Origin of the sequence: Secundilactobacillus odoratitofui DSM 19909 = JCM 15043, assembly GCF_001434895.1 — a bacterium.
Taxonomy (GTDB): Bacteria; Bacillota; Bacilli; order Lactobacillales; family Lactobacillaceae; genus Secundilactobacillus; species Secundilactobacillus odoratitofui.
Genome location: NZ_AZEE01000027.1, coordinates 93173 through 150843 on the forward strand (window position 1 = coordinate 93173; position 57671 = coordinate 150843).

Consider the following 57671-nt stretch of genomic DNA (forward strand, 5'->3'; position numbering starts at 1 on the left):
CTACGTTTCTCATTTTAATGACTTGTTTCAACCCACCTCTTAAGCATCAAAACGTTCAGCAATGATTCGATGACGATGACAACCGCGATCCAAATCAGGTTGATCAGCACTGGACCAGCTCCCGTAGATGTTGTATGCAAAGCGCTCATGGTCCCAGTTGGCGCACGGAAGACCAGTTGAGCGATGTACAAAATAACAAAGGTCACGAAAATGTACAAAATCACCTGAACAGCTTTTTGTCGACTAGCTGGCAGAAACAGTGAAATACTGGTGGTGACCAAGTGAATCAATGAGATGGTTGTCCACATCATCACGAGCACCAAAAACATTAAACACAGGATGCTCAAAACAATCACCCAGATGGGATAGTTACCAGGATGGGCGACCCACATTTCAGATAGTGTTTTAGAAAACGCATGCCAGCTCAACAAACCACCCACGACGTGTAACAACACTTGCAATAAAACACCATAAAGAAAGGCAACCATCGAAGCAGTTAAATTAGCGAGATACAACTTCGTATCATTCAACGGCATCAGTCGAATCGAATCACTGACGAAAGCCCGCTCTGTGAATCGAGCCATTTCAACAAAGAGGACCAGATAAACGACAAATGACCAACCACCGATAATGCCGAATAGATCCCCATTTGCCAAATCAAAGTTACCCGAAATCATGGTCCAAGCAGTGGTCACCACAATGGCAATCAGTCCCGTTAGTGCAACTTGATGTACTCGTCTGATTCGGCCGCTTAACAATGCACCGAAAACTGAACTAAATTTCGTCATGTGTAACACCCTCCTCATATAATCCTTCATAGTAAGCTTCAATACCTAGGCCAAATTCTTCCCGAATTTCATCGGCATCCTTATGTGCGACAACGGTCTGATCCTTAATGATCACAACCTCATCAAGGATAGTCGCAATCTCAGACACATAGTGATCACTGATAATCATAATCGCCTCAGCCGGTTTCCACTTTAAAATGCTATTAATGATTTTTTTACGACTCATACTGTCAATACCGCTAAAGGGTTCATCCAACAGATAGACACTGGTTTGACGCGCCAAGGTCAGAGAAATGACAAGTTTCTCGCGTGTTCCTTTTGACAATGCAGCCAATTTTAGGGACTCATCTAACTGTAGAAAATCAGCTAGTTGTTGATACTTAGCCTGATCAAAATCTGGATAGACTTTTTCATAGAAGGCCACCACTTTGCTGATTGGTGTATTAGGCGCAAAACCACCTAACGGATTGCTATAACTCACCAAGGCCTTCTTTGTATCAGCTTCAGTATCATCTTTGATGGCAATTGTGCCACTAGCGTTTTTAGCCGTGCCAGCAATTAATCTCATCAAAGTCGTTTTACCAGCACCATTTTCACCCAATAAGCCGATAATTTTATCGCCTTCAAGCGAAAGCGAGACATCTTTTAAAATCGTTTTTAAATTTCGTCGATAATTCAGTTTTTCAATTTCAATGGTTGTCATCTGAATTCCCCCGTCTCTCAATGTACGTCACTAACGCATTGATGATATCTTGATCATCGATATTTAACCGATGCAGCTGTTCATACAAATTCGATAAGTGCTCTGTAATCAACTGTGTCTTAATTGTTTCAATCACTTGCGTATCCTCCGTCACAAAATTGCCCTTACCACGTTTTGAGACAATCGCACCCTCGGCAATCATTTCACTCAGCGCACGTTGCACGGTATTCACATTGACTGTAAGCGAAACTGCCAATTGGCGAACTGCCGGTAGTTTTTCACCGGGCTGCCGTTCACCAGCGATGATCTGGTCGTAAATAACTGTTTTGATTTGGTAGTAGATGGGGACTTTATCGTTAAATTCCAAAGCTACGCCTCCTAACGTGTACTAGCTTACTATTACACTATATCACTAGTACACGAATTGGCAAGTTATTTCGTCATTTTGGCCCCAAAATCATTGTAATAAAAATGTAATAAAACTTTTTTTTACTGAATTATCGGACCAATTTTTTGAATCGGTTAACAATTTTTATTCGCATCTCTGTTTCGAATAAACCGCGCCATACCGGTAATCATTAAGTGACTTTTTAATTGAGACCCTTAATTATGATTTCTATACTATTTCAATAACCCAAAACCAATAAATTTCAATTTGTTATGGCATCTTCACAATTTCTTCACATTTATAGCCTATATTGTACCCATAGCCTAATATTTATATTAAGGTATAAATATTAAGTAAGCTTTTTCATTTTACTCCTCCAAAGTAAAATTAATATTTCCGTGAACCCCATCACGAAAATGCCTACTCCTATATTAGATCACCCTCCCCCGGGTGATCTTTTTTTGTAGAGCGATATAAAAGGCCCTTAGATTCCAGAAGACAAGAAGAACCCATCAGAACACAAAAGCCTGATCTTAGGATTTTATGTTCTGATGGGTTCTTCTTGTCTGGCCGGAATCTGCCTTTTATATCGCGTTTCGTCTATACCCAAAATTAAAGATTGTCACAATCAAACCAAATAAACACAACAAAAAAACACTCACAACTCGTCTCCCCAGACGGACAATGACTGTTTTTTTCAACTATTTGGGTCTAATTCATTAATTCCTCCAAGAATTAATAACGCTGACTCCATAATGACAACGCCAAAGGGCGCTCCAACTATGAGAACCGAATGACAAGTTTGCATCCCCATGCAAACCTTAGTTACACTGCAAGTGGCCTCCAACCACATTAGGACGGTATCGCTTATGGGTGTCCAATTCCCGTTGATCACGACGCATCGTGATATTTCTAAAAGTTAGCGACTCCACTCGCTGAGACAATTAGATTCAAGCGATATCTGCAACAATCATAGTAGGCTTTTTCATTTTATCGCATCCCTACCAGTCCATGAATCCCCCGGAACTGATAGCAATTTCTGTTAAGAATAAAAAAGACCCGGTCATTCGACAGGTCGTTAAACCTCCGAGAACGGGTCGTGTCCCAATAAAGGAACTGAGCATTTAGATTAAATTGCTTTTTTATATTCTTAATATATATGTACTTTATCACATAATCATGGCATTGACAAGTATAATACGGAGATTTTTTTGATTTTCGTTCATTTTTGTATCCGTTGCCATTCCACATATGTCTAATAAAGCAGCCACCTCCGCATCGTGTGACTGCCGAAATCAATTCTGTTCATGATGCTGTGTCTCTTGTACCGCAGTGACATGATTAGGTGTTCGTCATGCCAAACGTTAGCACCCATCGTTTACCCATTTGATTCAAATTAAAATAAATCACATGCGGATAACGTCTGACCATCACGCGTTGGGGTACACCCTCTTCTTCACTTTAGCGCCTCCTCCACCAGGGGTCGGTAGCGGACTATTCAAAACTCAGGTATCGACAAACTGCTGATTCCCATCACTTACCTTCTCCCACCTCCATCAGCTAGTAAAATTTAATCAGATCCATCCCCCGACCTGATCATTATCACGGGATTGTCTAGCTTAGGAACAATATAACGAATAAGGTTATCATAGTCAAGTATTTACGCCCGATTTCCTTATAATTTAAATCAGTTCCATTCAGTACTGGTAAACACTGGTAACGTTGATTTTATCGTCGTATCTCACAGAATTAAGATAAGAACAAATCATATATTTACGTTATTTCGAAATATATAGATTATATATCACATGATAAATAAATATAATTATCACGCGAAAATTTGAGCTTATTTTCAACCTTAACGGCCCCAATATGCGATAATGCCCCCAAAGATACTTAACGGCAAAAGTGCACTGCAGTTTGATAGAAAAGAAATGGGGGATTCATATGACCGCGAAATATACAACTGACTTAATCAGTAAGCTATCAAAGCGACCGTTACCAACCTTAGAAGCGACACTAGCACGTCTCACTGAATCTGCTCAACCTTTGTTAGGTGATGCGGAACAAGCAAAATTAGCCGACCTCATCGCGGCCTTTCAACAAAGTGACGGTCCAGTACTTCAATCGGCATTACATCGGTTACAAGTCGAAACAAACGCCAATTGGACGACACCACTTCAGTCAGAGCGGTATTTGACTAACCAATCCGCTCTTCAAGTCGCCACGAACTTTGCCTTCACAATTTCACCATCCCATTTACCTGATCGACCACCGATTGAACTAGCGGCCAAACTACTGCAAAACATCGCCGATCAATACCTCGCTTTTGCAAACGAAACGGCCCCGGTCGAAGTTGACGATGACGGTCGGCCACTTGATATGAGTGGTTACATTCCCTTGTTTCGCTCACAACGACTCCCCCACACACATCGAGATCATTTTCACCAAACCCGTTTGGCACTGAAAAATATTGAAGCTACCGTTATTTACCGCCAAACGGTGTACCAAATTTTGCTGATTGACCACGCTGGTCGAGTTGCGACCCTTCATTCATTAACTGAGGCACTTCGCTTAATATTCGCTCAATCAGACCCAGACGACCGCTTCATCGGCCAATATACTGGTTTGCCACGTCAGCTAGCGGCCAAAACCTGGCATCGTCTAAATAAAAACGATCAAAATCACCAAAATTTCGAACGTGTCGCAAATAGTCTACTTGTCATGACTTTTGCCGATTTAGAAGCATCCGCAGGTTTACGCCAGACTTTGCTTGGACCCAATGAACACTTTTTCGATAAAACTATGCAGGTGGTGATCGATTACGAAAAGGGCATTGGTTTTAGCTTCGAACACAGTCACATTGATAGTCAACCGGCGGGCCACATCGTTGATGCCGTTATTGCGGACCTCAAAAAGCCTGAAGATCAGTGGGACAGCAAAGGGAAGCCTCATTTTGAACGCTTAGCTTGGGAGCTTGATTCAAAGTCACTTATCGCACTCCAACAAGCTCAGATCAAAACCACGGTTTTTTCCGCTAAGTTACAGTTTGCTGCCGCAACACTTACCCAGTTTGGTCGCACAGCGTTAGAAGCACTTCACGTTTCACCAGACGCTTTTTTCCAACTCGTACTGACATTGGCACAATACCGATTGACGGGTGGCTGGCACCGGCTTAACGAACCCGTTTCGATGCGCCACTTTTATCAAGGTCGCCCTGAAAGCCTCAACACATTATCAACTTCGGCCAAACAGTTTGTCACCGACTTTGCCAGTGGCCAACGTGATGCCGCAATTCGCCAATCCTTTAATCAGGCAATCACGCAACACACTGCTGCTATTCAGGAAGTCCAAGAAGGTAATGGCACGGATCAGCACCTCCTTGGACTCCAAACGATGATGAACACTCACGGTGGCAAAGCAGCCTTTCCAGACGCAGCAGAGCTGTTTGATTCCGATGTTTACCAGCAGCTCACCACCAACTTCTTTGCCACGGCTAGCGTCGCCTGCGACATTATCGATAACTTCTCATTTGCACCACTGGATCCATCGGGATATGGGATTTACTACGGCATTTTACCGGAAAAAGTCCTGCTCACTGTGTCTGCCTGGCAAACGAATCCTTTTTCAGCTCAGGAAGTGGCCGACGTAATCGTGTCCAGCGCTGAAGAGATCTATGACTGGTTAGTCGCCTTTGATGAATAGTCATTTCATCGTGGGACAAGCTCGTCTAGGTACCAAGATGTCAAGAAAACCACCACAGTTTCTGGAATTTAGGGACTGTGGTAGTTTTAGGTTGGCGCCAGATTTTTATTCTTAAAATTTGTCAATTAAATTATGTATCATGCGTAATTGGCGTAAAATTTTCGTACACGTATGCGTTAGAATGTTGTTTTAATTCGCCGGGTGTCTACAACAACATAAGTAGTCGGAAGTTACCAGAAATCGGGGGCTTGCCGTGAAATGACTGGTGGGGCTTTCCCACCAGTCAGGGTCAAATTAAAGACCCGCACGACCTTTGGTGGGGCTTGAATTTGAGGCCCGAGACCGACCTTTGGCTCGGACCGACCCCACGGCAACACCGCCCCCGATTTCTGGTAACTGGAGACGGCAGTCTCTGAACTAATTTGAAAAATGGTAGTCTACGAATTACTGATAATCACCTAAAATTTGTCAACAGGCCATCCACATACCCGATATTGCGTAAAAAGGCAAAAAAATATCCGCCCCCCCGGACGGATATTTATTTCTAGTTATTCATCTGTCGATTAACGGTAACTTTGTTTTAAGCCATTCACATCAGGCTTAGAAACTGATTGTGACCGTGTTGCGTAATACATAACACTTGCTTTACCAACGTTATGTTGTAACCCAAGTGCGTGACCTAATTCATGTTCAGCAACGTGAGCACGTTCAGCCTTTGAATACTTGTAACGGCTAGCAACATTTCGATAAACATATGACTTCGCACTTGCCATCACTTTCAATGAATGAATCGTTGAATTGTTATAGTAAGACGAGTAGGTGATGCCGACGGTACCGTTTGTACTGCTCTTAGCATTAGCCGTTGATAGCGTAATGTCTGCTTTGCCCTTAGTTGGCACTAAATCAATGACGCCTGACTTATTCCAACGTGATACGGCGGTTTTCCAAACGGACTTATAATAACTTGAACCACTTGAAATCTTGTAAGTGATCGTGCTTGATTTCCACCGCTTAGAAGCAGGTGTTAAGCTAGCTGAGCCGGTTGCATTGATATCACTTGCTGATGACACGGTATTGGCTAAAATACTGGTCTGAATCTGGGCCCCGCTACCATCTGACTCTGTTACGATCTTGGCACTTGCTTGATTACTTGATACAAAACTCAAACCTGCTGCAACTGCGACAATAGCAACTAAACGACCTAAAACATTTTTCTTATTCACTGATGAGTCTCCTTTAAATAAACCAGGTTGTCTCGACTATCAGCTTTTTCGTAATGTCTCCAAATAAACTTATATACACAGAACAAAAGAGAAGTGCGTATCCCACAAATACATGTGTTGCAAACGATTGCTCAAAAAAAGAGCAAGTTGTCCCCGTGAGTTAATTATTGACCCCCCAATAAGTAACACAACACCGAAACTATAACACCGGATTCCAAGCTTTACCATTACAGAAATGTTACAAAAATGAGAAGGGGCTTGCTTGTGAATTAACCATTTTAACCAATTTTAACCAAAGTTTACCGGTTTAATAAGCTTACAAATAGTAACAACGTTATAACGATTTCAAAATTTATCTCATAAACCGTTTAATTCACAAGTAAATTATTTTCAAAAAAAGATACTTTCCCTAGAAATTGGTCTAGACAAAGTATCTTTTTTAGTTTAACTAGAAATAAATATCCGTTACCTTTTTACGAATTCATTTGCCACGATGGAGACAATCACCATGACTTCCAGAATCGTACCGGTGCAACCTCACTTTGAATAAAAGCCAAAGTTGCTAATTAAATCGTGCTTAATCGTTACAGTTAATTTGGGGGGTAGTATTAACTCAACTGGGACTCGATTGCTCGAATCAAAAGGTAAACTTTTAAAGCTAAATTTAAAATAATCTTGTAAAAAGCTCATGAGAGCATAATAACCCGGCCAGGTCTCTCTCTTGTCCGGGTCGTGTCACTAGAAAGCTTCTCTAGTGCTGAGCAATTTTATTTAATTAATCTAAATCAACTTTAATTCAAGACTCATTATACATACGATCTATGGTTTGTGCAAGCCTTTTTTTAACTTTTGTAGAAAGTTTTTTGCATCGCGTTGATATCACACGTGCTGCCTTCATCTATGCCAACTTAGTAGCAGAAAATCATGCATCTCTCGCTACTTTGGCATATGATTAGGATATCTTATATTGGAGGTTTTTGCAATGCGAAACGTGTACTTCAACCACGACGGTAATGTCGACGATTTAGTTTCCCTACTATTGTTGTTACAAATGCCAGACGTTAACCTATTGGGCGTTGGTGTTACTGATGCCGATGGTTACGTTGGTCCAGCATCTTCGGCTTCTCGTAAGATTATTGACTTATTCGGGCACGAGGATCGTAAACCTGTTGATGTTGCCAAATCAAATTCTCGTGCGGTTCACCAATTTCCAAAAGAATGGCGCCTAAGTGCTTTTTCGTTTGACGATTTTCCCATTTTAAACGAACACGGTCCCGCAAAAACGCCCCTTGCTGACAAACCTGGCCACCTTGATATGATCGAAAAAATCCAAAACGCCGATGCCCCCGTCACGTTAGTTATGACTGGGCCCTTAACTGATTTGGCCCGTGCACTCACAATCGAGCCAAGTATTGCTGATAAAATTGATCGCCTATTTTGGATGGGCGGTGCCATGAACGAACAGGGTAACGTAGCAGAACCTGAACAAGATGGCACCATGGAATGGAACGCCTACTGGGATCCTGAAGCCGTCAAAACCGTCTGGGATTCAAGTCTCGCCATTACCGTCGTTAGTTTGGATAGCACGGACCAAGTGCCGCTAACACCTGAACTACGTGCGCGTTGGGCAACCCAACGACGTTATCCCGCTCTGGATCTCATCGGTCAAGGCTACTCGTTAGTCCACTCCTTTGAAGCTAATTCTACCTATTATTTATGGGATGTCTTAACAACACTAGTTAGCCGTTATCCTGAATTAGTGGATAGTAAGCCCATCAAGAGTGACGTGATAGCTTCAGGACCAGCTGCCGGCCGAACTTTCATTACCGAACAGGGTCGTGATGTCACCTTCGTCACCAGCGTCCACGCTGACGCTTTTTACGATAAAATTGATGAGTTAGCTCAATCCGCAACTGAAAAATAATGGTTAGAGGTGATCTGAAAATTTTAGATCAACCTTCCCCGGACACAATAAAAATGGTTCAAGTTAAGTGTAATTTGCATAACTTGAACCATTTTTTTATTTATTAGAGAAAACTAGCCTGCAATTCGTCTGGCAAGACCGGCTTGGAATAAAAGAAGCCTTGGCAACGACTGACACCGATTGAGGCAACCATTTCCAAATCACTTCTAGTTTCGATGCCCTCCAGCGTAAACCGTAATTTTTCACGTTGTGCCAGGGTCATCCAATTGATAATTGTCGGTCTTAATTCACGCAAAGTCGCCCCTTGGCGACGTAAATTTTGAATCGCAAATTTCAGCGTATCAACGAAAGGTAGTAAATCAACCGTTTCATCATAGGTATTATCCGACCCAACATCATCAATCGCAATCAAGATGCCAGCCTCATGATAAGCTGGTGCCATCCGTTGAATCACCGCCAACGTAGGTGCTTTAACCAATTCAACCGTTAACGTAACCGTGCCGTTTTGACTATTCACGAAGTCAATAAACTTGGCTTGAGTGCTTGCATCGGCAAACTGAGCCGTCGTCAAATTAATCGTTACGTTTTTGAGTTTGAGGTGCGGTAAAACCTGCTTCATTAGCCTCAGTTGGGTATCGGCATCGATATCAAAGTGATCTGGCAAGCGCCAGTTCCGTTCAGTCGCATCCCACGTGCGAAGGAGTAATTCGTAGCTGATAGCGCGCTGCTGCTCAATATTAAAAATCGGTTGAACAAAATAAGTGTACATCGTCTAGTCTCCATTATTGTCATAACATCAAAAAACGGTGGAAGTCGCCGTGACATCCCCCGTTTTAACGTTAATATTCTAAATTTAATTGCCAAAACCGTGCTCATACCCCATGAATTACCGTTTTGGTTTTATAGCGACTAATACTTGTAACGCTTTTTCCCACTCTATTCCTACAATTATTTTAACACTCTTGATTAAATATGCTAGAAATTCTTATCAAAACTTTTGAATCAAATTCAAGACGACATATCCTGTCTCATCGGCCTTTGTAGCCTTTAAAAAGTCATTTAAAAAGTAATCGCGTTATAACCTTTTCACGGTTACCGTCCTATTTTTCATAAGTGGTATCTAATGTTTGACTTGACCTTCAACCGTTAGTTGGTCACGGCCATTTTGCTTGGACTGATACAGATAAGCATCGGCACGCTCATAAACCGTTTCAAAGGTTTCGTCTTCGTCTGAGAGTGCGGTTAGTCCCAGCGACAAGGTAATGTGAACCGTAACCTCTTCATAACTAAAGTAGGCCATTTTAACGTGTTCCTGTAGCGTCTGAACAAACGGTATCACTTCGGCAATATCGGCCATAAAAATGACGTTGAACTCCTCTCCGCCAGTTCTGTAAAACGTCGGCTCTAGTTCAGCCACTTGCTTTAATTCGGTTAACACGAGCTTGCCAATTTCACTTAACACACGATTACCGGTGGCGTGACCATACGTGTCATTCACGTTTTTAAAGTAATCTATATCAAACATCAAGAGACTCATTGGTTGTTTTTTCTGCCGTGCTAACGCAAATTTTGTCACGCTATCACTACGAAAGGCAAAAAAACTACCAGCCTGAGTTAACGTATCAAGATTAACCTGTTGTTCCAAACGATGATGTTCAAGTTCCGTCACCCGTTCAGTTGACCAGTAAAAAGCAGTAAACATGTTCATCAACAAAAACATCACGATGCTCATAGTGACGCTCAACGTCGTTAATTGGGTTTGGCTTAACCAAAAATCCAAGCCAATCCATAAGACCAGTTCCATCCGTAATAACCAGTTACCATTGATCACATACCGATACAAATATATCAACACTAATATAATGATTAGGAATGCAACTGAAACGTAAAAATTAGCACTATTTAAATTGTTATTTGCTGCCCAAAAGGCCATTGCAATAACACTGCGCGCTATGTATTCCGGCAACCGGACTTTTTGATCCAGTAACGGAATGAACAGGATGTAGAGCGCCCAATTCGTATAGGCCGATTCATTAATTGGATTTAAATACTGCGCCAACTGGCAAAACGCAACCATTGCAAGCGTAAAAATCGTCGCAATCAGCCGGTCATAGCGGACCAAAATTAACCAGCGTTCTCGGTGTGTCTGAGTGGCTGCTGTTAAGCCTTGGTTATAAAACACAACGAATCCAGAAATGAAAAACGCTGCGATAATCGTTTGGATGACCCAATTGCCCCAGTCAAACATGACATACCTCCTAAAAGGATCTGATTTCATTATTGGACTATCGGCAATTGCGTGTCAAGGGTTAGAATAGAGTCATCAGAAATTAACTTACTAACTGCACTTTGAGAAGGACAAACTTATGAAGCAATCGACGACCATTCAACTTATTATTACGACTGGCATTCTACTATTAATTGGGACGACTTATGGCGTTAACCACGTTCCAAACCAAACTAAAACAATTTCAAAACAAACTCTGAACATTGGTACCAACACGCCGATCGAAACGATGGATAGCAACTTGTATACCTCCCATGAGGCATACGAAGCCCTCCATGCTACAATGATTGGCCTGTATTCACACAATGCTAAAAACCAGGTAATTCCAGCTATCAGTGATAACCATCCGCAAAAAAGCCATACCGGTTTAACCTACGTCTTTACCCTCCGCAAATTCAAATGGAGTAACGGTGACACAGTCCGTGCCCAAGACTTTGTTTACGCTTGGCGTCGTCAGGTTGATCCTAAAACCAATTCTCGAAACGCCTCAAGGTTGGATTTTATTAAAAACGCTGCAGCGGTCAGAACTGGTAGCAAGCCCGTGACCCAATTGGGGATTAAAGCACTGGACAGCCAACACTTGCAGATCAAGTTAAGTGCCCCAACGCCTTATTTAACTCAATTGCTGTCAGATGCCACCACCCTGCCAATCAATCAGCGCTTTGCTGAAAAATTAGGGACACAATATGGCGATTCTGCCACCCACGTTCTTTCTGATGGGCCTTATGCAATCAGTGGTTGGTCTGGTTCTAAAGACAAGAATTGGGCGTTCATCAAAAATAACCAGTACCGATTTAACGATCGCGTCAAAGTCGACCGAGTTGCCTTTCAGGTAATTCATTCTGCTCAAAAAACGACCCACTTATTTAACACTGGTAAATTAGATTTTGCCCCCTTAACCGCCAATACCATTCCCAATTATACTGATACGCATAACATCAAAATTCAATCTTCAGTCACGTCAGCCTACCTCTTCTTCAATACGATGTCGGGCGCTACCACTGATGTACACCTCAGGCGAGCACTCTCCATGGCTTACGATAAACGACTGTTAACGCAAAGCAAACTGAAAAACGGCGCCAAACCATTAAATGGTTTAATGCCGCAAGGATTAACCACTGGCCCAGATGGCATGGATTACCGAAAATCCACTGGTCAGCTTGAAGCCTACAACCTCACCAAAGCTGCCAAAAATTGGCGATTGGCCAAACGAGACTTAGGCGTCAAGCACCTGACGTTAAACCTCTTAATTGCAAATAATAGTACGGCGCGCATTACCGCTGAATTTCTACGTGGTCAGTTGGAGCATAATTTGCCCGGACTCACCATTACAATTTCTAAAGTATCGCTTGAACATCGCGTTCAGCTTGAAGCGGCTGGCAAATTCCAACTAGTTTTTTCAACTTGGACGCCTGCTGATGATGATCCGTATAACTTCCTCACGTTCTATCAAACCGGTAACCGTCAAAATATCACGGGCTTTTCCAGTACTAAGATTGATACCCTCCTGAAGCAGATTACGCAAAACAGCAATAATGCAACCAAGCGTTGGCAACTGATTCAAAAAACAGAACGGTACCTGATGCAAGCCGAAGTCCCTTCCAGTGGTGTCTTTCAGGACGGACAAGCATATTTACTGAACCAACGCGTCCAACAATTTCCCATCTCAGCCTCTGGGCTCATTAACTATGAGTACGTTCGGCTGAAACCATAACACAAGTGATTGCTAATTCTTTTCAAGTGCAGTTCCTTGGACAATCAAATTGAGTCTCATCGATAACTTGCCTTGCACAGTACCTATTGCAAAATAGGTGCAATGAGCTCAAAAATAAGAGAGTGGGCAAAAACTCGTTTAGGTCCCGGCCATATATGAGAACCGGCCCGTGGATTCCTGGTTTTGGAATCTACGGGCCGGTTCTCATATATGGCCGGGACCTGAGTTTTGGCGCACGACCCAGCGAAGCTTGGAAGCCTATCTGGCGTTTAGACTAGATAACAGTCTTGAGATAAAGTGAAATTTTTTACTCACCTCGAATTAAGAAATTAATTCGATACTTACCAATATGGACTTTTTTCCCAGCCTCTTATGACTTAGTTGCACCTATTTCACAATAGGTTCTATATATTTAATGTGGCTACTATCGCGCAAATCGACGGCCTAAATTTTTTGTTCAACGTCGTCAATACTAATCTTCAGCACCTTACGAACCCACGGAAACTGTGCTTTTTTTGCGTCAAACTCTTCACCACTGTCTAAAAATGAACCATGGCCATGGATATGAAAACCTGCACCTGGCCCCTGAGTACCTTCAACTTCCTTGGTACCCAGCGTCACCGTTACTGTGTTATCAGTTTCAAAGTCGTGCTCGATACTGCGCATTCCAGCAGCAGGTGCTAAGATGTAGTCATCGGTCACTGTTAAGTATGACATCCACGTGTTCACAATACTACTAGGTTGAGCATTAATCGTAACGATGGTGACGACACCTTCGTGTGCTAAAACCGCCTTTAACTTATCATTCATTTTTAAAAGCCTTCTTCCTTAAAGAGTTGTGACATTGACGGTTATATTATAGCAAATTTCCAGCATCTTACTTACAATAAGAATTATTAAATATCATTAAAATATATAAAGGAGTGAGTCCACAATGAAAATCATCATCGCACCCACTAAAAAAATGGTCGTAAACACCGATGACTTCGACGTTTTAAGTCAGCCCCAGTACCTTGATGACGCCCAAGCAATTTTACAGGTGCTTAAACAGCTCACCTACGAACAAGCAAAGGCAATGTGGCACTGTAGCGATAAATTAGCTCGTGAGAACTTTGCTTGGTTGCAAGAAATGTCACTGACACAGCACCAAACACCCGCAATTTTAGGCTACACCGGTATTCAATACCAGTACATGGCGCCCGACCTGTTTACCGCGCCAGCATTAGACTACATTCAGGCAAATTTACGCATTCTAACGGGATTCTATGGCATTCTACGCCCCTTTGATGGTGTAGTGCCTTATCGTTTGGAAATGCAATCGGCCGTTGCCGTTAACCAGACTGCTAACCTCTACCAATTCTGGGGTGATCGGCTCCATGCTGCACTACAGGCGAATGATGGTCTAATATTAAATTTGGCCTCCCAGGAGTATGCCAAGGCAATTACGCCCTATCTTACCGCTGATGAGCACATGGTTGATGTCGTTTTTGCCAGCCTCGTCAATGGCAAGCCAAAAGTAAAAGCCACCTTCGCAAAGATGGCCCGTGGGGAAATGGTACGCTATTTAGCTGAAAATCAAATCAGTGATCTTGCTGACGTGGCCAAATTTGACCACCCTGACTGGCACTTTGATGCGGACCGGTCAACGGCTAACCAGTTAGTCTTCATTGACAATGGTCATCGTCACTAGTTTAAGCAATTTCGGATTGAAGCTGACTAGGCTGTCGTTTGCGTCGCATGAGGTAACCGTTAATACCATCTTCGAGATAGGCCTTCAGAAATTGGTTTTCCTGTTGCAACGAAACTTCATCCGTCCGGTAAAGCCAATCTTTAAGTGCCTGATATAACGTGCCACCCAACGTCTTTTGGAGAAAGGTACAATACTTTGTATCGATACTAACTTTCTCGTAATCACCCAGACTGGTAAAGATTTCGCCCACCATAGTTTGGAGGTGCGTCAAAATGACCTCTTCAGGGGCGTTTTGAACATCCAATTTCAACACATGTTGGTAAAAGACCTGGTTTTGATTGAAGTACGTCAACATCGATGTTAGCGTCTGTGGCCAGAACTGGTAGTTGCCACAGTAACGAACAGCCGCCTTCACTTCGGTCGCATAGATTTCAGCCAACACATCGTATTTGTCGCGAAAATGATCGTAAAACGTCTGCCGGCGCATCCCAGCTTCCGCCATGATGGTCGTGACCGTAATTTTATCAAACGCCTGTGAAACCACCAATCGCTTCGTTGCAGCCATGATTTTCCTTTTTGCTACTGCCACGTTGTCACGCACCCTTCTATCGAGAATTTAGTATGTGCTTATTGTAAAACTGTCGGTGGTATCGGTCAAAACATTAACATCGTACGCTCATTTAATAGTGCAATCATCAATCAAGAATAACGTCTGAAACAACCAACGTGGTTGGCGCCTCAGACGTTATTCTTTTGCTATTCAGCATCGTCTTCATAAAAAGCAAGTGTTGCTTTTAAATTGGCTTTTACCAAATCAACTAAACTTTGCGGGCGAATCACTTTGAGGTTTTTTCCCTGGCTTAACACCCACAACAATGCACCTTGTGCGCCCAGGTCCGCACCTTCAATATCGACGCTACCATCCGGATAAGTGTGTGTCACCCGTGAGTTAGGCAACTTATCCAACGCCGTTTGCGGGTAGGCCCAATAACGAAATTTATAATTGATTTTTTTACCACCCGGCAACAAGTAGGTTTGATTACGTAAAGTGCCAATATCGACCCGTTTTTCAAGTGGGAATATGCCTCATGACGACCGGAGACGGTGAACTTCATCAAACCGATCCAATCGAAAAATCTGACTCTCATCGCGGTCTTCTATGTACATCACCACGTAAAAATAGAACTCCGCAAAATAAATGCCAAGCGGGATGCCGACTTGATCAACGGTTTCAAATTGTCCATTGTGTTTGACACTGTGATGATAGTTGAAGCGAATCATGGTACTGTTATCCACGTATTCGGAAAATTCGCGCAATCGCGATAACACCTCGGCATCATTGTTTACGGGGTTATACTTCGCCCACGTATCCGCAATCAATCGTTTCGCCGTTGATTGTTGCTCTTCTGAGAGTAGTCCCAACAAGTGAGCTTTGATTTGCGCCACTCGGTCCTTACTCAATGAACGCGACCCAATCACAATTTTTAAAAGTGCCAGCACTTCTTCGTACGACCAATCGTCTCCTTTGATCAAACGATAGTCTTTGAACTTAAAATCGTGTTTGAGTTCCAAATTCATCCGATTTTCAGCCAGAATGTTACGAATAATATCCGCATCCCGTTGAACCGTTCGAATGGTGACGTCATACTGGCTCACAGCATCCGCCACTTTGATTTTATCACCCCGTAGCAGTCGAATTAAGAAATCAGTGATCCGAACTTGTCCGGTAACCCCGTGTCTAGATTTTGCCTTGTCACTCTTCTCAACCATGCAAGCACCCCCTAATCCTGTGCGTTGGATCAAATCATCTGCCGTGTTAAAACACCATTGAATCATTTAGTTGTCGCCAAATTTGACTATGTAAGCATTATTTTCAAAAGTACCCAGAGTTGATTTTGATGATATCTATGAAGCAATTAGATTGTGTACTTTCACTTCAAATTTTATCACATTTATACATTTATGCGTAATAAATTATTTGACATATCATGGCTTCTAAAAATGAAAAAAAGCAGCCCACCCACTGAGGGTGCGCTGCTTAATTGATTCCGTTAAATTACTTAACGTGAACTGTTTTAGTTGAAGTCACTGCCTTGTAGTGGCCGTTTGCATAATGACCAACGGTAACCTTAACCGTCTTAGCCTTTGGTGCGTAGATGCTCTTGCTGAAGTTATGCTTGCTGTTCAGCTTAGCGTAACGGTAGCCCTTGTAAGTCTTAATGTGGGCGTAGTTAGCTGACTTGTAGAGTTTAGCACTGCCAGAAACTTTGACGTACTTCTTGGAAGTCTTCTTAGCAGATAGTTTTGAGATATAGCTCTTTGGTGTTGAAGGAATTCCAGTTACTTTTACCCCATTGAATGCACCGTCAAAGCCCTGACTAAATGCCCATTGGTAACCAGGAAAGCCGTCATAATCAGTCCATCCATCCCCATCATTAGCTACAATGCTGTCATATGCATCCTGAACAGTAGATTGACCATTTGACGTAAACTCACCAATAAAATGATTGCTCAGTGCCTGGATTGCTTTCCAATCTTTTGTTGATTCAGTTGTTAAATGTCCATCCGAATCAAGATTTTTGGTTCCGTCATTACATAAAGCTGTCATGATAGAAACAAATGAGTTAGAAGCATTAACATTATACGCGTTCGTTGGATTTTTCTCTAACTTGGTAAAAAATTTAGAATTAAGGATTTGCTGTGCAGCTGGCGTTGCTAGTTTAACTGCACTTTTAGCTGCAGCAACATCATCTTTAAATTCAGCATAAGAAATCTTTGCTGAAGCCTGTGCCGTCGTAGTTGTCAGGGCATTTGGCACCGTCACAAACACGCCCCCTAATAGCGTGGCACTTAACATAACCATTGCAGCCTTTTTCCCAAACTTTTTCGTCATAAACATTTCCTCCCAAAAAATGAAATTATAATTTTGTTATGTCACTAATTTATCACTGCACCATGTCAGATACTGTCGTGTTATCGCAAATTACTTTATTTGTTTAAAATATGTTATTTGCTGATTAGACATTCACCGACTTTTACATCAATCACTTTAAAATACGACTAAACTTTTCGTTAAAAAAGGTGTCGTTCACAAATAATGAGCGGCACCGCATTGAATCTTAAATTCTCCGACAATCAATCACTTAAAGTGATCCAAATTGTTTGTTTGTTTTCTGCCCTTTATATAGCCATAATGAATTGCTCTTAGTAAGTCCTTCAAACAGAGTTGGCTGAACTGACTTACCTTTTTTATTGGTTAAAAGGTAAGTCTTAAAACGCAACTTTTTACCATTAACTTGGAATTTATAGTAATTAGTTGAACTTCCGAGCTTACCCTTCACGTAATAATAGTGCGAACCTTTGGCATGATGGTATGAAGGCTTTTCAACAAAAGTTGGATTGACCGTTGAGCGAACGATTACCGTTATCATCGAGTTTTTTCCATTATAAAATTGTTGAATCGTTTCAGTGGTGCCAAATGCCGTTTTACCAGTATACATTGACTTTGAACGCCACGTCCCCTTAAGTGCAGTTGGAATGCCCTTCGTCCACTTGGTTTTAGCTTGCGCTGTCGTGTTCGTCATCGCGAGTGGTGCAATTAAGGCCATACTCCCAAGAAGTGTAAAAACAGCTCGTTTCAATGAAAATTGTTTCATCCCTATCCCCGTCTTTCTATAAATATTTTATTTTACGTCTATAAGGATAGCATTTAAATATGTCATTAATTGTCGTTTTAACCACGATTTTAGACATTTATGCAAAATTTTCAGATATCCGTCCCGCAAAATCAATAGGCCGGTACTACTTATTTCCATTGTATTCCGATGATGGTTTCACACCATTCAAGTTATTCGCGTATAATAGTACTAAACACTAATTGGAGGGGTTAATGGTGACAGAAACGGGCAACAATACCCAAGAAAACTACATCCCATCAGAGCAGCACCACATGGCAATTCCGTGGAAGGAGTTTACTTCCAGTGAAAATGTTCTGGTCAAACAAGCTCACGTGAAAGCTAGAGCTTCGATTGTCGGGCGCATTGGTATCATGATGTTATCTTGTGGAACTGGGGCTTGGCGCGTACGCGATGCCATGAACACCGTAGCACGGGTGTTGGATCTGACTTGTAGCGCCGACATCGGCCTCACTTCGATTAACTTTACCTGCTTTGACGCCGGTCACAGTTACTCACAGGTATTAGCGTTGCCCAACACTGGCGTGAATACGGATAAGTTGTACACGTTGGAACAATTCGTCAAGCACTTTGAAGCCGATTACGCCGACCTCACCGTTCACCAACTGCATCAGCAACTAGACCAGATTCAACAAAAACCTGGTCATTACACACCGATTATTAAAGGGCTCGCTGCCGCTCTAGCCTGTGCCGCCTTTATTTTTCTACTCGGTGGGGGCTGGATTGAGATGGTCTGTACCTTCTTTGGTGCCGGCGTCGGTAACTGGGTGCGTGGTGAGATGGGAAAACGCCACATCACAACGTTAGCTGGAATTGCCACCAGTGTAGCCCTCGCTGGTATTGTTTACCTGCTGGTTTTTAAGGGAATCAACCTCATTTATCCAATTGCCGGTCATCACGAGGCTGGCTATATCGGTGCAATGCTATTCGTGATTCCAGGCTTTCCGTTTATCACCAGCTTTTTGGATCTATCAAAACTAGACATGCGCTCTGGCCTTGAAAGACTGGCTTACGCCCTGATGATCACCATTGTGGCAACTTTGTGTGGTTGGCTCATTGCCCTTATCGTCAATTTTAAACCAGAAGATTTCACACCACTGGGATTGAGTACCACAGCGCTATTATTACTGCGCTTACCGGCCAGTTTCTTTGGGGTCTACGGCTTCTCTATGATGTTTAACAGTTCTCAGAAAATGGCGACTGCAGCTGGTTTAATCGGCGCGATTGCTAACACCTTACGACTCGAATTGGTCGACTTTAACACGATGCCCGCTCCGGCCGCCGCCTTTTGTGGGGCCCTGTTAGCTGGACTATTGGCATCCGTCATCAATCACTACAACGGCTATCCGCGAATTTCACTAACAGTCCCATCTATCGTCATTATGGTACCGGGGCTTTACATCTACCGGGGCATTTACGACATTGGTTTGAACCAGATTGGCAACGGTGCCCTCTGGTTATCTCGAGCAGCTCTGATGATCATGTTCCTACCCCTTGGTTTGTTTGTTGCCAGATACCTCATGGATCATGATTGGCGGCATTTCGATTAATGATCATTTTACTAAATCGTTCAAAAAGACCTGCACACCGACAGTTAGTCGATGATGCAGGTCTTTTAGTAGCCAAAATTTAGTTTTCTTCAGCGGGCAAAATTCCCTCTTTACGGAAAGTTGCGTTCCGCATTAAACGGTAAAGCGTTGCGGTAACCGGCACCCCTAGGAGCATCCCAACGATACCGCCCAGGCCACCACCAACGGTTACAGCAGCTAAAACTAAGATGCCTGGCAACCCGATCGAGCCGCCCACGACCCGTGGGTAAATCACGTTACCTTCGACTTGTTGCAGAATCATGATGTAGACCACAAACAACACCGCTTTGATTGGTGATGTCACCGCAATGAGCACGAAGCCGACGGTCCCGCCGATCCACGCCCCAACCATTGGAATCAGAGCGGTGATACCAATCAATGCGCCGACTGGCAGCGCATTGGGAAATTGGAACAGTAGCATCCCTAGTGTACATAACGTGCCAAGGATAAAACCTTCCAGCACTTGGCCACCAATGAAGCTTGAAAACATACTGTCCGTCACGTGAACCACATAACGGGTCTTCGCCACGAATTTTGCGGGTAAAAAGTCGTCCATCAACCGGTTGAGCCAGCCACCGATTTTCTCCTTACCACTAATAATGTAGAGCGCAAACACAAACGACAGCACAAAGTTAATCAACCCAGAGAAAATCGAACTGAACACCGAAACGGTGGAAGTGAACACACCTGACGCCCCGGTGGTCAAAAATTTCATTACCTTTGATTGAATTGACGTCCAATCAATTGACGCACTGGATAGTTTCGCTGTAATGGCGTTGTTTTTATCCAACGAATTCAGCCAATGATTGACATCATTGATTGTCCCCGGCATCGCTTTAAAGAACCCATTTAAAGCGTTCACGAATTGTGGAATGACCAGTCGCAAAACGCCGCTAATGATCAGTAAAATAAGTAATATCGATACCAAAATAGCCAGTGGACGTCGCAACCCAACCGCCCACTTAGCCGTTGCATTCGGCCACATGTAACGCTCCAACAACCGACATAAAATGTTAACGCAGTAGGCCATGGCCGCCCCTAAAATCAGTGGATTTAATACCGAAACAAAATTCCCAATCGCGCCAAAAATGGCGTGCGGATAAATTAATAAGGCTAGTACGACAATCGCAAGGATTCCGTACTTCAGCACTTGTGATCTAGTTACTTTCACATCAATTCCCCCAATGAATCAGATTGTTATCACCAGTGTAACCTAAACAACGGCTATCGCCTAGCCTATTCTTGTTTCATACCGCCCCAGATAAGTGAGTAGAAGGTTTCAAAATCATAGTCGTTAGACGCATACCGATTTTTTTGCAGATTTAACGTATGCGTATGAATGACCGAAAACACCATCGACATGAGTAAACTCACTGGCACCGGTTTGATCACGCCGGCATCGATGGCCTCCTGAAGAACGCTAATTACGACATTTTCATGTTCGGGATAGTCTTCAAACGGGTTGGTGTCGTGCTGTCCAAGCAGGAATTTAACTTGCTGAATGAGGGTCAGACTATCTGGATTGGCCAACGCAAAGTCGTAGACCGCTTTAATGTAGCCACGAACCCGCTTGGCAACGGGAATGCTTTGATCCGTGGCCAGTTCTAAATCGCCGGTGGCATCAATCTTATTCAGTTCTCGTCGATAGACGCTCATAATCAAGTCATCCTTATCTTTAAAGTACAGGTAGACATTGGACTGCGAGATACCCACGTGTTTGGCAACCTTCACAGTCGAGACTGCGGCTGCACCCTCTTTTAGGATTATTTCAGCCGTCGCATCTAGGATTCGCGGCTCCTTGGTTTCATCTTTTTTTCTCATTATATTTGTCCTCTTATTCCGTTACACAACGTCCTAGTCAGTGTACCGGGATTTTTTTTGAAATACAAGGTTGACAAAGATAGCTCTATCTTTTATGATGATGAAGATTTAAAAAGATAGAACTATTTTTTAAAAGGAGTCTTCACGAATGAAAATAACTTTACTTGGTTCACTTGGTAATATTAACCGAATCGTGGTGCCACGACTGATTGCTGATGGTCATGATGTTACTGTGATTAGTTCAAGCGAAAAACGGATTGCAGCCATCGAAGCCCTTGGTGCTCATGCAGCTGTTGGTGACATGAGTGACGTGACCTTCCTCACCGAACAATTTACTGGTCGCGACGTCGTTTACCTCATGATTTCAGGCTCATCACCCGATTTATTCGGCAGCGCCAAACAACTCGGTGATATTTTTAAAAATGCGGTTATGGCTGCAAAGGTTAAAAAAGTCGTCAATCTTAGCAGCATTGGTGCCCAAGATGACCTCTCAGGCTCTCTGTACGCCTACCACTTCATCGAAGACGCTTTGAGCAGTCTGTCTGGGGTCGACGTGGCCTTCGTGCGACCAACTGGGTTTTACAATAACCTGTATGGCAATCTTGCTAGCGTCAAAGCCGACCACGCGATCTATTCAAATGTGCCAGCTGATATCAGTCGAAAGTACGTTGATCCTGAAGACATTGCCCATGTCGTTTACGACGTTATATCTCAAACACCAGTTGGCAAAACGGTGCGCTACGTGGTCAGCGATACCTTCGATGGTCAACAATTGGTTGACGCATTGAGCAACGCACTTGGCTTTGACGTCAAATTAATTGAGATTACTGATGAACAGTATGCAGACGCTCTCCGTAATAACGGTGTGCCGGAGTCAATCGTCGTGCCGTTTGTTAAGAGCAGCCAACTACAAAAGCAACCAGCAGAAATGTACGCTGATTTGGCTCATCAACCGGTTCACGAAGGTCACGTTAAGTTGGCGGACTTTGCTTTGAAGTTCGCGGCAGCCTATCATGCTGGTGATGATGCGCCTAAAGCACACACTATTGTTAATAAATAATTATCAGTTTCAAACGTGCTCATAGTTGATCTGTTCTAGATTAAAAACGATATTACTTTTTTCGTTGTCGCACAGCCACGAAAACCCGAAAATGAATAACGTCTTATCAAAAGTTGCAACAGACAATTATTTTTAGCTATCAACTATTCCTTTTGTTAAGTGGTAACTGGAGACGAAAGTTTCATTAATCTAAAATGAATATATCATTTCATAATCAAAAAACTGCCCAAACGGGCAGTTTTTTGATGTCCTTTTGGTCGATGTTGCACCTCACTAACAAAGTTAAGATAGTGTCACTTAATCAAATTGGGAGGCAACAACGTGAGCTATTTAGAACTAAGGGACATTCATAAGTCCTACTACTTAGGTAAGGAAGAGTTTCCGGTGCTCAAGGGCATCGATTTAAATTTTGACTTAGGCGAATTCGTATCAATTTTAGGTGAATCCGGTGGTGGCAAGTCTACCTTGATGAACATCATCGGTGGCCTTGATCGCCAATTTCAGGGAAGTGTGACTATTGATGGCAAACGTCTGAATCACAATGACGAAAAAGCCATGGATACTTATCGCCGGGATACAATTGGGTACATCTATCAGGCATACAATCTGATCAACCATCTCACCGTGCTTGATAACGTCTTGATTCCATTGGACATGACGACCCTCAATAAAACTGAACGTCACGAACGCGCCATGTCTTTGTTGAAGCGGGTTGGATTAAAAGACCAAGCCGCTAAGTACCCCAACCAACTCTCTGGTGGCCAAAAACAACGGGTCGCGATTGCTAGGGCCCTTGCAAGTGATCCGAAAGTGATTATTGCTGATGAGCCAACTGGTGCACTTGATGCTCAAAACACTGAGGAAGTTCTCCAGATTTTGGACGGTATCGCACAAGAAGGTCGACTAGTCATCACTGTGACCCACTCTCAGTCAGTCGCAGACGCCGGCACCCGAATCGTTCACCTTGAAGATGGTAAGATCGACCACGATACTACGCTTCGGGATGCATACGCCGTCAGTAAGAAACCACGACTAAAATCCAAATTGCTTCCGGCCTCAGTTGCATATCGTACTGCCTACAAGCATTTTAAATACAATTTCTGGCGTAACTCGCTAATCGTCTTGGGAACTGCCATCGGGTTATTTGCCGTTATGCTCTTCTCTGGGTTGGGTAACGGTATCAACGGCTACATCAATAAACAGGTTAATGACATGGTTAACCCACAAGTTGTGACGGTGAGTCGCTATCAAAAAACGAGTAAGTCAGCTGCTGGTGGTCAACAAGCAGCTCAGCAACAACAAGCGGCTGCAGCTCAAAGCACAGGCACGGCTAGTCCAACTACTGCCGCAACTGCTAAAAAAGCAACCATCTCTGATAAAAATATCAGTCAGTTAAAATCACTTAACCACGTCACTAAAGTTGATAAAATTTACTCAGCCAGTGCCGTTACGGCCAAATATGCTGGGAAGTCAGCCACGATTTCAACGCTTCAAAACTGGACGGCCAGTGCGACCGAAAATACCATCAAAAATGGTCATCAACCAAAGGCCGGCGAAATTGTGATCGATAAAGCGAGTGTTGCTAAAAAGTTTAAAAAGAACTATAAATCACTGATCGGTAAAACCATTACCTTATCCTACAAGACGTTGAATCAGAACAACCGTATGGTAACCGTTAAGTTTAAAGCTAAGGTTGCCGGTATCACCTCAAGTTCGAACAGTATGGGCATGGCTAACGACACGTACGTCAACACGAAGACGTTTACTGATGCTATGAAGAAAGCAAACGTTTCAACCACTGCAACCAGTGCTGCCGTCAAGGTCAACACCCTGGATAACGTGAAGTCAACCACGAAGCAGATGAATCAGTTGAAAACAAATGGAAAGCGTCAGTTCACGGCCGTTTCCGTTGAATCCTTAATTGGGACCATTCAGACTTACGTCAGTCTTGCTACCAACATTTTGGCAGCCATCGCCGCCATTTCATTAGTGGTTTCTGCTCTGATGATCATCGTCACCATGTACATGTCTGTCAGCGCCCGAACCAAGGAAATTGGTATTTTACGTGCGCTTGGTGAAAGTAAACGTGACGTGCGTCGTTTATTCATTAGCGAATCACTCATCATCGGGGTACTAAGTGCTGCCTTTGCCACGGTCGTCGCCTTCATTGGGAGTGCCGTGACCAACCACCTTTTGGCAAATATTGCCAACTACCCATTCGTTCAAATCTCTGCAAGTAGCGTCATTGTGGTCTTCATCATCGCGCTCATTATTTCGCTCTTAGCTGCGATGTTACCGGCTCGAAGTGCAGCGCGATTAAACCCAATTGACGCACTGTCAGCTGATTAACGTCATTGTGTTAATGAAGTCCAAATTCACGTGATTTCTCAAATCGTTATTCATTAGATATCACCCTAACAACATATCTAATTGAATCATTTCCATAGTGCTAGTAACCCGTATGACCTCCCTAAGTCATGCGGGTTATTTCGTGAATAAGATCATTCATCTAGGTCCAGAAAGTGTAAAATAATAACCAAGAAACGTTGAAGGGAGTATCATCATGGGGAACCTGACCAAAACACAAAAAATTCAAACCCTGCGTTCCGTTCGGGGGCCACTCATCGTCTGGATGATCATGATTGGCTTTGTTGCCATCTATGTTTTGACCAGTAGTGTGGTGGCGATTGCCTTACAAACCAAAGGGATTAATTGGTCTAAGTTATCATCACAAAGGCCACCAGCTAATCATGCCATGATGTCTCTGTTAGTCACTCTAATGATATTTTGTATCATTTGCGTCATCTGGTTTAGCCCCCGGATCTTTGCCTGGCACCGTCGTCTAGTGATTGGGCTACCTGTGTTACTATTACTGGCTTACATTATTATGATGCCGGTTAGTGCGCCTGTCATTACGATTGGTACCTACCCGGTGTTTACTATCGAAGCCATCATTTGCTACGAACATCCAAATCGAATCCTAGCTTGGCTAACGGCCATTTACCTCATGATGTGGGTTGCCTATTCTTGGATCGTGGGTTGGATCATGGCACTCGTGACCATGCAGGCTTTCGTTTTTGTGATGGCCATCGTGTTTTACTACTGGCGCTTCTACCAACGTCAAGTCGCCGAACGTCGTCGAGTTGAGGCGCTCTATGATGAATTACAGCTCGCCTACCAGCAAGTCGAAGCTTCCGCCATTCGAACTGAACGTCAGCGGGTGGCACGTGAACTCCACGATACACTCACTCAGGGACTGGCTGGCGTGGTCATGCAACTTGAAGCCGCAAGTAGCTTTTTGGACCAAAGTAAACCGCAACGAGCTAAAGAGATCATTGATACCAGTGTTGATTCAGCTCGGAATGCGTTGCAAGAATCACGAACAACGTTAACCGAACTGCGTAGCACGACCGAAGAAAGTTTACCTGCCCGACTACAATTGACAACCGAAGCCATCCGCAAAAATTACCGCATCACCACTACCATTCAACTTAGTGAAATTCCTGATTACTCACCTAGTCAGTTGACTGAAATCACTCGAATCGTAACAGAAGCGCTCACTAACGTCGCTAAACACGCTGAAACTGACCAAGCATTGATTACTAGCCAGCTTCATGATGATATTTTCAAGCTGAAAATTATTGATTTTGGAACTGGGTTTGACATCACCGCTAAGCCCAAGCATGGCCACTTTGGACTTCAAGGACTTCAAGAACGAGCCCAGCAACTCAATGGCGTGATTACCGTTTTAAGTTCACCGGGCGAAGGGACGACCGTCACACTCACCCTACCAACTGAAAGAAAGGAGCTGGCTTAAATTGATCAACGTTTTAATTGTGGATGATCACCAATTGTTACGGGCAGGTCTCGAATTAATTTTCGAAACGGTTTCTGATATAACCGTGATTGGAACCGCCGTTGACGGCGAAGATGGACTTGACCAAGTTCATCAATTACAGCCAGACTTAGTCATCACCGACATCCGCATGCCCAAACTGGATGGCATCTCGCTCATCAAGCAGTTACACGACGAGTCACCTGAGTTGTCAATCGTCGTCCTCACAACATTCGATGATCAACAGCCTATCCAGCAAGCCATGCAGCTCGGTGCACGTGGCTTTTTGCTGAAAGATGCCGATAAAGAAACCATTTTAAACGTGGTGCGTGGTGCCATGAACGGTGAGACCTACATTGAACCACGGATTGCGAGCAAAGCCTTTTCGGCAACTCCGGCGCCTGCCACAACGATTGACCTTTCACCCCGAGAACACCAGATTTTAACGGAAGTAGCGGAGGGCTATCACAGCAAGGAAATTGCGTCTGATATTGGCGTTAGTGAACGGACCGTTAAATCGCATTTGACCAGTATTTATAATAAACTGGGCGTCTTTTCCAGGGCCGAAGCGGTAGCCAAGGCACTTCAGTTACACCTGATTGACCTGACAAACTGATTTATCGTCATAAAAAAGTGTCGCAACTTCAATGAGCGAAGTTGCGACACTTTTCTTTGTTTGGTTAATGTTCATGTTTCTTGAATCGAATACCAATTAAGTTCAACGCGCCAAGCAGTGCTAAACCAATCAGACTAAAAATAGTGCTACGTTGTTCACTGGTTTGTGGCAATGTAGTCGTAGTCGAGTCTTTTTCAACTGGCGTACTGATCAATGACTGGATGGTGACGCCATTGGCTGTCGCCTGCTGGTTCAGCTTATCTGGTTCGGTTAGTTGATTAACCTGATCGCCATCCGACTCAGTAATTGGCGTGACCGTTTGATTATCGTCTGTCCCAGATGAAATTGAGGGTGGTGTCGTTTCAACTGACGTTTCAGGTGTACTGGTCGGTGTTTCTGCTGGTGTCCCCGTCGGCGTGTCAGTTGATGTGCCCTCATTTGTCGGTGGCACCGTATTATCGTAATACTTGTCTGGCGTCACGAACACGCCAACTGGTACTTGCGTTTTGATTGCGACACCCGTTGTTGGCGTCTGGACCTTGATTGCCACACCTTCTGGTACTTGAACTTTCGTCATCACGTGGATGCCATCGTCCAACTGGCCCGTCCCATAGCCAACCAACAAGCCTGCTTTAAGTCCTTCAGTCGCGTTAAGACCATTGGCTGCCACACTGTAACTCATGTACGCTGTTTGGGCAACAAGCGCTTGTGAGTTAACCTTCACTGGCACAACTAGCGAAGTGGTATCGGTAGGTAAGTACGCGTCGCCAGTATAAGTGATCTTGAAGCTAGCTACCTGACTAAAGTTTGACACTTCCGCTTCTGCCAAGTATTGGTCTGGTGCCGATTTCAGCGCATAACTCACAGTTGCTAAGCCTTGCCAATCAGCTGGTAATACCACTGGACCCGTCATAGTAACGGTTACCGTCGTGTCACGGGCAACGGTCGGATCACTGATGGAAACGTCATTAATGGCAGGTAACGTCCCAATAATCGTAACGTTTTGCAACCCTTGATCCGAAGTTGGCGTAAATGATAAGCCATACTGAGCCTTCTGCCCGACCGCGGTCTTCACTAATTGGCCTGTTTCACCGGCTTGGTTGGTTGCGGTTGCTGCAACGTGGATTTCATTTGAATCAGAATTTAATAAGAACGTCTGCGGCAACACGAAGACGTTTTCGGTTGCAGCATTCCCATCAATATCGCTAGTATCAGGTAGTAGCTGAACTGGTGATGTACTGGTTGGATCTAAATTAGATGGCGCCACCGTATCAGTTTCAGTGACAGTTGAATAAATAACTGGCGTTAATGAACCCACTTTGAGCGTTGGATCGATGTTAACGGCTAGTTGCAACCAATTTTGTTGTGCCGGTGCTAAGGCAGTCGCAGCCCAGTTAATGGTGAGCATGGTACCATTATCCACCGCAGTTGTCGTGACGTTGGCATCCGTACCCGTATAAGTCATGCCAGTTGGTAGGAACACATAACTCTTTAAGCCACTAAAGGATTGGAGCGATGCCTGGTTGTTTTCAACCATGACCTGTAACACGTTATCACCGGTAGTTGCCCGATCGTTGGTCTGATTGAGAAGTTGAAGGCTTTCATTGAGGACCCGTGGTGAGTTTTCTGCTGGGGCTACGATTTCGGCGGTTTGGGGCTGCATAAATTGGTTGTATTCTTCGCGCTGGTCCAAAGCTGAACCGTCTGGTACTAAATACCCTGTTCCATCAAGCTGGTTAACGTCCTCTCCCGTTTTACTGCTTGGTGTCCCATCAAGATTTCCGACAATAATCGCACCCTTTTTAGAAAACAGTACTTCTTGAGCGTCAAAATCACCCGTTGGATCGGTACCCGCAATATCAACGGTAAAATCATTGGAAACCGTGCCATAGTACCCTGCTTTAGGCGACATGATGAACTTTACAGCCGTCGTAAGCCCTTGAGGACTGACCGTATAATCAAATTTGATTTGGGCAACTCCCCGTGCATTATCCACATATTGGGACATATCAATAAACCCATTGGTGGTCGTAACATTAGTTAAAATGGGAGTATCCTCAAATTCAGACTCATCTTGGTAACGAACGTAAATATTCATTAGCGGTGTCACAAGGAACGGTATCGGCGTATCATCACCCAAAACCCACGATTCCGGCTGACTAATTGCCATCTGATCTACATTCAAATGAGCGTCAACGTTATAAACGGCAACGTACTTTTTGATCATAAAGTAGCCCCAGTCTGGTCCTTTATCCGAACCATCTTCATAATAAAATTCAGCAGGACCAGTCTGCATTTGAAACGCTAACTTTGCATTCGAATAAACCGTTGGATCAACATGTCCGGCGCCCGAGGCTAAATTACCTTCACCATCAGCCGGACCCCAGTTATAATGATAAGTTATAGTACCATTTACAGGAATGTAATCTGACGGATAATACTTTGAAACTTGAATTGTACTTTCCGCAGTAGCCGAAGTAATTTGTTCACCGTTAACTGAGGTTGCTTCAACTTGGCTCAACGTTGATAGCGAAGTAAAAGCAGGTGTGTCAGAATTAATTCGAAGAACGATGTTGAAATATTGATTAAATAAGTTATCCGTCGCTGCCAACTGGTCTTCTAAGCTAGGTGCCTCCAAACTGAATACCAAGATAGGATCACCATTCGCATTCAGATACCCTGTAGGCTTGACCGTACTATTATCCACGGCAACAAAAGTCATTCCCTTAGGTACTAAATAGGATAACTTTATAGGTGTTCCAGGTTCAAAGTATGCTTGACCAACCAGGTTTTTAGGCGCTGAAATACCAACTTGATAAACCATTAAATCGCCTGCGTAACCAGAAATTTTAGTCTTGTCAATTGGTGAGTCGCCATTCTCATCAACCGCAATATCACCGTTCTCATCATGAGCAAGAACCCCGATAACCTGATTGGTGACCCCGTACTGAGCAGTCGACGTCACCGTCACTGTCTGTTCGCCAGAATCAGCGAGTTGCGTATCCCCATCAAAATAGTGTGCACTCATCGTCGCCTTGGCGCCATTTAAAACCACTTGGTCGGCTGTTGAATAGACGAACTGTTTAGAAATCGATAAGCCATTTGTCGGTGCCGTGAATTGATAAATCAGTTGCGTTCCATCCTGATTAATCGTTGGTGTCACACCATCGATTGTTAAATCAAGATCATTTGAGAGTTTAAACTGTTCCGGCAGGTTGATGACCAACCGCTGCTGATTCATCGTTTGGTTAATACCATTAACTACTAAATTAAGGTCAAATGTGGCTGATTGGCCAGCTTGAACTTCAGTGTTTTCAGCCGTTAAATTTAAATCTGCCTTGACGACAGATGCAGCAACAGCTGTTTGAACTGATCGAGCCGATTTATAACTAACCGTCGGCGCCACCGGTGTCGTTTGACTCTTGGCAGCACTCACCTGAGAAGTTGATGCCGATTTCTCTGACGTCTTAGGTACATTGGTAGTTGAAGTATCGCTTTGAACGGTCGCAGTAACTTTTTCCGCTTCGCTCACTTTAGTGGACTCACTAAACTGCTTGTCACTAGTTGCAGGTTGCGAATCAGTTGATTGGCTGTTTGCCGCCTGCCCAGTTGTCTGATTGGCAGTGGTTGACTTCGCTGATGTTTCGCTTACTGATGATGACCCACTTGTCTCAGAATTGACCACTGCAGAGCTGGCAGAACTCGAAGACTGCAGTGTTACCGAATTACTTGTCGTTTGCGTCGTACTCACAGTTGCAGTCGACGCCTCACTGGATTCTGTCTGCCCATCGCTCGCCTGTGCTTGTATCGCACCAGAAATTAAGAAACCACTCAAAACTGCACCAGAAACCAGGACCCGTTTAGCAATAGTTGTTTGTTTCATAGTTGCCATCCCCCTATTGGACTGTTACTTCAAACCGACTGATAATCCATCAAAAACCCCAAAACGACTATTTTCCAACCATAGATTACCATAATTATGTCACTATAACTAGTAATTCACTTGAAAAATTCAATTATTTTTTAATGTAATTAATATTACAAAAGCGTGACAATGTAAAAGGCCTTTCAAAGCTGACAACTTAACGTCCACGCTCTGAAAGGTCTATTCCGAAAGTCAATTATTTGCGATTTTTATTTTATAAATATGAAATGAGTTGCTGGACTTCTGTCTCGGTTGTCGACCAGCTGGTGACAAAGCGAATCGCCGTATGCTGCTCATCTACTTTTTCCCAAAATGATAGCTCAATATGCTGTTTTAATTGATCGTACTGCTCGTTGGTCACAACGACGAATTGTTGATTGGTCGGCGAATCAACTAAGAAGGTGTACCCCTTATCGTGCAACGTCTGTTTCAAAGTCATGGCTAAATCAATCGCATGTTGGCTGATATCAAAGTACAGGCCGTTGGTAAACAAAGCATCAAACTGAACGCCCAGTAATCGGCCCTTCGCAAGCATGGCACCTTGTCGCTTGATTTTAGTTGAAAACCGTTTAGGCGTATTGCGCTTTGTGAAAACCACTGCCTCACCACATAACGCACCGACTTTGGTACCGCCGATATAAAATACGTCACAGTACTTGGCAACGTCGGCTAAGGTCAGGTCACTCGCTGGACTCATTAAACCATAGCCTAGCCGCGCACCATCCATGAATAAAGGTAAGTGGTTAGTCTGGCAAACGGCTGCTAAATCAGCTAATTCACGTTTGCTATACAGCGTTCCAAGCTCAGTTGGGTGCGAAATGTAGACAACACCTGGTGCCACCATCTGGCCGTGGTTCTCATCCGCCTGCCAGTCATCCAAGTAGTCTTGAACGGCCTCTGCAGTCAACTTACCGTTTCGTTGAGGTATCGTGAGCACTTTGTGGCCGGTGTATTCAATCGAACCGGCTTCATGAAAGTTCACGTGGCCCGAATCGGCGGCCAGCACCCCTTCATCACCATCTAATAGATTAGAGATCACCACCGCATTGGTTTGTGTCCCACCAGCGATGAAGAAAACATCCGCATCTGGACACTGCGCTTCAGCTTTGATTTTTTCAGCTGCTTGTAAACTATATTGATCAACTCCGTACCCTGGCTGAGCATCTAAGTTGGTATCAACCAAAGCCTGAAGTACTTTAGGGTGCGCACCCCGTGAATAATCATTTGCAAAAGGTAACATGAGAAGGCCTCCGAATTTTTAATGATGCTTTAATCATACCATTTGTTTGAACATCACTAATAATTTTTTGGAATTTAAAGTACTTTCTTGGTGCTTAATAATGATTATCCGTGATTTTCAAATTAACTGGGTTTATCAAGTCGTCGCTCTCCCAACAGTAATGACTTTTTAATCAATTTAAGTTGAAGCGTCCCAGAAACAAATACCAACTCTGCAGACAAAAAAGCACCAACCCCGCCTGAGCGAAGTTAGTGCACGAATCAAATTCGATTTTGTAACGATAAGTAACTAGTCAACTAATTGCCCAACAACTGGCAACTTAGCCAAAACGCTCTTCTTGTGAGGGGCGTTTAAAATTTGTTCAGAAAGGTCGTTACCAGCAGTTAAACCATGATGGTTACCGCCCTTCCAAGCATCGATATCCGTTAAATCATAAATTGTACCATCGATTGCAACGTATGCTTTGTGACCGTCTTTACCATCATACTGCTTGAGTTCTTCTTTAGTGAGGTTTAATGCCATGTAATCCCATCCCTTCGTTTTCTTACTCTTAGTCTATCATTTATCAGTTGAAAAGTCAGATGAAATACAATGGATTTGTAAAATTAACTTTGGGACAACTGACCTTTCACAGTCTCTGACTGCGTTTTAAGGCCTAACCCGGTAAAACCACTTACGAGTGACATAATTGGGCAAAGCAAGCTGAAGAATACGAATGGCAAGTAACTCATCGTAGCGACACCGAGTGTGTTGGCCAAGAACACGCCACCAACGCCCCATGGAACCAAGTAGTTCAACACAGTCCCACCATCTTCAAGCACTCGACCTAATGCCGAACTCTTTAGACCATCGTGATTAAAGGTTTCCTTAAATGAACGTCCTGGCAGGATAATTGACAAGAACTGTTCGCCAACAAAAATGTTAATGCCGATGCAAGCCGCCAATGCAGCTGTAATCAGTTTGGCATGGGAATTAAGTTTAGCAGCCAGCGGTGTCATTACCGCGCTAATCAAGCCAAAGTTAACTAACAAACCACCAAGTGACAGGGTTAAAACGATCAAGGCCACAGTTGGCATCATGCTGACGATGCCACCACGAGATAGCAGCAGATTGACCTCAGTATTTGAAGTCTTTGCAACAAATCCGTTAGTAATGATCGTGCTAGCCTTCGTCATGTTAAGTTGCGGGTTATTGAAAAACATCATAATCGTAGAAACCAGTACATTTAAGAGCATCGTTGGAATGGCTGCCATTTTAAAGCCAGCACAAACGAAAACCAAAACGATTGGGATGAGTGCGATCCAAGAGATATGGAAGTTTTGGCTGAGTGCGGCCACCGTTGTATTAATTTTAGTTAGATTGGCATGGTTGTGACCAAAACCAAGAATGGCGTACGCGATGGCTGAAACCCCAGCGGCTGGCAACGTTGACCAAAGGATTGTCTTCATGTGATCAAATAAATCGGTATCGACAACGGCAGCTGCCAAGTTGTTCGTTTCAGAAAGTGGTGAGCACTTATCACCAAAGACACCACCAGAAATTACGGCACCGGCAACCAGCGCCGGACTAAAGTTCATAGTGACCCCAATCCCAAAGAAGGCGATTCCTACGGTAGATACCACGGTGAAACAGCTCCCCACTGCAGCGCCGACCAGCGAACAAACTAAGAAGACGGTCGGTAAGAACCACTGCGCACTAATTGCTTTAAAGCCGATCACCATTAGCGTGGGAATTGTCCCGGCTGCGATCCAAGTACTGATCATGGCACCAATTAAAATAAAAATCACAATGGGAATAATGCCTTTATCGATACCATCTTTAATCCCCGCGTTAATTGTATCCCAGCTCAAGCCCTTAAACTTAGCCCAAAAAATCGTCACGGTAATTGCCAATAACACGGGTACTTGCGGTGAAAGCCCTAATCCAATCACGCCGACACCCATAATCGCCAAAATCAAAATTAACATCACTAGCGCTTCTCTTAAGCTCAACTTTATCTTTTGCATATTCATCAACCTCGTTTTCATTTTTTTGTTTCAACGTCTGCTTAGTCAATCAATATCGCGCAATCCCGCCATTGGTTTGTCTCATCGTCATCTCTCCTAAAATAAAAAATCGCCCCCATTGCATTTCTGCAACAGGGACGATCAGACATCTACCGTGGTACCACCCAAATTGTGTACACTTGTACACCACTCACCAGAAGATAATGGTTTCTAGCGTTACCCATCGTCGACGTCTACGTAGTTCGACAACTTTACCCTGATTGGCTCGCAGCAACCGCCAACTTCCTGACACCCAGATAAAGTGCTACTTGTTTGTAAGTCCGACATTAAATATTAATTAGAATTATAACGAATTAAATGAGAAATGCAAGAGCTTATTTAAGTTTCGCCTGAAAATCTCGACTATAAGCATCAACGCCCTTCATAGCCTGAACAACGTCGTATGGTGTAACTTCAAATGGCATCTGCTTCATAGTATCTTCTGGAGAGGTCGCTTGTTGACCGACTTTCATTAAATCCTCATCACTAACGTCTGCCAACTTTAAGTCTGCAAACGTTGTTGGTAGCCCAAGTTCAAGGTCAAATTTGAGGTATTTCTCAAATCGATCACGATCTGCACCCTCTAAGAACAATTGTGTCAACGTCCCAAAGGCCACCTTCTCACCATGAGTCATTTCATGAACTGGTCCGTTTAACGCCGTCAATCCGTCATGAATCGCGTGTGCTGCAGCTAACCCACCACTTTCGAAGCCAAGACCACTCATTAAAGTGTTAGCTTCAACAACGTTATCAAGTGCTTTCGAAACAACGTGATTTTTCACCGACGTAACGGCTTCTAACCCATACTTAAACAGTGTCTCCTCACACTTTTCGCCAATTGCAGCACCAACAGCGGTTTGCTTTGCGCCAAGCATCGTATCATTATGACCCTTTGCGACTGCTTGGGCTTCGACGTTAGTTGCCAAAGCATCAGCAATACCTGATGCCAAAAGACGAACTGGCGCTCCAGCAACAATTTTAGTATCAATCAAAACTAAATCGGGGTTCTTAGCGTAGAAACGATACTTTGAGAAGGCGCCATCATCGGTATAAAGCACCGATAATCTTGAGCATGGTGCATCAGTTGAAGCTAAAGTTGGCAAAATACCAACTTTAATTTTTAAATCATCACCAATGGCTTTAGCGCTATCAAGCGTCTTACCACCACCAAGGCCTAAAATGACATCAGCGCCAAATTCTTCGCCAATTTTAACCACGCGTTTGATTTCGGTTGTCGATGCTTCACCATTAAACTCAACTTTTTTGACAGTTACGCCATTATCAGTTAAATAATCAACGTACTTATCCCCAACGATGCCAAAAACGATTGAATCAGCTAATACAATTGCACGGTGACCAAGTGCAGTAATATGATCAATACTGTTAAATAGCACGTCAATTCGTTGTACATACGTAGATGGGCTTCCAAAAATTCGTGTCATGGTAAGAACCTCGTTTCGTTTTTATTTTCGAAAGTAAATGTACTTTCGTTCGAAACAAGTATAAATCTATTTAATCATAAAAACAAGCTATTTTTCCTTCGCAACGGTCTGTATGTTAACCTGTGCTTGATGAATGGCTTTTTTCGCACGCGGTTCAATTCGATCATCAGTGATAACGTTGTCAACTTCGTCTAACGAAAATTGGTGCACTAAATCACTTTTTTCAAACTTAGAGCTATCCGTTAAGATTGTTAGCTGTTGCGCACTCGCTCTCATTTTTTTAACCACTTCGGCACGCATCATATCACTACAATAAAACCCTTTTTGAGCATCGAAACCATCCGTTCCAACGAACAGATAATTGACACTAAAATTCTCAATCGCTTGGCTAGTTAATGGTCCCACCATCACTTGAGAGTGTGGTTGATAATTACCACCTAACAGAATGATTGTTAAAGAGGCAAAATTTCTGACAAAGTTTGCAATAAAAGCCGAGTTGGTAATAATCGTAACTTGCTTTTTTTGCTTACCTAGTTGCTGTGCTAAAAGCGCGCATGTTGAACCCGATTCAATCATAATGGTATCTTGACTCTCAACAAGATTCGCCGCCTCAATCGCTATTTTTTGCTTGACTTCATAGTTTTGGGCTAACCGATAATTTAAGTCGTCGCTATCATTAACGGTGGCCATACCGTGATGCCTTTTTAGTAATCCCTTTTCTTCGAGAGTTGTTAAATCCTTGCGAATTGTCACTAATGACACATCAAATGCTGCTGCCAACTCACTCACAGCAACTTGATGATGTTGATTGACAAACTCTAAAATTGACTCACTTCTGTTTTTTTTCATATTTTCACTTTCTTTCGAAACTTTTTATTTTATTTTAGAAACATACAAATTCATTATAAAGTACTGGTTTCTGCAATTAAAGCCAGAAAATTAATCTTCTCATTATAATCACCTGAGCTCACAACCCTTAATCACATCAACTCAAGCAAAAATAGTTGACCTACACCCCACCCCAAGTTTTATGATGGATGTATTAATGATTAAAGGAGTACACAACTATGGCAAACAAAACATGGCTCATTACTGGTACCTCAACTGGCTTCGGCCGATCATTAGCAACCCTACTCGCTCAAAAAACTGACCTCAACTTAGTCGCCACCGCAAGACATACTGATCAACTCGACTACTTGGATCAATATGACCATGGTCAGATTCAAAAGTTAACCCTGGATGTCACTGATCAAGCTCAAATCAAAGACGTCGTCAAAGCCGTGAAAGACCGTTTCGGCACTATTGACGTGTTAGTTAATAACGCTGGTTTAGGCTACTTCGGAACTTTTGAAGAAAGTGACCGGGACGCAGTACGCTATATGTTTGACGTCAACGTCTGGGGCTTAGTCGATATGACTCGCGCCGTACTGCCCATCATGCGACAACAACGGAATGGTATCATCGTAAACTTCAGTTCAATTGCCGGCCTGTTCTCATTTCCAACCACTTCGTTCTACCACGGCACCAAGTATGCCGTCGAAGGCCTGAGTGAATCACTGGCCAAAGAAGTGGGCGAACTCGGCATTAAAGTCATGCTGATCGAACCAAGCGGCTTCCGGACTGACTGGGCTGGCCGGTCCTCTCAAAAAGCCATGCCTGCTATCGATGATTACGCCGAATTTAAAGGCTCCATCGAATGGAACGAACAGACCGCCCATCACGAAGACGGCGACCCTGACAAAGCCGCTGAAATCATCTATGATCAAGTTACCAACCATGCCGATACTCTTCCGTTACGCCTGCCACTCGGCAAATTTGCCACCGATATGGCCATTGATAAGTACACCAAAACACTAGCTGATTTTAAGCAACTTCATGATTTGTCGGCTTCGGCGGACCAACCTGAAAAGTAATTATTCTACCCTAATAAAACAATAAAAGAGCCGCCCATTATGGACGACTCTTTATTTTTTCACCCGCCGAATAATCATCATCACCCACCGAATGAGTATCAAGACTAACCCCAAAAAGATGGCTAAATCGCCAATGATCACCAAATAAAACGGTTGTTGAACAAATCCTTGAGCATCCAAGGTTGCAGGTGAAAACCATAAAATGGTGTAACACACGATGCCGATTGCTAGTCCTAATAAGCCACCCAGCAACATTTTCTTGAACTGTATCTGCATTGAATTTCGCTCCTTTTTGATGACACTCTATCATGCGCCATAGCCTCACTCAAGGCGGACGACTTACAACAAAACTTGACCTGACAAACGGCTTCATGATTGCTATGATGAGACTATGTTCATATCATAAATTCTATTTGAAATCGGGGAGTTCAAATGAATCATTTTAGTTTCGTCAATAAAATTCGCCATGAATTTTTCCAGAAGTGGGTCGCTTACACCACCTTAATTTTAGGCATTAACTTGACCGTGAGTTTAATCATCATACCAGTGTTGAATTGGCTGACGGCCCGCATCCTGCAACTCGGTCGTATTGACTACGTTTCATACACCAACGTTGGTAATATTTTAATTACTCATCCAATCGTGTCAATTTTACTGGTCGTGGTGCTGATTCTGGCCTTACTATTCGTTTACTGGCAATTCACCTTCTTGATGCTTGGCATTTACCACATCCGGATGGGGCACGGCTATTCGATCCGAGAAATGCTTGCGGATACCCTGTCATTGACGCCAAGCCTATCGTTATCATCATTCGGCTTCTTCTTAGGGTATTTCATCCTAATTTTGCCTTTTTCTGAAATTGGTTTTAAAACGGCTCTGCTAGCAAAGGTTAAAATTCCAGATTTTATCTTAACTTATATCAACGCTAATCCCTGGCTGCTTTTATTACTTACGATTGCCTATCTCATCGTACTGTACCTTGGTATCCGACTGCTCTTCGTCTTACCCAACCTTGTCATTTTACAACACAGTGTTCGGCAAGCAATTGCTGAAAGTTGGCGAAAAACTCGGGGCAAGACCTGGTCGTACTTTTTAAACATTACAATTTTATCGTTAATGATCTCAGCTGCGGCGTTAATCTGCTACAGTGTGATTCTGATTGGGCAAGCTCTAGCTGACGGTCAAACGACCGCGTTTGCTTTGACTGTTGCCGTCATTAACCTGGTACTAATCGAACTGGTTGCGCAATTTGTCGTCATCTTTTCTACTTTCGGGTTAATGCGCATTCTGCTGAATGATCTCCTCTCACCCGTCAGATTACTACCAAGCTTCATCCGCAAACGACGAAAACCTCGGGTGCTGATCATCGGTGCCATGCTGCTGGTCGCCCTCTCCGTTGTGACCTTTAATGTGGTTTATTTGCAAGGCTTTACGGTCACTAAGCCACTCGAAATCTCTCACCGTGGTGTCGACAGTGGCAACGGTGTGCAAAACACCATTCCGGCACTGAAAAAAACCAGCAAAGAACACCCAGATTACGTTGAGATGGATATTCACGAAACTAAAGATCACCAATTTGTGGTGATGCATGACGAAAATTTGAAACAATTAACTGGTGTTAACCGAGCTCCTTACCAAATGACGCTCAAGCAACTTACCGCTTTGACCGCTCACGAAAACGGCTATTCTGCAAAAATAGCCAGTTTTGACGATTACCTAACAGCAGCCGAATCAATTCATCAAAAATTGCTGGTTGAAATTAAAGTCACTTCCCACGACTCAAGTAATATGCTAAAACTGTTTACCTCAAAATACGCCAAACGGTTACGGGCCGATCACGATGAGATTCACTCACTGTCATATCGCGTGGTCAAAGGATTGAAACAAACGGATCCTAAGCAGTATGTCAGCTTTATTTTACCGTATAACTTGGCCTTTCCTCACACGCCGGCCAACGGCTACACCATGGAGTATTCGACCTTAAACGACGATTTTGTGGATGAAGCTAACGCCAATCATCAACGCGTCTATGCTTGGACCGTTAATTCAGATACGGCCATTCAAGCCGCATTATTTCAAAATGTGAATGGGATTATCACTGACCATTTGCATGATCTCCAGGTGACCGTGAACGATAATATTAACCATCCAACTTATACAACACGCCTGCTCGATTACATTATTGATATTCCATCTACCAATATGCCGTTGAACTAGCAACCAATTTATCCAAATGGAGCCACTGAGAACGTCCAAATGACATCTCAGTGGCTCTTATTTTTACACTGTCACTACCACTCCGGACTAGCGGACCTTGCCCATTGTAATGGGACCAGCTTCAGCCACGCAAAACCCACGTGTCTTACGCTTCGGTTGTGAGCCTCAAGAACCGAGTCTCACAACCGTCCAGTCAATCTAAGCGCTAAAGCGCAAAGATTGACTTGTCACTACTACGGACAAGCCCCGCTAGTCCTCCGTTCTCGTTACAATGTGGTCCACATCTTACAAAAAATATTGATTACTACTAATTCCATATAAACAGCAGATAAATTGTAAATTAGTTCAGCCAGTGACAATAACTACCCAGTACTTAATGTTTATTCGAGCGAACTAAATCTACTTCTGAGAGTCATGATTCACTTTTCAATCGTTCAGTAGCCGTAGTGCCAGAAGTAGTCTGGTTGGCGGGTGGTGGCAGTGATAAATGATGTTAGGGTGAAGTGACGCAAGGCGGACTTGGCCTTGGGTTACTTCACGCTTACATCATTGGACAGGTTTGAGACTTGTGGTTTTCAGCAAGGCTCAAACCTGAGGCGGAAAACGCGCAGCGGTTGAAGCCGGTCCCACAGCCACTAACCGCCAACCAGACTACTGGCGGCCGAAGGCGGCAGTTAACTACTAATTTTTTCTAAATGATTATTTAACAATCTGACGTTGCCAATCTTTACTAAAGTAAGCATCATTCAAATGCAATTTAGGCAGTGGCTGTGCATTCTCCAAAAACGGTTGAACTCGTTTATCAACGGCCAACCACCCCCGCCAACCAAGGTGAATGGTATCTTGCATGAAGTAATCCTGACCGCCATCGCGACTCAAATCTACGATGTTGGTAAACCCTTGGCGACGAAGTTGTTGCGTAATTTTAGTACTGGTCTGTTGCATCATTGACGTCGACAAACCAGTATAGCGAGACCACTTAGCATTTACTGGCGGAATCACAAACATCACATTGGTATGTTGTTGTTTGAAAGTCGTTAGCACTAATTGCAGATCGGCGTACTCTGGTGACTGCCGATAATCATAGTGGCGCTGACTATTCTTTAACCGCTTCATTCGCCCATGACTCAACCGGTGACTGTACAGTGAATTATCGATACCATACCGATTATTGGACGTATCGTGTCGACCAAGTTTGACCGCCACACTATCCAATAAGGTAGCGTTGTCATGTTTTGGCAACTGTTTTTTCCCATGTTTCAATTTTTTGAGCTTATCATTCAACCCAATTTGGCCGAATAACTGATCCTCGTGCTGTAACATGGTTAACCGAACCTGAAGATAGCGTCGTTGTGCCACCGTAATTGCTTTTCCCCGAGCAATTCGTTTAACGGCAGCCCCCATTGTCCCCTTACTTGCGGACGTTTTCATGTTCAGTAAACGTTTAGCAGCATATTGGTTGGCCTCAGAAGGCTTTGCCTGCAATAACCACCGACTCGTAGCCAGCGGTGAATAATAAATTGCGAAGGCTTCACGTAACTGACCGTGTTTGGTGAACCACTGTGGTGAAATAATCATGACAGCTTTCTTACGGTATAGCTGCGGTGTCATATCTTGCATAGCAAAGTATTGCGCCAACGACTGTGTTCCGGCTCGACCCAGTAAAAAAGGTCGGTAAGAGCGCTTATATTTGGCAGCGAGTACGCTTGGATGCATGGCATCTAGTCGTGCTAACTCGGACGAACCAAAGAACGGCACATAACCACGATCCATGGCCTGCGTTTTAATGGCCTGCCCCTTAAAAACGTTAGTCGATAGCGAAATGGCAGCCCTTTGTAACGTCTTTTTTTGATAATGTGGTGCCCGTCTTGGTAATCCAAATAGCAGCGCCACAATTGCAACTGCGATGACAACCGGCATCACAGCTAACGCTAAGCGATGCTTTTTCATTGTAAAGCAGTCACTTTCGCCACAATTTTGTTGACCGTATCCCACTCGCTACGATCAAATTCAGAAATTGGAATTGAAACGCCGCAACGTTCTTCCAACTCAATCACCAGTTGGACTGAAGCCATCGAATCCAGCAAGCCGGTATCAAACAAGTTATCATCTAATTTTTGGCTCACGTCATTGCCCGTTAAATCGTTTAAAATTTCAATTACCGTTGCTTGTGTTGTCATAAAAAGTTCTCCTCTTCAAAAAAGTTAATGCCGCCAAAGCGTGTCTAAGAAACCTGAGAATATTAAGAAACTCAGGCAAACCGTGTTAAACGTGATAAAAATACTGAATAGTTCTGTCCACTGGTTATGTGGCACGAGTTGTCGATGCCGCTTCTTGAACCGTAACCAACAATCGTTGAGGATAATGGCACAGGCGTGGAACAAACCATACACAATGTAATACCAGGTCACACCGTGCCAAAAGCCCATAATTAAAAAGTTAATCAAGTAAGCTAGCTGCGAGATTCGAACCGACCCTTTGACCAGTCGTTTTTTCATCATGAAAAAGGTTACCCGCATGAAAATGAAATCACGGAACCAAAACGACAGCGACATGTGCCACCGATTCCAGAAATCCTTAATGTTGTGGGCAATGAACGGGGCGTTGAAGTTAGCCGGAGTTTTGACACCCAAAAAGTAACTCACACCAATCGCAAACAAACTGTAGCCCGCAAAATCAAAGAACAAGTACATGCTGTAATCGTACATATAAAGTATCAGCTGCCATGAAATACCAGTGCCACCCAATGCGTTTCGATTCGCCAACGCCATGTGGGCTAGGTTAGGCAGCCAAAGCGTACCAAAGACATAGCCAAGCAGGTATTTATAAACAAAACCTCGGAACAGATACTGAATCCCAGTATCTAGCATTTCAACGTACTGGCCTCGATCTGGTACCACCGTAATGTCTGCTTGGAAGCGCCGAAAGCGGTCGATTGGTCCAGATGATACCGTGGGAAAGAATAGCAAGAACCGTAAAAATTCCCACGTTCGGATTGTTTTGATCGTCCCATCGCGCAGTTCCATGATCACCTGCACCGCCTTGAACGTCAGATAACTAATGCCCAAAAAGCCGAGCAATGATAATGAATGCGCTGGCACGACCGGTGCTAATTTCACACCCACTAACGGCAAGATGCTAGCGATAACTAGGGTCACAAATACCGATGTCTGGTTTGACCGTTGCCGATACCACTGGTACCCTGCCACTAATAGTGCTTGATAAATCATGTAACCAATTAACGCAAGGCCTTGATGCCAATGATTACCGCCGAAGGTGACGACCAGAAAACCAAACGTCCAGAGTGCTTCATAGACGGGTAATCGTTTTCCGAAATACAGCGCCACCATGGCTGGTAATAACGTGCCAATCAAAATCAAAAAGTAAGTTGGACTGGCATATGGCTGCAAATTAATCATGAGGGTTAACGCCCGCAATCAAGGCTTTGATGTCAACTTTACCGTTAGCACTAAGCGGTAGTTGTTTCTTAAAAATAAACCGTTGTGGCACCATATATGGCATCATATCTTGACTAAGCTGTTGCTTGATAGCCATGGTGTAATTTTGTGTTTGATCAAGTGCATCATCTAAAACGACGATTGCCACCAGCTGCTTAACTTTATGTTGCCGGTCATACTTCGGTACTGCTACACCTTGTTTGATCATCGTAACACTGGACAAGTGATGGTTAACTTCCTCCAACTCAATTCGGTAGCCGTTCAACTTAATTTGAAAGTCGGTTCGACCGTTATAAAACAGCAAGTCACCCTTGTAGTAACCCAAATCACCACTTCGATATCCCCGCTCAGAATGTTGTTGATAAAAGGCTGTCTCAGTTTTAACTGGGTTGTTCAGATACCCCTTAGACACACCAGGCCCGGCAATTAACAATTCACCACTACCATCGGCACGATCATTATCAATTAAAATCTGAGTATCTGGTTTAACGTATCCAATCGGTAGCCGGTCGCAAGTTGCTAGAATATCAGCCGTGATTTCGACACTAGTCACAGCAACGGTAGCTTCAGTAGGCCCATAAGTGTTAAACACCTTGGCAGCAGGAAATTGCTGTTTGAGCTTCATAGCCGTTTGATGCGTTAACTCTTCACCGCAGAACAAGAACCGGTCAAGCGTTGGGTAGTGTGCCTGATCAAAATTTGAATCAAGCAGACAGATATCAATCAGCGACGGCGTAGAAATCCAAGTATTTAAATCTAGTGTCGGTAAGGTTTGAAACATCACCGCAAAATTATCCGTGGTGTTTTTTGGTAAGACCTTCAAAGTCCCCCCACTGACCAGCGTTGGGTAAAGTGCCATGACTGACAGGTCAAATGAAAAGGCCGGTTGTAGCAAGGTATTGCGGTCTTCAAAAGCTTGCCAACTTATCATCCAATTCACAAAACTGACCAAATTTTGATGACTGATTTGAACCCCTTTTGGTTTGCCAGTGGTACCAGACGTAAAAATAATGTAAAACGTTTCATCATCAAAGATTGGATTATTAACCACCTCAGTGACCGGCTTCACCATGAGCGTCTGCATATCATTACGCGTTAAAACTGGCACTGCGACTTTCACAGGCAATGGTTCAACCGCGATCACTAAAGCCGGTTGGGCCGTTTCTAAAATTGATGTGATCCGATCACTTGCTGAATGAACATCAACAGGAATGTAACCATGTCCCGACTTAACAGCGCCCAAAAAGGCTACCAGCATCTCAAACGTTTGACCACCATAGACTAGGATGGGCTGTTGGTTATCAACGCCAAATTGCTGCGTCAGGTGATTGGCCAGTATCGTGGACTGCGTTTCTAATTCTTGATAGGTATAAGTTTGACCGAGGTAATCGTATGCGACCCGATCAGGGTGAGCAACAGCTTGAGCGCTAATTGCTCTAATAACGTCTTCAATCATATCTCTGCCTCATTTTCGCTAAAATTCGTTATAAATAAAGTGTCCACCGTTGACACCGTTGTAGTCATAAAGGTAAATCAAAGCGAGCAAAATTACGGTGTAAGCGACAACTTTGATACAGAAGTGTACGCCAACGCGATGTTGATGAAGCCAAGTTGAGATAACTTGGTCACCATGACTGGCGCTACGATCATTAAACATAAAAAAGCCCCTTTCCGATGACTAAGCTTAGTTTACTTAGTCTTGAAAAGGGGTTCACTCTAAAACAAGCGAATTTAGTTTGAGAATTTCTCAGAATCTTGTTGAACCGGCTTTAAGCGTGGTAACGTCACTATAAATCGCGTCCCTTGAGGCTGATTATCTTCAACGGTAATTTGGCCCTGTGCTAAATTCACCAACTGCTGAACAATTGCCAATCCAAGCCCATTGCCTTCAATTTGGTCGCGGACTGATTTAGCGCGGTAGAATCGGTTGAAAACCTGTGACTTTTGACTATCTTCAATCCCACAGCCTTCATCGGCTACCGTCAAAGTGAAGTTCTTGGTATCGGCCGTCAACGAAACCGTCATGGTCGTATCTGCCGGTGAATACTTATTGGCGTTGGCCATCAGGCTGTTCAAAATCTGTCGTACAGCATCACCATTTGTTTCAGCACTAACATGGGCCTGTACGTGTACATCGATGGTCCGAGGCATCGATGTCTGGGCACTTTGTACCACTTGGTGCACGAGTTGGCTCACATCAATAACCGCCGTTGTTAACTCTAATTGATTAGCGTGTGACAATCGCAACAGACTTTCGATCAAGCGCTGCATCCGCTCAGACTCTTCGTCAATGTACGCTAACGACGTTGGAATGATTTCCGGATGCTGTTCTCCCCGTCGTTGAATCAGCGAGACGTGCCCCCTAATGGCCGCGATTGGCGTTTTAAGTTCATGAGAGGCATTTGACACGAACTGCCGGTCCGCTTGCGCTTGGTCACTCAACGATTTAAGTAGCCGATTAAACTCGACACTTAAATCATGGACTTCTTGCGGCGAGGCGGGAATGGGTAATTGGTTTTGGTAAGTTTTTGAAATATCTCGATTAGTACGTTTCGAGGCTTCAGTCAACTGGACTAGCGGTCGATTCAATCGTCGTGCCAACAGGTAAATCAGCCAGGTTCCCAAAACTAAGAACAGTAAGGTAATTAAGATAATTAAACGAATCAATAACCATAATAGATTAATTGCACCATTTAACTCCACCCAGACGTCGTAACGAGCAGCCGGCCACTTACCATCAGCTGGCGCGTTGGATTGGGCATGATAATAAAACCCAGTCTTTGCTGAATAATGAACGTTGTCAGTTAATTGATAGGTCTTACCAAGTTGGTTGTTTTTCAAAAACTTTTTCGTATGAGGTGAATAAAATAATTTTTGTTTTTTATGCTGCGGTGAAACCTGAATTTTAATAAATGTATGGTGACTATTGGTAGAACTCCCAACTCGCCACCACAGCCAGTCATCCTTAGTCGCTATCGAACTACGCTTCAAAGCACGCGCAATTCCGATGGCTTTTTGAGTTTGGGCCTGATACTGCTTAACCCCTACTACTAGGATGATCACCAGGCTCATCATGACAGCTAACCCAGCGAGTAACATCGCATACACGCGTGTAATCCGCCATGCGCTGGTATTGAATAGCTTAATTTTCATCGGCCACGTCCTTCAAACGATACCCGACACCACGCACGGTTTCAATCAAATCATCTGAAACATGATCCTTAAATTTATTTCGTAAATAACGCACGTAGACATCGACAATATTGATTTGGCCGTCAAAATTGGTGCCCCAAACCTGGTCCAATAATTCGTCTCGGGTTAAAACTTCACCTGGTTGTTTCATAAACGTCAGCAACAAATCATACTCCCGTTGTGTCAATTGAATCTCAGCATCTTCGTAAAAGACCTGACGGGTTTTAGTATCTAGGGTCACTTCACCGACATGGTAAAGTCGATCAGTGACGTTCTTGCGGTTGTTGTGTCGTAAAATCACGCGAATTCGGGCCAATAATTCCTCCGTTTCAAATGGCTTCGTGATGTAATCGTCTGCCCCGGCATCAAGGCCTGAAACCTTATCACCAACGTAATCACGAGCAGTCATCATAATCACGGGCACCTCATAATGACGGCGAATTTTACGCAACACACCTAGGCCATCAATCCCCGGTAGCATCCAATCTAGAATAATTAACGAAATATCATTTTGTCGTTCTTTAAAGACATCTAGAGCATCTTCACCGGTTGAAACGGCAATTACATCGTACTCTTCGAATTTTAATTCAGACGCCAAATACGACCGTAAACCCGATTCGTCTTCTACTAATAAAATAGTCACTTTCAAGGTCCAATACTCCTTTAATCAGTCTCTTCAATTTGTTCCCAATGTTTAACAGTTTACCATGATTTAACCGCAAAAAAAGATGACCTGTCAGGTAACCAGCCTAAGTTTTAGCAGAATTTAAAGTTATTCTTTACTTTATGATAATTACATACGCTGATTGGACGGCTTTATATTCCGTAAGAATGTACATCAATACAGTTAGCCATATCCCGACAAATCAACTTGATGGGCATAGCAAGCATACTGATTAGCACTTAAAAGTGAATGATCATTGCAACAACATGTTGACTCATAATCAATTTCGTTCAATTCACTTACCAGTAACAATTCACTTTTTTTGGTACGTTCCCCAAGGTAGTCCTGATTGACTTATTTTCAAACAACAACCGTAGTCGGAAGTTACCAGAAATCGGGGGCTTGTCGTGAAATGACTGGTGGTTTTTCCACCAGTCAGGGTCGAATTGAAGACTCGCACGGGTTTTGGCGAGGCTTGAATTCGAGGTTCGAGACCGCCCTTCGGCTCGGACCGACCCCACGGCAACGCCGCCTCCGATTTCTGGTAACTGGAGACGGCAGTCTCACAAATCAAAAAAGAGTTGTCCAGCCAAACAAGAAGCTGACAACTCTCTTATTAATCTCATGAAAAATTACATGCGCGTTAAAGCATCAAACGCACCAAGTGCCGCAGTGGCACCAGCACCCATTGAAATGATGATTTGCTTGTAGGCCGAATCAGTACAATCACCGGCCGCAAATACGTTTGGCATGCTGGTAGCACCGAAGCGATCCACTTCAATTTCATGACGATCGTTACACTTCAATGTGTCACCCAGCCAAGCAGTGTTAGGCACTAGTCCAATTTGAACGAACACGCCGTCCACACTTAACTGATGGGTTGACTGATCCGTTCGATCCGTATAATTGAGACCGTTCACGCGACCATCACCGGTAATTTCGGTGGTTTCAGCATTAGTCAGCAAATCAACGTTTGCTAACGACTGGGCCTTCTTCAGTAAAACGGCATCCGCAGCAATGTGATCGCCAAATTCAAGAACGGTGACGTGCTTAGCAAGGCCAGCCAAGTCAATAGCTGCCTCAATACCAGAGTTACCACCGCCAATCACTGCGACTTGCTTGCCCTTATATAATGGGCCGTCACAGTGTGGGCAATATGCCACACCTTTGTTGAGAAATCCCGCCTCGCCAGGAACATTAACCTGGCGCCAGTGTGCACCAGTCGCAACGATGACCGTTTTAGCTTCAAGCATTGTATCGCCTTTCAAACTCACACTAATTGGTGTGCCAGCGGTAACCCCCGTTACCTCCTGGCCGTCAATTAACGTCACGTCATACTTAGTCATCTGGGCTTGGATGTTTTGCATCAGTTGTTCGCCTTCGATGTAGTCGGTGCCAATCACATTTTCAATCCCGACTGTCTCAAGTGGTTGACCACCAATATGGTCGGCTACAACGGCAGTTTGCAGACCTTTTCTAGCTGCATAAACCGCTGCAGCACCCGCAGCAGGACCACCACCAATTATCAAAACATCATATAGTTGTTTGGCAACCGTGTCATTTACGGCAGCTACAGCCGCATGGCCGCGTGCCTTGTTGACCAATTGTTCCAGTGTTGCTCGGCCATTATGCCATTCCTCACCGTTTAAGAAAACGGTCGGGACGGCCATAATATCCTTAGCAGTTGCTTCATCTTGGAACATACCACCCTCAATCATTGTATGAGTGATATGTGGGTTCAAGACACTCATGATGTCCAGCGCTTGCACAACGTCTGGACAGTTATGACAACTCAAACTAGCGAAAGTTTCAAAGTGCAGGTCCTGATCAATTGCCTCGATTTGTTGACGAACCGTCGCCGAAATTTTCGGTGCGTGGCCTGAAACTTGTAAGAGTGCCAATACAAATGACTCAAACTCATGACCGAGTGGAATTCCCGCAAAGGTAATCCCAGAAGGGGTTTGATCCTGAGCATCAATCGTAAAACTTGGTTGACGCTTAAGCTGTCCTTCAACCAGTGTTAGCTTGGGTGAGAGGGCAACCACTTCGTTTAAGAAGTCACGAACTTTCTGGCCGTTTGCGGACGAACCAGCATCAAGTGTAAAGATGACCGGCCGTTGCAATAACTGCAGATAACTACTCAGCTGTTGTTTTAATTGCGTATCGAGCATGTTAAATCTTGCCTACGAGATCGAGGCCTGGGGTTAAGGTTTCTGAACCTTCCTTCCACTTGGCAGGACATACTTCACCGGGGTGGGCTTCAACATATTGACCAGCTTTGATTCGGTCAATGTATTCACTGGCATTCCGGCCAATGCCATCAGCGTTGATTTCAAGTGATTGTACCACGCCATCCTTGTCTAAGATGAACGTCCCACGTTGTGCCAGCCCTGCTTCTTCGTCAAATACGTCAAACATGTTAGCTAGCTTATGGGAAGGATCACCAATCATGGCATACTGTAACTTGCCAACAGCTTCTGACTCATCATGCCATGCTTTGTGGACGAAGTGAGTATCTTCAGAAACTGAGTAAACTTCAACACCAAGGCTTTGTAACGTCTGGTATTGATCTTGTAAATCTTCCAATTCGGTTGGGCAGACGAATGAGAAGTCAGCGGGGTAAAACATGACCACGCTCCAGTGACCCTTTAAATCAGTATCACTTACCTCAATAAATTCACCATTCTGATAGGCCTGTGCCTTAAATTCTTCAATTTGTTTACCAACTAAACTCATGTGAAATGCCTCCTTAGAATTTACTACACGTTCATTGTAACCTGTAATTATTCTAAATTAAACCCCAAAATGAAAATTTTTCAAAAATAGGCTTACAAAGCTTGATAGCGTATACTTAACCTGTGACGTGCCAGATTAAGCCTAACGTTCTGGCACCGCTAATGGTCAACTTGACCACACCAATCCACATCATGATCGCCATAAATCAATTTCCAACTTGGAGGTTTTCTATGAACAAGCAAAAACGACGTCGATTTAAAATCACCATTACAATTATTGTGATTGGGCTGATTATTGTTATTGGCTGGCGTTTTCGACTACAATTTAACGACCTCGTCCACGCGATGTCAAACCGTCAGTTATTGATCGATACTTTTCAGCACCACGGACCAATCGATCTCATTACCTATACTGCATTACTGGTGGTTTGCATCTGGTTGCCTGGTGCACCCGTCGCTGTTCTAGCGATAGCAGCCGGTGTTTGTTTCGGTCATTGGACGGCCTTTTTACTCAACGTAATTGGCATGACAATTGGCAACTTTGTCGCCGCAAACGTCATTCCAGATTTTTTCAAAACGCCCACTCACGGCTTTTCGAGGAAGCTGTACACCGATTTATTGAAAATTCAGCACCCCAGGTTAGGGATCATTCTTGGCTACACAATTCCATTTATCCCGAGCACCGTCATTAATTTGGCCGCTAAACGGCTTATCACAAGACGCGAACAGTTGCTGGGGCTGTGTATGCTTGGCAGTGTAACGCCAGCGTTCCTCTATGCATTTGGTGGGGACGCAGCTCTCCGGGGAAACCTCAAGGCACTGCTACCAGTCGTGATTATCGGTGCACTACTCTTCGGGCTCATCTGGGTCATTCACATTGACCGCAAACGAATTCGAGCAAAAGCCGAGTAACGGAAACTTTTCTGCGTTACGATTAAAGATAGCTTATGTATGAAAGTCAGGTAATTAAATGCCAAATAAAATTGATCATATCGAAGTACGTGGCGGTAACGTCAACAACTTAAAAAACATCGATGTCGATATTCCTTTGAACCAATTTGTCGCAATTTCAGGGCCATCGGGTTCGGGTAAAAGTTCGCTGGCATTGGGGATTTTATACGCAGAAGGATCTCGTCGCTATTTAGAATCACTATCAGCTTATACAAGAAGACGGATTTCACAAGGTAATCAATCTCAGGTGCACAGTGTAAAACACATTCCCTCTGCACTTGCCCTTCGTCAACGGCCAACGGTACCATCAGAGCGGTCGACGGTCGGCTCACTCACCGAGGCGTTTAACGTGATTCGTTTGATTTTTTCAAGACTCGGTTCAATCGTCTGCCCAAACGGCCACCGAATGGCGCCAACCATCAAAATTGCTCAGGCGATGGATCGCGCTGGCGCGGACATGGGCATGGTTACTTGTCCAACCTGTGGCGTCCGATTTATGGCAACCAGCGCCGAAGATTTTTCTTTTAATTCTACCGGTGCTTGTCCAACTTGTGACGGCCTCGGTGTCGTCCGTGAACTGGATGAAAATAAACTGATTGGTGACGAGTCACTCTCGATTGACGAAGGCGTGGTGGCTTCTTGGCACCTACCTGGCCGTAACTTTATGCCCAAGGTCGTGGCAACTCTCGGTGTGAGGACTAACGTGCCCTACCGCGATTTAACGGCCAAGGAAAAACAAATTGTGCTGCATGGTGAAAAGAAGCAATACGCGGTTGATTTATCATCAAGTACCGGCCGGGTTTTTCACATGGATAACGCGCTGTACGAGAACGCTTATGAGGCAGTCACGGACTCTTTAAAACGTGTGAACAGTGAGCGCTCCATTGCACGGATCAACCAGTTCTACCATTTCTCAACCTGTCCAACTTGCCATGGTTCACGGCTAAATCCTGAACGACTCACGCACTTAGTTGCGGGTCAAACAATTGCCCAGGTCGCCGATATGCAACTCGATCAGTTGGCCAACTGGGAGGCTCAGACGAAACAAGCTCTGCCTGATGACATGCAAAACCTTGCCAACATCTTATTTACCGAACTTGACGACGACCTTCGTCCCCTACTTGAATTAGGGCTCGATTACCTCAGTTTGTCGCGAAACGGCAACACTCTATCAACTGGTGAACTGCAACGTATTCAGTTAGCCCGAACGTTACGGACTGAAACAACTGGTGTGCTTTACGTCCTTGATGAGCCCTCGATTGGTTTACATCCTGATAACATCCGTGGTCTGATCGACGTTTTTCGTGAACTAATTGCGCAAGGTAACTCACTGGTCGTTGTCGATCACGAGGTCGACATTATCGACGCTGCTGATTGGGTGATCGAAATTGGACCTGGATCGGGCGAAGCCGGTGGCCAAGTCATCGCTCAAGGCACCCCGGAACAGTTGACGACCAATGCTAACTCATTGATTGGGCCGTTCATTTCTGGTCGGACAAGTATTTTACAAAATACCGCGCCAACAACGGCATCTCAGTCAACACAACTCAAAATCAGCGACTACTTTAACTTACACAATATCGACATGACATTTCCAGATAATCAAGTTACGGCAATCACCGGTTTTTCTGGGGCCGGCAAGACCAGTTTGGTCCTCGATAGTTTGGTACCAGCAATCCAGGCGCAAAAAAAGCATCAACATCTCCCTCGCCAAGTCGCGGATCTTCAGACTGACTTACAGGATGTTGTCAGTGTTGATGCAACCCCCGTTGGCAAAAATGCCCGCTCAACGTTAGCGACCTACACTAGCATTATGGATGCCCTCCGCCACCTATTTGCAGATCTACCAGAATCCAAAAAGCGCGGTTATGGTATTGCTGACTTTTCTTATAACAACAAGGAAGGCGCTTGTCCAAACTGTGGTGGCTTAGGTAACATCACACTGGACATTCAATACCTACCGGACATGGAAGAAGTTTGTCCGGTCTGTCACGGGACTCGTTACAAACAAGAAATCCAAGAAATCAAGTGGCACGGCTATTCAATCGTCGACTTACTTGCGCTTTCCGTGAAGGATGCCATTCCAGTTTTCAAAGGAGTTCCTAAAATTACACGTCAGCTCAAGCAGCTTTCACAAGTGGGTCTTGACTACTTACACCTCGGCGAAAGTACTCCAAGCCTATCTGGTGGTGAAGCACAACGCTTAAAGTTGGTCAGTCATTTGACTAAAAAACAAGCGGGGACGCTCTTTGTGTTCGATGAACCTTCAATCGGCCTACATCCCCTAGATGTTCAAACGTTGTTGAAAATTATTGCGCGTCTCCGTGATAAAGGCGCGACCATCTTAATCATCACCCATGATTTAGATTTAATGCTTAACGCCGATTACCTGATTGATATGGGGCCCCGGGGTGGTGCAGCTGGTGGTAAAATTGTTGCCACTGGTAACCCACTTGCGTTAGCGGCTAAGCCTAACAGCTTGACCACCAACTATTTAGCAGAACATTGGCAAAAATTTGACAGACCGACTTACGCATGATAAGTTAGTGACACGAAATAAAAGGGAGGCTTCAGCCGTTGAGAATCTAAGCCAATTGTTAGAACTTAGCACCGTCATCACCCATCAAGGGGGATACTGCACAGTTCTGGCGTTGACCTAGATTTCTCTGGCGAGCCTAAAGTCCGCGAATTAACGCGGATCAGCGCACCTGGAGAAAATCTTCAGGTGCTTTTTGTATGCCAAAATTGTGTCCACGGTGTCCACAGATTCAAGGAGGACCACTATTATGTCGACAATTCAACTCACTCACCTCACCTTTGCCTATCCTGGCAAACCCAACTTATTCACTGACCAGTCCCTACAATTTGACAGTTCTTGGAAACTGGGCCTAACCGGCCGCAATGGCCGTGGCAAAACCACGTTATTAAACCTACTTCGCGGTAAATTGAGTGGTACCGGTCAAATTAAGTCACCACTGAGCTTAAATTATTTCCCGCAATCGATTCCCGACCCAACGCTTCAAACGTGGCAAATAATTGATGCCATCAGTCCTGTAGAGCTTTGGCTGGTACAACGCGAACTAGCTATGATGAACACTGACGACGCGCTGTTATATCGGTCTTTTTCAAGCCTATCTGGTGGCGAACAAACCAAGGTCTTATTGGCCACGATTTTCGCTGATGATACCGGTTTTGCACTATTAGATGAACCTACGAACCACCTTGATATTGCTGGCCGTCAGCAAATTGCTAACTATCTGCACAGTAAAAAACAGGGGTTTATCGTCATTTCACATGATCGGCAATTTTTAAACACCGCCACGGACCACACCTTAACCATTGAAAAGCAGCAACTCGTCATCACACAGGGCAATTTTGCAGCTTACGAACGCGCTAAAGCGGTGAAGGACCAAACGGAACTTGCTGAACAAAGTAAATTAAAACAAGAGATCGGTCGTCTCAAACAAACTGCTGCTGACAAGCGTCAGTGGAGTCGTTCACGTGAAGGTGACAAATACGGCAATCCACATAAAAAGGGCAGTGGTGCCGTCTACGATACCGGTTTTATCGGTGCCCGGTCAGCTCGTGTAATGCAAAAGGCAAAAAACCTTGAACATCGGCTGGATCAATCCATTGAAGACAAATCAGCGTTATTGAAAAACATTGAATTTGTTGAACCGCTGAAGATGAATTACCAACCAGATCATCACGACACACTCCTGCGCGTTCATCAGGTTCAACTGTATTACGACCAAGTACCACTGCTAAAAGAATCGGTTAGTTTTGATATCAAACGTGGTGAACGCGTTGCTTTAATTGGCCCAAATGGCAGCGGTAAAAGTTCGCTGATTGCGGCTATTTTAGGCCACTTCACTGGTGACATCACTGGTACGGTTGACCTCACTCAAACAGCTACCCGTAGTCAAGTTCGCCAATTTTACCCGGATAACGTTGGCGACCTGGCAAGCTTTGCTGAAGCCCACCACTTAAGCCACCAAGACCTATTGAACAACCTCAAAAAACTGGGTGTCGAACGCGACGCCTTTAAGACACCCATTCAAGCGTTATCTTCTGGCCAACAAAAGAAAGTGGAATTGGCAGCCAGCCTGGTGACACCAACTAGTTTTTACCTCTGGGACGAACCGCTCAACTACCTGGACGTTTTTAACCAAGAACAGTTAGAAGACCTGATTTCGACCGTTCAACCCACTATGTTATTCACCGAACACGACGCAGCGTTTATCGAACACGTCGCCACAAAAAAGATTGAACTTTTCCCACGGTAATGGGTACACTATTTTCAATTAACCTGTGGGGGTGCTACTATTCTCGTTTTTATAACTGGACTGTCATTTGCTTTACTTCTATATTGCGTTTTCAGTGGTATTCCCCTGGCCTACGCGTTACTCGTTTGCTGGGGACTCTTCATGGGGTTAGGGCTGCGTGAATATCGACTTGGGGAATTACTCCGCTTTTCCTGGACTGGTGCTAAAACTTCATTCGGTGTCATCAAAACGCTGTTATTAATTGGCGCAACGATTGGGATTTGGATGGCAAGTGGCACAATTTCAAGCATCGTGTACTATGCCTTTTTACTGATCAATCCACACCTGTTTGTGGTTGTGACATTTTTAGTCTGTGCCGCAGTATCGTTTGTAATTGGCACCTCATTTGGTACCGTCAGCGTGATTGGTTTGCCACTCATGCTCATTGCCAAAAGTGGGCACACTAATCTTGACCTGGTGGCGGGCGCTATCATCGCCGGTATTTACTTTGGCGACCGCTGCTCACCACTATCTTCCAGCGCCAGTTTGGTGGCAACAATCAGTTTGACAAACTTATTTGATAACATTAAAAATATGCTACGAACCTCCTGGTTAGCGCTTTTAGTGAGTACACTAGCCTATGGTGCACTGTCGTTGATATTTCCTCTCAATCATTTGAGTCACACACTTTTAGGTCAGTTAAACGCGCAATTTATCGTGGCCTGGCCACTCCTATTACCTGCGGCCGTTATTCTGATATTGTCCCTTTTCAAACGTCCGTTGGTTGAATCCATCACGGTGAGCATCCTCCTGGCAATCGTCTTGGGACTCCACTACCAACAAACATCTTGGTTAAAACTGGGGCGTGCGGTGGTACTAGGCGTTCAAGCTGGTCATGGTCAACTGATTGGTGGTGGCGGCCTGATTTCAATGGTAACGCCACTTACCATCGTCTTTTTGTCGTGTTGCATTTCCGGCATTTTAAACCACTTAACACAGCTCAAGCAGCTTGAACACCGCCTCACTCAAACTGAGTTAACGCCACGCCTTCGATTTGGTCTAACCGCTGCAATGGCCTTAATGACAAGCGCAATTGGCTGTAATCAATCCGTGGCCATCATTATGACCAATACTTTAATCAAAAATAACTATCAGCATCAAAATAATGCGTTAGCAGTAGAATTGGAAAACACAAGCGTACTACTGGCCCCAATCGTGCCATGGAATATTGCGGTGTTTGTGCCAATCTCAATTCTGGGAACCAGCTTTATTGGCTACTTACCTTACGCTTTTTTCCTGTACTTGGTACCGATTGTCTACGCTATTTTTTACGTCCCTCATCAGCAGAAAGGAAGGTGTCACCTTGCCACAAATTCCAACGCTCGATCTTAACAAAACGGCTTACGTTGCCATTGATCTTCAAGACGATATTTTAAACGCGCCCGGCATTGACGCAGCTCATCGCCATGCTGTTTTGACCGCTAACAATCAGTTAGCCGATTACTTTAAAAATACCGGTGCTTTGATCGTTCAAGTGACGGTCAACGTGGCTTCAGTTCAGAATTTATTTCCGAGACGTGAAGTCACTCAACCAGTGACGCCAAATCAGGCAAAACTGGTGATGCCAATTGCCATCGACTCTGAGGCAACCAACGTCATTAAAATTACTAAACATAATCCTGGCGCCTTTTTTGGCACTGATTTAGATTTGCAGCTACGCCGTCGTGGCATTGATACTATCATCCTCGGTGGTATCTCGACCTCTAACGGTGTCTATGCAACTGCGCTCGACGCTTATCAAAATGCCTATCGTCTAATTGTTGTTGAAGATGCCTGCATGGATCGTGACGCGGAGAAACATGCCTTTTTCTTCGACAAGATGTTTAACCGAATCAGTTATGTCACAACGACCAGTGACTTATTAGCGTCCTTTTAGTGATATTTGTCATTAATGATTCTTTATTCAGGAGCACTAGTCTGAGGCTAGTGCTCCTATTGTTGTCTAAGTGCTTCTATTGTTGTCTAAACGTGCCCACTACCACTACGACTAGCGGCGCTTTCCGGCTGCTGTGGGATCAGCTTCAGACGGACTTAAAACCGTCCGTCTTACGCTTCGGTTCTGAGCCTCATAGACCCGAGTCTCAGAACCGTCCAGAACTTGTAACCGCCAAAGGCGCTAACAAGTTCTTGTCACTGCCACCGAAAAGCGCCGCTAGACTCCGTTCTCGTTACAATGTGGCTAATTCCACACACACGTCGGAGAAGCAATAAAAAGCATTTAGAAAATACTAGCACTTTTCAATAAATCAAATTGGTCGAATATTTAATTGACCAAGATACTAAACAATACCTCGTAAAAAGGTTGTCACTTAAACACTGTTACCCTTCCCCACTTCATCCTTTACCAGTTTTTTACACAAACTCAGCAGGAATTTTACACCGCTTCGCTAAAATAATGGCAATCCATAGCTCTCAAGGGGGAACTTTTTTCGTGATTGAAATTATTCAAGCGATTATTTTAGGTGTAATCGAAGGGATTACCGAATTTTTACCGATTAGCTCAACCGGACATCTTTACTTGGCCAA

47 protein-coding genes and 1 pseudogene (1 of these 48 cut by a window edge) are annotated in these 57671 nt (G+C 44.1%); 18 read left to right on the top strand and 30 right to left on the bottom strand.

Annotated features, from left to right (window positions below):
• Window positions 1–14 precede the first annotated feature (14 nt).
• From FD04_RS02950 to FD04_RS02960, 3 genes are read right to left on the bottom strand one after another with little or no spacing between them, the layout of a single operon-like run.
• The gene (locus FD04_RS02950; RefSeq protein ID WP_054699518.1) at window positions 15–788 is read right to left on the bottom strand and encodes a hypothetical protein; all 774 of its coding nucleotides are present in this window, start codon (window positions 786–788) and stop codon (window positions 15–17) included.
• On the bottom strand, window positions 775–1491 hold the full coding sequence (locus tag FD04_RS02955; protein WP_056946855.1) for an ATP-binding cassette domain-containing protein: 717 nt from the start codon (window positions 1489–1491) through the stop codon (window positions 775–777). Before FD04_RS02955 ends, FD04_RS02950 begins: the two co-directional genes overlap by 14 nt.
• Window positions 1478–1858 carry a GntR family transcriptional regulator gene (locus tag FD04_RS02960; RefSeq protein WP_054699516.1) on the bottom strand — a complete coding sequence of 127 codons (381 nt, stop codon included), beginning with the start codon at window positions 1856–1858 and terminating at the stop codon, window positions 1478–1480. The genes FD04_RS02955 and FD04_RS02960 overlap by 14 nt, the downstream gene beginning before the upstream one ends.
• A 1968-nt stretch (window positions 1859–3826) precedes the next feature.
• On the opposite strand from FD04_RS02960, the gene FD04_RS02965 reads away from it, so the two are divergent.
• The gene (locus FD04_RS02965) at window positions 3827–5584 is read left to right on the top strand and encodes a choline/carnitine O-acyltransferase (RefSeq protein ID WP_056946859.1); all 1758 of its coding nucleotides are present in this window, start codon (window positions 3827–3829) and stop codon (window positions 5582–5584) included.
• 563 nt (window positions 5585–6147) lie between these two features.
• Here the strand turns inward: FD04_RS02965 and FD04_RS02970 are convergent.
• Entirely contained in the window at window positions 6148–6807 is a 660-nt protein-coding gene (locus tag FD04_RS02970) for a matrixin family metalloprotease (RefSeq protein WP_054699510.1), read from the bottom strand.
• Between the two features lie 982 nt (window positions 6808–7789).
• On the opposite strand from FD04_RS02970, the gene FD04_RS02975 reads away from it, so the two are divergent.
• Window positions 7790–8731, top strand: a complete 942-nt coding sequence (locus FD04_RS02975; RefSeq protein ID WP_056946862.1) for a nucleoside hydrolase — start codon at window positions 7790–7792, stop codon at window positions 8729–8731.
• Window positions 8732–8834: 103 nt separating this feature from the next.
• Here FD04_RS02975 and FD04_RS02980 read toward each other — a convergent pair whose 3' ends face one another.
• Window positions 8835–9500: an EAL domain-containing protein gene (locus FD04_RS02980; RefSeq protein WP_056946865.1), complete on the bottom strand. Its 666-nt coding sequence runs from the start codon at window positions 9498–9500 to the stop codon at window positions 8835–8837.
• A gap of 351 nt (window positions 9501–9851) precedes the next feature.
• The gene (locus FD04_RS02985; RefSeq protein WP_056946867.1) at window positions 9852–10979 is read right to left on the bottom strand and encodes a GGDEF domain-containing protein; all 1128 of its coding nucleotides are present in this window, start codon (window positions 10977–10979) and stop codon (window positions 9852–9854) included.
• A gap of 118 nt (window positions 10980–11097) precedes the next feature.
• Here FD04_RS02985 and FD04_RS02990 point away from each other — a divergent pair, with 118 nt between their 5' ends.
• Entirely contained in the window at window positions 11098–12732 is a 1635-nt protein-coding gene (locus FD04_RS02990; RefSeq protein WP_056946870.1) for a peptide ABC transporter substrate-binding protein, read from the top strand.
• A gap of 444 nt (window positions 12733–13176) precedes the next feature.
• On the opposite strand, the gene FD04_RS02995 is transcribed toward FD04_RS02990, so the two are convergent.
• Window positions 13177–13542, bottom strand: coding sequence for a hypothetical protein (locus FD04_RS02995; RefSeq protein ID WP_056946873.1), 366 nt, complete (start codon window positions 13540–13542; stop codon window positions 13177–13179).
• Window positions 13543–13666: 124 nt separating this feature from the next.
• On the opposite strand from FD04_RS02995, the gene yaaA reads away from it, so the two are divergent.
• Window positions 13667–14422, top strand: a complete 756-nt coding sequence (yaaA, locus tag FD04_RS03000) for a peroxide stress protein YaaA (protein ID WP_054699497.1) — start codon at window positions 13667–13669, stop codon at window positions 14420–14422.
• Window position 14423: 1 nt separating this feature from the next.
• On the opposite strand, the gene FD04_RS03005 is transcribed toward yaaA, so the two are convergent.
• The 5 genes from FD04_RS03005 to FD04_RS03025 all read right to left on the bottom strand — a co-directional run bounded on the left by FD04_RS03005 (window position 14424) and on the right by FD04_RS03025 (window position 18078).
• Complete coding sequence (locus FD04_RS03005; protein ID WP_235805633.1) at window positions 14424–15011, bottom strand: TetR/AcrR family transcriptional regulator C-terminal domain-containing protein; 588 nt, start codon at window positions 15009–15011, stop codon at window positions 14424–14426.
• Between the two features lie 167 nt (window positions 15012–15178).
• Complete coding sequence (locus FD04_RS12970; protein WP_476707409.1) at window positions 15179–15364, bottom strand: WCX domain-containing protein; 186 nt, start codon at window positions 15362–15364, stop codon at window positions 15179–15181.
• A 144-nt stretch (window positions 15365–15508) separates the two neighbouring features.
• Window positions 15509–16192: a helix-turn-helix transcriptional regulator gene (locus tag FD04_RS12975; protein ID WP_056946882.1), complete on the bottom strand. Its 684-nt coding sequence runs from the start codon at window positions 16190–16192 to the stop codon at window positions 15509–15511.
• 286 nt (window positions 16193–16478) lie between these two features.
• Window positions 16479–17315 (bottom strand): hypothetical protein, encoded by an 837-nt coding sequence (locus FD04_RS03020; RefSeq protein ID WP_056946886.1) that lies wholly within the window; start codon window positions 17313–17315, stop codon window positions 16479–16481.
• Window positions 17316–17565: 250 nt separating this feature from the next.
• Window positions 17566–18078: a hypothetical protein gene (locus FD04_RS03025; protein ID WP_056946889.1), complete on the bottom strand. Its 513-nt coding sequence runs from the start codon at window positions 18076–18078 to the stop codon at window positions 17566–17568.
• Between the two features lie 233 nt (window positions 18079–18311).
• Here FD04_RS03025 and FD04_RS03030 point away from each other — a divergent pair, with 233 nt between their 5' ends.
• The gene (locus FD04_RS03030) at window positions 18312–19667 is read left to right on the top strand and encodes a threonine/serine exporter family protein (RefSeq protein WP_056946891.1); all 1356 of its coding nucleotides are present in this window, start codon (window positions 18312–18314) and stop codon (window positions 19665–19667) included.
• Between the two features lie 79 nt (window positions 19668–19746).
• On the opposite strand, the gene FD04_RS03035 is transcribed toward FD04_RS03030, so the two are convergent.
• Together FD04_RS03035 and FD04_RS03040 are read right to left on the bottom strand one after the other, a co-directional pair.
• The gene (locus FD04_RS03035; protein WP_056946892.1) at window positions 19747–20877 is read right to left on the bottom strand and encodes an AI-2E family transporter; all 1131 of its coding nucleotides are present in this window, start codon (window positions 20875–20877) and stop codon (window positions 19747–19749) included.
• 65 nt (window positions 20878–20942) lie between these two features.
• Window positions 20943–21527 (bottom strand): TetR/AcrR family transcriptional regulator, encoded by a 585-nt coding sequence (locus FD04_RS03040; RefSeq protein WP_056946894.1) that lies wholly within the window; start codon window positions 21525–21527, stop codon window positions 20943–20945.
• Window positions 21528–21675: 148 nt separating this feature from the next.
• On the opposite strand from FD04_RS03040, the gene FD04_RS03045 reads away from it, so the two are divergent.
• From FD04_RS03045 to FD04_RS03060, 4 genes are all read left to right on the top strand, one after another.
• The gene (locus tag FD04_RS03045) at window positions 21676–22587 is read left to right on the top strand and encodes an SDR family oxidoreductase (protein WP_056946896.1); all 912 of its coding nucleotides are present in this window, start codon (window positions 21676–21678) and stop codon (window positions 22585–22587) included.
• A 321-nt stretch (window positions 22588–22908) separates the two neighbouring features.
• Entirely contained in the window at window positions 22909–24936 is a 2028-nt protein-coding gene (locus tag FD04_RS03050; protein WP_056946899.1) for an ABC transporter ATP-binding protein/permease, read from the top strand.
• A gap of 214 nt (window positions 24937–25150) precedes the next feature.
• Complete coding sequence (locus tag FD04_RS03055) at window positions 25151–26404, top strand: sensor histidine kinase (protein ID WP_056946902.1); 1254 nt, start codon at window positions 25151–25153, stop codon at window positions 26402–26404.
• 1 nt (window position 26405) lies between these two features.
• On the top strand, window positions 26406–27038 hold the full coding sequence (locus FD04_RS03060) for a response regulator (protein ID WP_054699480.1): 633 nt from the start codon (window positions 26406–26408) through the stop codon (window positions 27036–27038).
• A 64-nt stretch (window positions 27039–27102) separates the two neighbouring features.
• On the opposite strand, the gene FD04_RS03065 is transcribed toward FD04_RS03060, so the two are convergent.
• The 6 genes from FD04_RS03065 to FD04_RS03090 all read right to left on the bottom strand — a co-directional run bounded on the left by FD04_RS03065 (window position 27103) and on the right by FD04_RS03090 (window position 36539).
• Complete coding sequence (locus FD04_RS03065; RefSeq protein WP_056946904.1) at window positions 27103–30921, bottom strand: LPXTG cell wall anchor domain-containing protein; 3819 nt, start codon at window positions 30919–30921, stop codon at window positions 27103–27105.
• 256 nt (window positions 30922–31177) lie between these two features.
• Window positions 31178–32203: a threonine aldolase family protein gene (locus FD04_RS03070; RefSeq protein ID WP_056946907.1), complete on the bottom strand. Its 1026-nt coding sequence runs from the start codon at window positions 32201–32203 to the stop codon at window positions 31178–31180.
• 288 nt (window positions 32204–32491) lie between these two features.
• Window positions 32492–32725, bottom strand: coding sequence for a cytochrome b5 domain-containing protein (locus FD04_RS03075; RefSeq protein WP_054699477.1), 234 nt, complete (start codon window positions 32723–32725; stop codon window positions 32492–32494).
• 83 nt (window positions 32726–32808) lie between these two features.
• Entirely contained in the window at window positions 32809–34209 is a 1401-nt protein-coding gene (nhaC, locus tag FD04_RS03080) for a Na+/H+ antiporter NhaC (RefSeq protein WP_056946910.1), read from the bottom strand.
• Between the two features lie 374 nt (window positions 34210–34583).
• A complete protein-coding gene (locus tag FD04_RS03085; protein ID WP_054699475.1) occupies window positions 34584–35690 on the bottom strand; it encodes a glycerol dehydrogenase in 1107 nt (368 codons plus the stop codon).
• 87 nt (window positions 35691–35777) lie between these two features.
• The gene (locus tag FD04_RS03090) at window positions 35778–36539 is read right to left on the bottom strand and encodes a DeoR/GlpR family DNA-binding transcription regulator (protein ID WP_056946913.1); all 762 of its coding nucleotides are present in this window, start codon (window positions 36537–36539) and stop codon (window positions 35778–35780) included.
• A gap of 218 nt (window positions 36540–36757) precedes the next feature.
• On the opposite strand from FD04_RS03090, the gene FD04_RS03095 reads away from it, so the two are divergent.
• Window positions 36758–37603 carry an oxidoreductase gene (locus FD04_RS03095; RefSeq protein WP_056946915.1) on the top strand — a complete coding sequence of 282 codons (846 nt, stop codon included), beginning with the start codon at window positions 36758–36760 and terminating at the stop codon, window positions 37601–37603.
• Window positions 37604–37654: 51 nt separating this feature from the next.
• Here FD04_RS03095 and FD04_RS03100 read toward each other — a convergent pair whose 3' ends face one another.
• The gene (locus tag FD04_RS03100; RefSeq protein ID WP_054699473.1) at window positions 37655–37879 is read right to left on the bottom strand and encodes a DUF3955 domain-containing protein; all 225 of its coding nucleotides are present in this window, start codon (window positions 37877–37879) and stop codon (window positions 37655–37657) included.
• A 156-nt stretch (window positions 37880–38035) separates the two neighbouring features.
• Here FD04_RS03100 and FD04_RS03105 point away from each other — a divergent pair, with 156 nt between their 5' ends.
• Window positions 38036–39820: a glycerophosphoryl diester phosphodiesterase membrane domain-containing protein gene (locus tag FD04_RS03105; protein ID WP_054699471.1), complete on the top strand. Its 1785-nt coding sequence runs from the start codon at window positions 38036–38038 to the stop codon at window positions 39818–39820.
• Window positions 39821–40519: 699 nt separating this feature from the next.
• On the opposite strand, the gene dltD is transcribed toward FD04_RS03105, so the two are convergent.
• The 9 genes from dltD to ahpC all read right to left on the bottom strand — a co-directional run bounded on the left by dltD (window position 40520) and on the right by ahpC (window position 49870).
• Complete coding sequence (dltD, locus tag FD04_RS03110) at window positions 40520–41770, bottom strand: D-alanyl-lipoteichoic acid biosynthesis protein DltD (protein WP_056946918.1); 1251 nt, start codon at window positions 41768–41770, stop codon at window positions 40520–40522.
• The gene (gene dltC / locus FD04_RS03115; RefSeq protein ID WP_054699469.1) at window positions 41767–42000 is read right to left on the bottom strand and encodes a D-alanine--poly(phosphoribitol) ligase subunit DltC; all 234 of its coding nucleotides are present in this window, start codon (window positions 41998–42000) and stop codon (window positions 41767–41769) included. The genes dltD and dltC overlap by 4 nt, the downstream gene beginning before the upstream one ends.
• Before the next feature lie 24 nt (window positions 42001–42024).
• Window positions 42025–43239: a D-alanyl-lipoteichoic acid biosynthesis protein DltB gene (gene dltB, locus FD04_RS03120; RefSeq protein ID WP_056946920.1), complete on the bottom strand. Its 1215-nt coding sequence runs from the start codon at window positions 43237–43239 to the stop codon at window positions 42025–42027.
• Entirely contained in the window at window positions 43232–44734 is a 1503-nt protein-coding gene (dltA, locus tag FD04_RS03125) for a D-alanine--poly(phosphoribitol) ligase subunit DltA (RefSeq protein WP_056946923.1), read from the bottom strand. The genes dltB and dltA overlap by 8 nt, the downstream gene beginning before the upstream one ends.
• 18 nt (window positions 44735–44752) lie before the next feature.
• Window positions 44753–44935 (bottom strand): teichoic acid D-Ala incorporation-associated protein DltX, encoded by a 183-nt coding sequence (locus FD04_RS12860; RefSeq protein WP_054699467.1) that lies wholly within the window; start codon window positions 44933–44935, stop codon window positions 44753–44755.
• Between the two features lie 74 nt (window positions 44936–45009).
• Window positions 45010–46431, bottom strand: a complete 1422-nt coding sequence (locus FD04_RS03135) for a HAMP domain-containing sensor histidine kinase (protein WP_056946926.1) — start codon at window positions 46429–46431, stop codon at window positions 45010–45012.
• Window positions 46421–47119, bottom strand: a complete 699-nt coding sequence (locus FD04_RS03140; RefSeq protein ID WP_054699462.1) for a response regulator transcription factor — start codon at window positions 47117–47119, stop codon at window positions 46421–46423. The genes FD04_RS03135 and FD04_RS03140 overlap by 11 nt, the downstream gene beginning before the upstream one ends.
• 647 nt (window positions 47120–47766) lie before the next feature.
• On the bottom strand, window positions 47767–49305 hold the full coding sequence (gene ahpF / locus FD04_RS03145; protein ID WP_056946929.1) for an alkyl hydroperoxide reductase subunit F: 1539 nt from the start codon (window positions 49303–49305) through the stop codon (window positions 47767–47769).
• Between the two features lies 1 nt (window position 49306).
• A complete protein-coding gene (gene ahpC / locus FD04_RS03150; RefSeq protein WP_054699460.1) occupies window positions 49307–49870 on the bottom strand; it encodes an alkyl hydroperoxide reductase subunit C in 564 nt (187 codons plus the stop codon).
• A gap of 230 nt (window positions 49871–50100) precedes the next feature.
• Between ahpC and FD04_RS03155 the strand changes: the two genes are divergently transcribed.
• The 7 genes and pseudogenes from FD04_RS03155 to FD04_RS03180 form a co-directional block, all read left to right on the top strand.
• Window positions 50101–50781 carry a TVP38/TMEM64 family protein gene (locus tag FD04_RS03155; protein WP_054699458.1) on the top strand — a complete coding sequence of 227 codons (681 nt, stop codon included), beginning with the start codon at window positions 50101–50103 and terminating at the stop codon, window positions 50779–50781.
• Between the two features lie 58 nt (window positions 50782–50839).
• Window positions 50840–53359, top strand: a complete 2520-nt coding sequence (locus tag FD04_RS03160; protein ID WP_056946932.1) for an excinuclease ABC subunit UvrA — start codon at window positions 50840–50842, stop codon at window positions 53357–53359.
• 247 nt (window positions 53360–53606) lie between these two features.
• Complete coding sequence (gene abc-f / locus FD04_RS03165; RefSeq protein ID WP_056946935.1) at window positions 53607–55106, top strand: ribosomal protection-like ABC-F family protein; 1500 nt, start codon at window positions 53607–53609, stop codon at window positions 55104–55106.
• Window positions 55107–55139: 33 nt separating this feature from the next.
• Window positions 55140–55502 (top strand): annotated as a pseudogene (locus FD04_RS12865) (hypothetical protein); the annotation flags it as partial.
• Window positions 55503–55523: 21 nt separating this feature from the next.
• Window positions 55524–56477, top strand: a complete 954-nt coding sequence (locus FD04_RS03170; RefSeq protein WP_268873320.1) for a Na+/H+ antiporter NhaC family protein — start codon at window positions 55524–55526, stop codon at window positions 56475–56477.
• Window positions 56449–57021 (top strand): isochorismatase family protein, encoded by a 573-nt coding sequence (locus FD04_RS03175; RefSeq protein ID WP_235805634.1) that lies wholly within the window; start codon window positions 56449–56451, stop codon window positions 57019–57021. Before FD04_RS03170 ends, FD04_RS03175 begins: the two co-directional genes overlap by 29 nt.
• Window positions 57022–57576: 555 nt before the next feature.
• Window positions 57577–57671, top strand: partial view of an undecaprenyl-diphosphate phosphatase gene (locus FD04_RS03180; RefSeq protein WP_054699456.1) — the 5' end (the start) only. 736 nt of this gene lie beyond the right edge of the window; 95 of the gene's 831 nt are visible here — the first part of the coding sequence; it begins with the start codon at window positions 57577–57579; its stop codon lies off the right edge, out of view.

Excerpts from the sequence above, each read along its gene's own strand:
- FD04_RS03040 (WP_056946894.1), bottom strand. The coding sequence starts at position 21,527 with ATGAGAAAAAAAGATGAAACCAAGGAGCCGCGAATCCTAGATGCGACG.
- FD04_RS03095 (WP_056946915.1), top strand. The coding sequence starts at position 36,758 with ATGGCAAACAAAACATGGCTCATTACTGGTACCTCAACTGGCTTCGGC.
- FD04_RS02975 (WP_056946862.1), top strand. The coding sequence starts at position 7,790 with ATGCGAAACGTGTACTTCAACCACGACGGTAATGTCGACGATTTAGTT.
- FD04_RS03155 (WP_054699458.1), top strand. The coding sequence starts at position 50,101 with ATGAACAAGCAAAAACGACGTCGATTTAAAATCACCATTACAATTATT.
- FD04_RS12860 (WP_054699467.1), bottom strand. The coding sequence starts at position 44,935 with ATGTTTAATGATCGTAGCGCCAGTCATGGTGACCAAGTTATCTCAACT.
- FD04_RS03030 (WP_056946891.1), top strand. The coding sequence starts at position 18,312 with ATGGTGACAGAAACGGGCAACAATACCCAAGAAAACTACATCCCATCA.
- FD04_RS02980 (WP_056946865.1), bottom strand. The coding sequence starts at position 9,500 with ATGTACACTTATTTTGTTCAACCGATTTTTAATATTGAGCAGCAGCGC.
- yaaA (WP_054699497.1), top strand. The coding sequence starts at position 13,667 with ATGAAAATCATCATCGCACCCACTAAAAAAATGGTCGTAAACACCGAT.
- FD04_RS03100 (WP_054699473.1), bottom strand. The coding sequence starts at position 37,879 with ATGCAGATACAGTTCAAGAAAATGTTGCTGGGTGGCTTATTAGGACTA.
- FD04_RS03085 (WP_054699475.1), bottom strand. The coding sequence starts at position 35,690 with ATGACACGAATTTTTGGAAGCCCATCTACGTATGTACAACGAATTGAC.
- FD04_RS02950 (WP_054699518.1), bottom strand. The coding sequence starts at position 788 with ATGACGAAATTTAGTTCAGTTTTCGGTGCATTGTTAAGCGGCCGAATC.
- FD04_RS03160 (WP_056946932.1), top strand. The coding sequence starts at position 50,840 with ATGCCAAATAAAATTGATCATATCGAAGTACGTGGCGGTAACGTCAAC.
- FD04_RS03105 (WP_054699471.1), top strand. The coding sequence starts at position 38,036 with ATGAATCATTTTAGTTTCGTCAATAAAATTCGCCATGAATTTTTCCAG.
- FD04_RS03065 (WP_056946904.1), bottom strand. The coding sequence starts at position 30,921 with ATGAAACAAACAACTATTGCTAAACGGGTCCTGGTTTCTGGTGCAGTT.
- dltD (WP_056946918.1), bottom strand. The coding sequence starts at position 41,770 with ATGAAAAAGCATCGCTTAGCGTTAGCTGTGATGCCGGTTGTCATCGCA.
- FD04_RS03170 (WP_268873320.1), top strand. The coding sequence starts at position 55,524 with ATGCTCATTGCCAAAAGTGGGCACACTAATCTTGACCTGGTGGCGGGC.
- FD04_RS03055 (WP_056946902.1), top strand. The coding sequence starts at position 25,151 with ATGGGGAACCTGACCAAAACACAAAAAATTCAAACCCTGCGTTCCGTT.
- FD04_RS03135 (WP_056946926.1), bottom strand. The coding sequence starts at position 46,431 with ATGAAAATTAAGCTATTCAATACCAGCGCATGGCGGATTACACGCGTG.
- FD04_RS12975 (WP_056946882.1), bottom strand. The coding sequence starts at position 16,192 with ATGGTTGAGAAGAGTGACAAGGCAAAATCTAGACACGGGGTTACCGGA.
- FD04_RS03025 (WP_056946889.1), bottom strand. The coding sequence starts at position 18,078 with ATGAAACAATTTTCATTGAAACGAGCTGTTTTTACACTTCTTGGGAGT.
- FD04_RS02995 (WP_056946873.1), bottom strand. The coding sequence starts at position 13,542 with ATGAATGATAAGTTAAAGGCGGTTTTAGCACACGAAGGTGTCGTCACC.
- ahpC (WP_054699460.1), bottom strand. The coding sequence starts at position 49,870 with ATGAGTTTAGTTGGTAAACAAATTGAAGAATTTAAGGCACAGGCCTAT.
- FD04_RS03090 (WP_056946913.1), bottom strand. The coding sequence starts at position 36,539 with ATGAAAAAAAACAGAAGTGAGTCAATTTTAGAGTTTGTCAATCAACAT.
- FD04_RS02965 (WP_056946859.1), top strand. The coding sequence starts at position 3,827 with ATGACCGCGAAATATACAACTGACTTAATCAGTAAGCTATCAAAGCGA.
- FD04_RS03020 (WP_056946886.1), bottom strand. The coding sequence starts at position 17,315 with ATGACGAAAAAGTTTGGGAAAAAGGCTGCAATGGTTATGTTAAGTGCC.
- FD04_RS03075 (WP_054699477.1), bottom strand. The coding sequence starts at position 32,725 with ATGGCATTAAACCTCACTAAAGAAGAACTCAAGCAGTATGATGGTAAA.
- ahpF (WP_056946929.1), bottom strand. The coding sequence starts at position 49,305 with ATGCTCGATACGCAATTAAAACAACAGCTGAGTAGTTATCTGCAGTTA.
- FD04_RS03045 (WP_056946896.1), top strand. The coding sequence starts at position 21,676 with ATGAAAATAACTTTACTTGGTTCACTTGGTAATATTAACCGAATCGTG.
- dltA (WP_056946923.1), bottom strand. The coding sequence starts at position 44,734 with ATGATTGAAGACGTTATTAGAGCAATTAGCGCTCAAGCTGTTGCTCAC.
- dltC (WP_054699469.1), bottom strand. The coding sequence starts at position 42,000 with ATGACAACACAAGCAACGGTAATTGAAATTTTAAACGATTTAACGGGC.
- nhaC (WP_056946910.1), bottom strand. The coding sequence starts at position 34,209 with ATGCAAAAGATAAAGTTGAGCTTAAGAGAAGCGCTAGTGATGTTAATT.
- FD04_RS02990 (WP_056946870.1), top strand. The coding sequence starts at position 11,098 with ATGAAGCAATCGACGACCATTCAACTTATTATTACGACTGGCATTCTA.
- abc-f (WP_056946935.1), top strand. The coding sequence starts at position 53,607 with ATGTCGACAATTCAACTCACTCACCTCACCTTTGCCTATCCTGGCAAA.
- dltB (WP_056946920.1), bottom strand. The coding sequence starts at position 43,239 with ATGATTAATTTGCAGCCATATGCCAGTCCAACTTACTTTTTGATTTTG.
- FD04_RS02955 (WP_056946855.1), bottom strand. The coding sequence starts at position 1,491 with ATGACAACCATTGAAATTGAAAAACTGAATTATCGACGAAATTTAAAA.
- FD04_RS02985 (WP_056946867.1), bottom strand. The coding sequence starts at position 10,979 with ATGTTTGACTGGGGCAATTGGGTCATCCAAACGATTATCGCAGCGTTT.
- FD04_RS03070 (WP_056946907.1), bottom strand. The coding sequence starts at position 32,203 with ATGTTACCTTTTGCAAATGATTATTCACGGGGTGCGCACCCTAAAGTA.